The sequence below is a fragment of the Nesterenkonia sandarakina genome, assembly GCF_003003175.1.
GTDB classification, from domain to species: domain Bacteria; phylum Actinomycetota; class Actinomycetes; order Actinomycetales; family Micrococcaceae; genus Nesterenkonia; species Nesterenkonia sandarakina_A.
Genome location: NZ_PVTY01000006.1, coordinates 113,410 through 169,559, shown reverse-complemented (window position 1 = coordinate 169,559; position 56,150 = coordinate 113,410). Strand labels below are relative to the sequence as shown.

Below are 56,150 nucleotides of genomic sequence, written 5' to 3'. Positions count from 1 at the left end.
ACCCCTCGCATCCGGTGCTCGCCGCGGCCCCGGGCCGCCGCGCGCATCCTGGCCAGCAGGATCTTCGCGGCGTCCTCGTGGTCCTGGATCTGGTCTTCAATCCCGTTCATGGACGGTCACCTGGCTGATCTGGTCCACCGATTCCACCCGCAGCGCGTTGTGCATGAGGCTGGCCGGGACGTCGTCGTCGACCGCGGCGGTCACGATGAGCTGCTCCGCCTCGGCGGCCAGTTCGGCGAGCCGACGACGACGACGGGCATCGAGCTCGGCAAACACGTCGTCGAGGATCAGCACCGGCTGCGCGCCTTCGCTGGGGTCGTCGTCGACCATCACGCGGTAGGCCGCCAGGCGCAGGGCAAGCGCGAAGGACCAGGTCTCCCCGTGGGAGGCGAAGCCCTTGACCGGAACCTCATCCAGGGTGAAGGCGATGTCGTCGCGATGCGGCCCCACCAGGGTGATCGCGCGGTCACGCTCCTCGCGCCGGACGGCGCTCAGGCGCTGGACCATCAGCGCCGCGAGATCTTCGCGGGAGAAGGACTCCAGGGCGGAGACGTCGAGAGACGCGACATCGGCGGCGCCGGGATCCGGGAGCGCGGTGGAGAGATCATCGGCGTCCGGCGGGTCGGCGGGGCCCGGTGCATCGGCGCTCGAGTCTCGAGCGCCCGGCGCTTCGCCGTCCAGGGAGCTCAGGTACTTCACCCGTGCGGTGCGCACGCTGCCCGAGAGCTGCTCGTAGGCGGTGGCGACATGCGGGCGCAGCGCGCTGAGCATCTGCAGTCGCGCCTTGAGCAGGTGGGATCCGGCTTCGGCGAGCTGGTGGTCCCAGACTGCCAGCGTGGACTCGTGGGTGGCGGTGAAACCCTGGTGCCGGATCGATTTGAGCAGCGCGTTGCGCTGCTTGAGCACCTTCTCGTAGTCCAGGCGCACCCGGCCCAGGACGGGGCGCAGCTGGACTGCGAGGTCGTCCAGGAGCCTGCGCCGGACGGTGGGCGAACCCTTGATCAGCTCGAGATCCTCAGGGGCGAAGAGCACCGTCCGCAGGATTCCCAGCACATCGGTGGCGCGCACCGGATTGCCGCGATTGATCCGCGCCCGATTGCTGCGGCCCGGGTTGATCTCCACCTCGAGCAGCGCCTGCCGGGTTCCGCGATGCGCATCGGCCCGGATGAACGCCTGCTGCTCCCCGTGGCGGACCAGCGGGCCGTCCTGGCTGACCCGATGTGAGCTCAGGGTGGAGAGATAGCCGATCGCCTCGGCGATGTTGGTCTTTCCCACGCCGTTGAAGCCGAGCAGGACATTGGGGCCAGGCTGCAGCGTCAGCTGCGCCTGGGCGTAGCTGCGAAAATCGGTGAGCGTGAGCTGTGAGATCCGCATGGTCTCCTGGGCTGCCAGCGACTAGGAGTTGATCAGGCGCACTGGCATCAGCAGATACCGGAAGTCGATGGACTTCTCACCCTCGGCCTCGGCCTGACCGGTGATCATCGCCGGCTTGGGAGCGGAGACGAAGGAGAAGCGCAGGAAGTCGGTGTCGATGACGTTGAGGCCCTCGTTGAGGTACGCCGGATTGAATCCCACCGTGATGGCTTCACCGGTGAGGGTGGCCGGGATGACCTCGGAGGCGGAGGCGGCGTCGTCGACCCCGGCGTCAAGGATGACCTCGTTGTCCTGGGTGAACTGGAGGCGAACATGGCCGTTGCGTTCGGAGACCAGCGACACGCGCCGAGCCGCCTCGATGAATTCTGCGGTGCCGACCACGGCATGGATCGGCGTCTCTTCGGGGAAGAGCTGCCGGATCTTGGGGTAGTCCCCATCGACCAGCACCGAGGTGGTGCGGCGCCCACCCGAGGAGAATCCGACGAGCTCGGCGGACTCCGAGAGTGCGATCTGCAGCGATCCGGCGCCGGCAAGGGACTTTGCGACGTCGTTCAGCGTCTTGGCCTTGATCAGCACCGAGGTGGAGATATCTGGGGTGACGGGGGACCAGTTGATCTCCCGCATCGCCAGCCGGTACCGGTCAGTGGCCAGGAAGGTGATCGTATCGCCCTCGATCTCGACCTTTACGCCGGTGAGGATCGGGAGGGTGTCGTCCTTCGAGGCCGCGGTGATGACCTGCGAGACCGCACGGGCGAAGGCAGCGCCATCGACGGTTCCGGCCAGTTCCGGCATCCCGGGAAGCTCAGGGTATTCATCCACCGGCATGGTCGAGAGCGTGAACTTCGAGGAACGGCAGGTCAGCTGGACTCGAGAGTCCTGCAGGTGCACGGTCACCGGAGCATTCGGCAGGGATTTCACGATGTCATTGAGCAGCCGTCCCGATACCAGGATGGTGCCCTCCTGCTTCACATCTGCCTCGATGTGAAGCTGCGCGGAGATCTCATGGTCAAAGCTGGAGATGGTGACCGTCTGGTCGGCAGCGGTGATGTGCAGTCCTGCCAGGACGGGAGCCGGAGGCCGGGGAGACAGCGAACGGGCAGCCCATGAGACTGCTTCGGAAAGAACGTCCCGCTCAACAGTGAACTCCACTGATCCCTGCCCTTCTTGTGGCTCTTCGACAGCCCAGCGGTAAATGTCAAGCATCTGGTGGCTGTGTCGAGTGTCGAGCTTACCTGCAATACCGAGGCAGAAGCCAGCAACGATCAGAGCGACCACCATATGAGCCGTCTGACCAGCCGTGAGCCACAAGATCTGGGATCAGTGGACCGCACTGAGGGTGGTCCACCCAGGTGTCCTGCATCCCGGAGTGTGGCGTGTGACGCTGCTGGATCGGTCTGTGGTCATCGGCGCTGGTCTTGGCTGTGGTTCCTCGTTTGGGCGGGGCAGGTGATTGTTCTCTGTCATTTAAAGGGTTAAGGGTCAGAAGTGTTAACAGGTGCTGTGGAATCTGTGGATAACCGCCTGCATCCTGCGTCGTGTGCGAGTTTCGCTGTGCACCCAGCGGTGGACCCTCCCCGCTTCGGCTGTGCATCGGCAGGGGAGATTCTGAGCGGGTCTCTCCACCGATTCCCCAGGCGCAGTGCAGTTATCCACAGAAATTGCCGCTTCTGCACCATTCGTTGCACCGTTTTATCCACAGCTGTTAACAAGAATCGGGAAAACTCCACCGCCGCCTGTGGATATGTGGGAAAACCTGTGGAGATCGAACGTGTCAACCGGGCTGAATCCCAATCGGGACAGGAAATGACAACCGTGTGAGTTGTGGAGCAGGAGCTTCTCCACAGGTGTCAGGGACGAGCTTGACTTAACCTCACCCGTTCTCCGCCGGGGTCAGCGCTGCTGCTTGATCTTGTTGGTCAGCTCCGTGACCTGGTTGAACACCGCGCGGCGTTCGGCCATGAGTTCACGGATCTTCCGCTCCGCGTACATCACCGTGGTGTGGTCGCGTCCGCCCAGGGCCTGTCCGATCTTCGGCAGGGACATCTCGGTGAGTTCGCGCAGCAGGTACATCGCGATCTGGCGGGCCGTCACCAGGGTGCGATTGCGCGACTTCGAGGTCAGCTCCTCGACGGTGAAGTTGTAGTAGTCCGCGGTGGCGTTGATGATCTGCTCGGAGGTGATCTCCTGGGCATGATCGTCGGAGATCAGATCCCGCATGACCTGTTCGGCCAGGGAGAGGTCCACGGCCTGCTTGTTCAGGGCGGCATAGGCCGTGACACGGATCAGTGCACCTTCCAGCTCTCGGATGTTCGTCGAGATCTTGGAGCCGATGTACTCCAGGACGTCGTCGGGGCAGGAGAAGTTTTCGGCGGTGGCCTTCTTGCGCAGGATCGCGATCCGGGTCTCGAGCTCCGGCGGCTGGATATCGGTGATCAGGCCCCATTCGAACCGTGACCGCAGCCGCTCCTCGAAGCCGGAGAGCTGTTTCGGGGGCAGATCCGAGGTGATGACGACCTGCTTGTTGTTGTTGTAGAGGGTGTTGAAGGTGTGGAAGAACTCCTCCACCGTGCGTTCCTTGTCCGCCAGGAACTGGATGTCGTCGAGCAGCAGGATGTCGACATTGCGGTAGAGGTGCTTGAAGCTGGCGCCTTCGTCATCACGGATGGAGTTGATGAAGTCGTTGGTGAACTCTTCGGAGTTCACGTAGCGCACCCGGATGCCGGAATACAGCCGCTGTGCGTAGTGCCCGATGGCGTGCAGCAGGTGAGTCTTGCCCAGACCGGAGTCTCCATAGATGAACAGCGGGTTATAGGCCTTCGCCGGCGCCTCGGCCACAGCGTTGGCGGCGGCGTGGGCGAATCTGTTGGAGGATCCGATGACGAAGGTGTCGAAGGTGTAGCGCGGGTTCAGCCGTGAGGTCTCATAGGACTCGCCGCCGCCGCTGGCGGTGAAGGACTCCGCCGGGGCCGGCCGGGCGGGGGGACGGCGTTCAGCGAGGCGCTGCTCCCGCGGCGTCGGCTCCGGCCGTTCATACTGCGAGTAGTCGGTCGGCGCGAAGGTCGGCTGACCGAACTCATCGCGCTCCCGTCCTCTGCCGATGCCCCGGCGCTCGGGGGCCCGCTCGGCACGGTCGTAGGGGTCAGCGTCCGAGGCAGGTCCCCGCCGGGGCGGTTCGACCACGGGTTCGCCGGGGTAGAGATCGTCGACCGCGGTGGACGAGGCCGAGGAGGCCGACGGCGCCGAGGGGGCTGAGCTCTCGGGGGTGTTCTCACGCTGGCGCTGGGACATCTCGAGGTCGACCACGTAGGCGCAGAGCACCTCCCTGCCGAACACCGTGCGCAGCGCGTTGCTGAGCTGCACCGCCAGAGTCGACTGCATCAGCTCCCGCACCCGCTCATGGGGCACGGCGACGGTCAGCAGCAGGGTCTCTCCGAGGAGCTGTTCACCCTGCGGCACTGCTCGTCCCACATCGGTCAGGTTCAGTGCCCCGATGCCATGGTTCTCCCGGAGCTCTGCGAGCACCTGCTGCCACTGGCGCGGCACATCGATCTCTGACTCAGCAGGCACGCTGCTCCCCTCATGTCCATCGGTGAAATTCTGCCCATAGTATTCCACAGCTTCTGTGGACAGACCTGTGGAACAACTCGGCCCATCCGCGTCATTGCAGGTCAGCCGCTGTTGATCTCCCTACGTCTCCACCCTGTGAATCCCAGGACGATCCCGCCGACTCCGATGGCGCAAAGGGCGAGCACCGGCGTCCACGTGATCGGCTCCACCGGATGCTGTGCGAGGTGCCCGAACACGTTGAACTCGAAGAAGATGTCCGGCAGCTCCAGCAGCGGGCCGAAATTCGTCATCACGGCCGCGTAGCCGAGGACGATCCAGCCCAGCACGCCGGCTGATCGAGGCGCCCAGCCGAAGGCGGCGAAGGTCAGACCCACCACGGCCAGCACCGCGGGCCCCTGATGCAGACTCGAGAGCAGGATCTCGGAGAAGAGACCGTCGGAGTCATCCTGGAGCACCGCCACCGCTGCGGCGGCGGTGGCCAGGCCGGTGAGCAGCAACATGATGCTGAGCCCGCCCAGGATCACGGTGAGATGCGCGCCGAGCCAGCGGGTGCGACTCAGCGGCGCGCTGAGCAGCAGCTCGGCGCGCCCGTCCCGCTCCTCACCGCGCAGCTGTTGGATCCCCCCGATGCCCGCGGCCGCCACGAAGAGGGCAAGGAACATCGACATATAGGCCAGGTAGCCCAGCAAGATCGTGTCTCCGCTGAAGAAGCTGCGGAACTCCTCGGGCAGGTCCTCAGCCGCGCCGAGCATGGATTCGGCGTAGCCGCCGAAGAGCGCCGCGCAGGCGATCACCGCGATCCCCCAGCCACGCAGTCCACCGAGCAGGGTGTGCGTCGCCACGCCGATCGGAGTCGCCAGCCCCGGGCGCGCATGGGATCTGCCCAGTCGAGACGGCAGCAGTCCGGCCCCGACGTCGCGCCGGGTGCTCAGCTCAAAGGCCCCGAGGACGGCCAGGCCCGCCAGCGCCAGGCTCAGCAGCAACGGCCACCAGCGGTCTTCGACGTAGGGCGCGGTCTGCTGCGACCAGCCCAGCGGAGAGAACCAGGAGAGCGTCGTTCCCTCGACGGCCGCCATGTCCCCGGCCATCCGGATCAGATAGGCGAGCCCCAGCAGCGCCCCGGTCAGGGCGGACGCCGAACGGGAGGTCTCGGTCAACTGGGCAGAGAGGGCCGCCGCAGCGGCGAAGAAGAGTCCGACGGCGGCTCCGGAACTGGCCACCAGGAGCGACCCTTCGAGCGCGAATCCGCCGGAGAGCGCGCCGAGGAGGACCAGCGTCGCTGCCCCAGCATTGGCCAGCACCACCAGGACCAGCGCCGCGGTGAGCGTGGCGTGCCGACCCAGCACATCGGCGCGGAGCAGCTCGGCCCTGCCTGATGCCTCTTCTGCGCGCGTGTGCCGAATGACGGTGAACATGCTCATCAAGGCGGTGAGGATGTAGATGAAGAGCACATAGCCGGCCGCGTAGAACCGCTCAAAGGTGGGTGACTCCATGCCATAGGCCGGACCGGTCATCAGCCGTCCCACCGGGTCCGCGAAGAGTCCCGCCATCTGTCCCAGCTCTGCCTCGTCGGTGACCAGCGCCTGGACTGCGTTGGCCACATAGAAGCTCATCAGCCCGATGCCGAGGATCCAGAGGCTCAGCCGCACCCGGTCTCGCCGCAGCATGAAGCGCAGCAGAGCGCCCATACCGACCAGGCTCGCCTGGGTCTCCCTGCTGGACCGGTTGCTGGATCGGGTGCCGGACCGGCGAGAGGTCCGGGTCTGCGCGGTGGTCATGGCGCTGATGTCGTGGCCGTTGAAGTGTCAGACGCCGAAGTATCGGGCGCGGAGCTGTTGGACGCTGCGGTGTCGGTGTCGGAGACGGAGGGTGCGGCGCCGCGTGACGCGGTTGTCACTCCGTAATGCCTGATCAGCAGCTGCTCCAGGGTCGGCGGATGAGCGACGAGGGACTGCACGCCCAGAGCTGCCAGCTGTGCGGTGATCGGCGCCAGATGGTCGCTGTCGACCTCGAGAACCGTGCGGCTCGTTCCTGAGATGGTCTTCACGCGCAGATCATGGACCCCCTCAAGCTGTTGGAGCGCAGCGGCGGACCTCTCGGTCTCTACCTCGATCGTGGTGCGGGTCATGTGGCGCATCTGCGAGAGGCTGCCGGTCTCCACGGTGCGCCCCTCGCGAATGATGGAGATCCGATCTGCCAGGGCCTCGACCTGCGCGAGGATGTGGCTTGAGAGCAGCACGGCCCGGCCTTCGCGCTGAGTCTCGGCGATGACCTGCTGAAAGACCACTTCCATCAGCGGATCAAGGCCCGAGGTCGGTTCGTCCAGGAGCAGGAGATCGACGTCGGCCGCCAGGGCTGCGATGAGCGCCACCTTCTGTCGATTGCCCTTGGAGTAGGTGCGGGTCTTCTTGCGCGGATTCAGACCGAAGCGTTCGATGAGCTCGTCGCGACGCGTCGTGACATGTCTGGACCCGGCGTCACGGCTGCGCAGCCGCAGGAAGACATCGATGACCTCGCCGCCTGAAAGGTTGGGCCAGAGCTCCACGTCCCCGGGGACGTATGCCAGGCGACGGTGCAGGGACACCGCATCACGCCACGGATCCCCGCCGAAGACCTTCACCATGCCGGAATCGGCGCGAAGCAGCCCGAGCAGCACGCGCAGCGTCGTCGACTTCCCTGACCCGTTGGGCCCGAGGAAGCCGTGGACCTCAGCCTGGTCGACCTGCAGGGACAGCCCGTCCAGGGCGCGCACCTCGCCGAATGACTTCGTCAGGTCCTGCACCTGGATCACGGGATCATGACCAGTCATGCCCCATCCTTTCGTGACCCCCGCCAGCGCCGGGAGCTCTACGATAGGTCAGTCAGGATCCGCCGCGACAGGGGCAGCAGCCCGGCTTATACACAGTGTTTTACACAACTGTTGATGGTCGCAGCCGGGCTCGACTTGACGCCGCGAGGAAAAAACCCCTAGTGTTGGCAGGTCGCCCCAGAGTACTGCCTGCCTGCACGCAGATCCTTTCCGGGGCCCGAATGACTTCAAACCATCCAAGTGGGAGTACACAGTGAGCAAGCGGACTTTCCAGCCGAGCAACCGCCGTCGCAGCCGCAAGCACGGCTTCCGTTCCCGTATGCGCACCCGTGCCGGCCGATCCATCATCTCGACCCGCCGCGCCAAGGGCCGCAAGGAACTCTCGGCCTGATTCAGAGCGATCCACGCTGACCAACCGGTCAGCCGGTCCGAGCGCACCGCGCCCGGACCGACACCGCGGCCCGTCCCACTACCCAGGGATCGGGCCGTTCGTGCATCCACAGTCCATGCCCAGGCCGACGGCCGCGGGCCTGGACTGCACCAAGTCGGTCGCCCCGAAGGGAGTTCACACGCTGTGCTTCCCAAGGAACACCGTCTGACCTCCTCACGGGATCACCGTGCTGCCATGCGCGACGGTGCACGAGCCGGAGGCAGCGGCCTCATGGTCTCGGTGCTCGCGCGCCCGAATGCCGTCGCTGCGAATCCCGAGACGCCTGATCAGGAATCCTGGCGCTGCGGACTGGTGGTGTCCAAGGCGGTGGGCAATGCCGTGGTGCGGCACCGCGTCCAGCGCCGACTGCGCCATATCGTGATGGACCTGATGCGCGAAGGAGCCCTCGAGCCTGTCGCCGGGCACTCCTGGGACATTGTGATCAGGGCGTTTCCCGAGATCACGAGCCTGGACCACGCCCAGCTGCGCGCCGAGGTCCTCGGCGCGGCCCAACGCGCCCAACGCAAGTCGCTGCGCCGGGCAAGCCGGTCATGAATCGGGAAGCGACCGGTGGCTGGGTCCGGCACCGGGCTTTCTATGTGGCGGAGGGGGAGTCTCCTGGCCTGCCGGCGGAAACGGTGACGGAGACCGAGCTGCGGCGTGGACGCTGGGGATGGATCCGCTCCGCGCCGTCGATCCTGCTCGCCTGGCTCCTGCGGGGATACCGCAGAGTCATCTCTCCCCTGTACGGTCAGGTGTGCAGCTTCTATCCGAGCTGCTCTGCCTACGGGCTGGAAGCGGTGACCGCTCATGGGGTCATCCGCGGCATCCCACTGACGCTGTGGCGGATCCTTCGCTGCAATCCCTTCACCGGTGGTGGAGTCGACCCGGTGCCGCCCACGGCGAGGATTTGGCCGCAGGGCGCAGTACCGACGATCATAGAGACAAACCACCCACCGATACCCCGCGACGACGATGACTGATGCCATCGACGCCGCCGAGCCGGCAGGCTGCTTCCGCATGACGCCTGGCCACGACACCTGAGAGATTCATGGGCTTTTTCGACACAATCATGTGGCCCTTCACCTGGGCCGTCTCCTTCATCCTGAGCACCTTCCACGGCCTTCTGACGGCCGTCGGGATGGACTTCAACTCCGGGTGGAACTGGGTGATGTCCATTGTTCTGCTCGTGCTCGTGATCCGCATCATCCTGATCCCGCTGTTCGTCAAGCAGATCAAGTCGCAGCGCGGCATGCAGATCATCCAGCCCGAGGTGCAGAAGCTCCAGGCCAAGTACAAGGGCAAGAAGGATCCGGTCTCGCGCCAGCAGATGGCGCAGGAGCAGCAGGCGCTGTTCAAGAAGCACAACGTGAACCCGTTCATGACGTGTCTGCCGCTGCTCGCCCAGATGCCGATCTTCTTCGCGCTGTTCTGGATGCTCAACCGGATGCGCGAGCCGCAGAACCAGGCCGAGGGCTACGGCGCGCTGAGCCCGGCGGAGGTGCAGAGCTTCGACGGCTCGGAGATCTTCGGTGTGGGGATGTCAGACATCTTCCTGCCGGCCTTCAGCGAGGATCCCACTCGCTGGGACGTGGTGATCCTGACCTCGATCATGATCGTCGCCATGGTCGCCACGCAGTTCTTCACGCAGAAGCAGCTGATGAGCAAGAACATGTCCGAGGCGGCCCTGACCGGTCAGTTCGCCCAGACACAGAAGATGATGCTCTACGTCCTGCCCCTGGTCTTCGTCGTCGGCGGCGTGAACTTCCCGGTGGGCGTGCTCGTCTACTGGACGGCCACCAACTTCTGGACCATGGGTCAGCAGTGGTGGGTCATCCGCAACAACCCGACGCCCGGATCGCTGGCGGAGAAGGAACTCAACCTTCGTCGTGCTGCGCGGGGACTGCCGCCCTTCAACGAGGCGCCCAAGCCGGTTGCCGAGCAGCCCAAGCCGACCGGAAAGCACCTGGGCCAGACTTCCCAGCCTGCGAAGAAGAAGAAGAGGAAGAAGTAGCAGCCATGAGCGAGAACGAGACCCAGCTGAGCGAGAACCACACCCCCGAAGAGGCACCCGCCGCCGCGCAGGACGCACCGGCTGCCGCCCAGCACAGCGCCTCCGCAGCCGCAGAGCCGACTCCGGTGAGCAACGACGACGCCGAGCCGCTCAGCAACGACGCTGACGCCGCGCAGCGCGACGAGCCCGCCGCCGAGGGCGCCACCGACGAAGGTGACATCGCCGCTGACTATCTCGAAGAGCTCCTCGACATCGTCGATCTCGATGGCGACATCGACATCGAGGTCCGCGGGGGACGCACCTATGTCTCCATCGTCACCGAGGAGGACGGCGAGGAGCTCGACGACCTCGTCGGAGACCGCGGTGAGGTCCTGGATGCGCTCCAGGAGCTCACCCGCCTGGCAGTGCTCACCGCCACCGGTGAGCGGACTCGCCTGATCCTGGACATCGCGGGACACCGCGACCAGCGCCAGGAGGAGCTCAAGGACCAGGCGGAGAACGCGATCGCCAAGGTCAAGGACCGCGGCGAGGACGAGCACCTGGAACCGATGAGCGCCTATGAGCGCAAGATCGTCCATGACTTCGTCGCCGAGTCCGGGCTGATCAGCGAGTCCGAGGGTGAAGGCAAACGACGCCACGTCGTCATCTCACCCGCCTAGGCACGGTCACCCGACGCTGAGTCCGACAGGCCTGGGGTCAGCGACGCCGAGAATTCGGTTCATCAGTACAAGGAGCAAGTCATGAGCGAGCCCCAGGACGACCGCGAAGCAGCGACCGCCGAGCAGGTGAACGACGCCCAGCTCGGCGAGCCTGAGCTCCCGGGGCGGGGTGCTGAACTGGTTGCTCCGGAGCTGACCGAGAAGGAGCAGCACGCCGCCGAGACGCTCTTCGGTGACCGTCTGGACCTGGCCAAGCAGTACGTGGGACACCTGTGCTCCACCGGCATCGAGCACGGCCTGCTCGGTCCTCGCGAGGTGCCGATCATGTGGTCTCGACACGTGCTCAACTGCGCGGTGCTCGCGCCGGAGCTCCAGGAGGGCAGCACCGTCGCCGACGTCGGCTCGGGTGCCGGCCTGCCCGGCCTCGCCCTGGCCATCGCGCGCCCTGACGTCGAGTTCATCCTCATCGAACCGATGGAACGCCGGGTCGAGTGGCTGAGCACCGTGGTGCAGGATCTCGGGCTCGACAACGTCCAGCTTATCCGGGCTCGCGCCGAAGAGGTCACCGACGAGGTCATGGCAGATGTCGTCACCGCCCGCGCGGTGACAGGACTCAAAAAGCTTTTGCCCCTGACAGTGCCGCTCCTGGACGACGACGGAGAGCTGATGCTGATCAAGGGACGCAGCGCTCGGGGAGAGATCGCGGCGGCAGGCAAATCCTTCAGCAAGCACAAGCTCGCCAACCCCACGGTGGAGCTGCTCGGTGAAGGTCTGCTGGAGGAGCCGAGCACGGTGGTGCGGGCTCGCCGCCGCTCCGCGGGTCCGCGCTAGATCCAGCAAGGACGCGTTCCGGGCCGAGCAGGACTGCATCCCTCGACGTCGCGGGGTGCGGTGGCGGAGCAGTGACCTAGACTCATAGCTGTGTGCGTTCAGCCTCCCCATCGGGGCCGGATCAGCCACGCGGAACAGTCAGAACAAGGAAAGGGTGGCCCGTGCAAGACAAGCGCGTTTCACGTGAAACCAGTGGTGCCGCCAAGGCCGCCGGAGCGGCCGCGAGCACAGCTGAGGGGTCCTCCATCCTGGAATCTCTGGGCGCCTCCTCTCCCCTGGCCGCCGAGCTCGCCGACGAGAATCGTCGCCGAAAGAAGCTCACAAGCACCGCTCTGAACCGCCCCAGCCACACCCGCGCCATCACCGTCTCCAATCAGAAGGGTGGCGTCGGCAAGACCACCAGCACGGTGAACCTCTCTGCGGCCCTCGCCGACCAGGGCTTCAACGTCCTGGTGATCGACATCGACCCGCAGGGCAACGCGTCGACGGCCCTGGGCGTCGAGCATTCAGCAGACACCGATTCGGTCTACGACGTGCTCATCGAAGACTTCGCGTTGGCCGACGTCGTGGCCGACTGCCCCGATGTGCCGCGGCTGCAGGTCGTGCCGGCGACGATTCACCTGGCTGGCGCGGAGATCGAACTGGTGTCCCTGGTGGCCAGGGAACAACGTCTGGCCCGCGCCCTCGCCGAGTACTACCGCTACCGCGAAGAGAACGGACTGGAGCGGCTGGACTTCGTCTTCATCGACTGTCCCCCCAGCCTGGGTCTGCTGACCGTCAACGCGTTCGTCGCCGCCCAGGAGGTCTTGATCCCGATCCAGTGCGAGTATTACGCACTCGAGGGTCTGAGCCAGCTTTTGAACAACATCGGGATGATCCAGAAGCACCTGAATCCTCCGCTGAAGGTCTCCACCATTCTGCTGACCATGTATGACGGACGCACCAACCTTGCATCCCAGGTCGCGGGAGAGGTGCGCGAGCACTTCCCCGAATCCGTGCTGAAGTCCGTGATCCCGCGCAGCGTCCGGATCTCAGAGGCGCCCTCGTACCAGCAGACCGTAATCACCTACGACCGGTCCTCTACAGGCGCCCTGGCCTACCTCGAAGCCGCAGCCGAACTCGCCAAGGGCTCCTGACCTGGGGCGATTCATTCCCCTGGTCGGTTCTGCCACGTTTGTCGACGTCAGGTCCTGCAGGTGGGCGGTCGGCCGGGTGCTGGTGTTTCACGTGAAACCCTCCCCGATCAGGGTGTCTGCGACTGCGTGGCGGATGCTTATTCCGTGCGGTCCTGCACGAGACTGTCGCACGATCCGATGAGCGTCTACGCAGCGACGTGAGGCCATTGGCGCTCGTCACGCCACATGTGTCCCGGGCGCGGCGGCATGCCGTGTGGACGTTACCGGGACGCATAAACTCGATGCGCGGCGTCGCACCACACCGGGACAACCTGAGTTCGCGGGGTCGAACCGACGGCGGTCCGTGGGTCCGGCGGAAGAGCCGCCACCACCCGCTGGACTTGAGGGTTTCACGTGAAACAGGCAACCGAGTGCGCAGCCCGACCCGAGAACGTCAAGTTTCACGTGAAACGTACCTCGGCGGCTCAGTGACCCCCAGTGCGGGGCAGCTCAAGAGTAGAGTTCCACGTGAAACGCCAGTGCTGGGGCGAGGAGGCATTGCGCCGGAGTGATCAGTCAGTCTGGAAGAGCATGCTGACCAATTGGGATCGATTCTGACGCTGTGGGATGAGGTTTCACGTGAAACACGCCGAGATCGCGCGTTGAACGCCGTCTTCGGGACGATACTGGCGTGGATCTGCGCTGCTGCGGGGCTTTCTCCCCTCACTGACCTGCAGATATGACCGACGCTTAGGTCGCGGTAGACATGGTCAGGCCAGAAGGTCAGAGTTTCACGTGAAACTTCCGGCGTGCACCTCTTGCCTGACCGAGGTAGACGCCATCGCTCCGTAGAATAGGGGAAGCCGCCATCTACGTTGCGCGGCTTCAGTTCTATCTCCTAGGAGGCTGCCGCATGGCAGAACGAAAGCGGCGCGGGCTCGGTCGAGGCTTGGGCGCATTGATCAACAGTGACGCGCAGGAAGCTGAGGCGGCGGAGGCAGCAGCGGTGCAATCACAGAACACCGCAGAGGCCAAGGACGAGGCGCAGACTCAATCAGATGCGAGCGAGGCTCAGGAGCCGACCGCGCCGGTTTCACGTGAAACGCCCGAGTCACGCACTGCGGCCCCGCGCCCGATCGACGTGTTCTTCTCCGCCAAGTCGGATCTTGACCGACAGGTCATCGCCCGCGAATCGGCCACGATCTCTCGGCCCAGCACCGCCTCCCGCCGCGCGACCGGAGGTCAACGAGCCCCCATGCCGGATGTGCTGTCCCGCAACGGGGCTAAGTCGGCCGCCTCCAGGCCCAGCGTGGTGGAGGATCTCACCCCATCGATGGAGCAGTCCGCTGTCGAGGTGATCGGTGCTGATCCGCATGTGGCCGAGAACGAGTCCCCCAGCACAGCGGAAGGTGCATGGACGAGCGCCGTTTCACGTGAAACTGGCGGCTCGGTCGATGGTGCCGAGTTCCGCTCGATACCAGTCGATTCCATCGTGCCGAACCCACGCCAGCCGCGCCAGGAGTTCGACGAAGAGCACATGGACGAGCTGATCCACTCGATCCGGGAGATCGGCGTCCTGCAGCCCATCGTGGTGCGGCCCGCAGGTCCTGACCACTTCGAACTGGTCATGGGCGAGCGGCGCTGGAGAGCTTCGAAGGCCGCTGATCGGGAAACGGTGCCGGCGATCGTGCGCATGACCGCCGATGATGATCTTCTCCGCGACGCTCTTTTGGAGAATATCCACAGATCTCAGCTCAATCCTTTGGAGGAAGCCGCTGCATATCGTCAGCTTCTCGATGATTTCAACTGCACGCAGGATGAGCTCGCGGAACGGATCGGTCGTTCGCGTCCGCAGATCAGCAACACCTTGCGGCTGATGAAGCTCCCGCCCGCCGTGCAGCGCAGGGTGGCGGCCGGTGTGCTCTCGGCGGGCCATGCGCGTGCACTGTTGGGCCTGAAATCTCAGGAGCAGATGGACCAGCTGGCGGGGAGAATCGTGGCCGAGGGACTCTCGGTCCGAGCCACCGAAGAAGCTGTGACGCTCGCGCAGCGAGACCAGGGCAGCGGTGACCTGGGTCGGGAACGGGCGAAGAGTCCCCGTGTGCGCCAGCTGGAGGAGTTCTCCGACGCCTTGACCGATCGGCTGGACACCCAGGTCAAGATCACGTTGGGCGCGAAGAAGGGTCGGATCGCCATCGACTTCGGGTCCATCGACGACCTTCATCGTCTGATGGAGATGATCGGCTCACGGTCGTGATGCGGGCATCGTGACGTTGGACGCCTTGATCTGGGTCCTGGTGACGGGGCCCTCAGGTCGGGACTCTGATGTCGGGGTGCTGATGTTGCGGTCCTCAGACGCCCCTCAGGCGTCCGTGCTTCGGCGGCTGAGGCAGAGGAGTTTCACGTGAAACGCAGTGGGGCCCGGAACGCGATGCTTTCCGGGCCCCACTTGCACCATCTCAGCAGCTGAGGCTGAGGATGCCTACTTCAGCAGATCTGCGAATTCCTGCTCCAGGACCTGCTTCGGCTTGGCGCCGATGGAGGACTGGACGTGCTCTCCGCCCTTGAAGGCGTAGACCGCAGGGATCGAGGTGATGCCGAACTTGGCGGCGGTACCTGGATTCTCATCCACGTTGACCTTCACGACCTCGATCTTCTCGGGGTTCTCAGCGGCCAGTTCTTCCAGGATGGGGGTCAGCATGCGGCAGGGGCCGCACCACTCGGCCCAGAAGTCCACGAGGACCGGCTTGTCGGCCTGCAGGACATCCTGCTCGAAGCTTGCATCGGTGACGTTCTTGAGATCTGACATAGAGATCTCCTTCCTTAGAGGGGTACTGGTGAGGTGTGAGCCTGGGGGGTGGGCACTTCGGCGGCGTCGGAGTTCAGTGTGTCCGCGAGCCAGTGCTCGACGTCGAGCGCCGCCACACAGCCGGAGCCGGCTGCGGTGATCGCCTGACGGTAGGTCGGATCCAGCACGTCGCCAGCGGCGAAGACGCCGGGCAGCGAGGTCCTGGAGCTGCGTCCGTCGACCCACGCGGTGCCGTCCTCGGTCAGAGTGATCTGATCCTTGAAGAGCTCCGTGCGCGGGTCATGACCAACAGCGACGAACAGACCTGTCACATCGAGGGAGGAGGGCTCTCCGGTGATGGTGTCACGCAGGAGCAGGCGACTGACCTTTCCTTCGCCCTGGACCTCGGTGACCTCGGTGTTCCAGATGAATTCGATCTTCTCGTTGGCCTTGGCCCGATCGGCCATGATCTGCGAGGCGCGCAGCTCGGACCGACGGTGCAGGACGGTGACCTTGGAGGCGAATTTGGTCAGGAACAGTGCTTCTTCCATGGCTGAGTCGCCGCCGCCGACGACGGCGATGTTCTGCTCGCGGAAGAAGAAGCCGTCGCAGGTCGCGCACCAGCTCACTCCGTGGCCGGAGAGCGCCTTCTCGCCGGGCACGCCGAGCTCGCGGTAGGCCGAGCCGGTGGCCAGCACCACGGCGCGGGCGTGGAGCACGTCTCCTGCGCCGGTGGTGATCTGCTTGATCGGCTGGTCCAGGAGCAGCTCGGTGGCGTCTTCGTGGCGGATGTCGGTGCCGAAGCGGCGGGCCTGCTGTTCCATGTTCATCATGAGATCGGGGCCCATGATGCCTTCTGGGAAGCCGGGGAAGTTCTCCACGTCGGTGGTGTTCATCAGCTCGCCACCTGCGGTGACCGAGCCGGTGAGCATGATGGGCTTCAGGTTCGCGCGGGCCATGTAGACGGCCGCGGTGTAGCCAGCAGGGCCGGAGCCGATGATGACCACGTCGTGAACCTGGTCAGGGGTCTGTTCAGTCACAATCACATGTCCTTAGCAACGGTCGTGGTGTCTGGAATATTGAACATCATCGATGTTCAGCCTATTCCATCACCCGCCAGCCTACTGGAGCGATGCGCAGGACCCCACTGGGCAGACGACGGTCAGTCGATGGTGATCTCGGCCAGTTCGGTGCTGAACGGCAGTCCCGCGTCGTTGGGAGTGTCCTGACTTGGCAGCTCTGTGATGTTGATGATCACGTAGGCCGCGTCGGCTTCGTTCTGGAGCTCGACGGTGGTCTCATTCCAGTTCAAGGTGCCGCTGCCGACCTGCTCGGCGCCCTCGAAGCTGGGCGCGTCATTGACCAGTACCTCGAAGCTGCCTCCGGTGGAGGCGCTCTGCTGGTTGATCGTGACGGCTGATACCTCTGTCGGCTCCTCGAGCTCCGCCACAAGGCCGACGCCGGAGCTGAATCCGCCGAAGTCAGCAGTCGCAAAGGACAACGAGACCCAGGCGGTGCCGGTGTCGCCGTCGAAGAGGTTCGCGAGCTGGCCGTCCCGGTCGGAGATCAGCTCTGGGGAGTCGGGCACCAGGCGGGTGATGTTCGCGATCTCAGGGTCTGGTCCGGTCTCCTCGGCCGGAGCCGATTCCCCGGTGGAGGCCTCCTGATCACCTTCGGCGTCATCCTCCGCAGGGGCCTCTCCGGCAGGCTCATCCTGGCCCTGATCCTCGCCTGTGACGGTGTCTTCGGTCTCTCCGCCGCGCAGGTTCAGGAACACGAGGACAGCCGCCACCAGCAGCACTGCGGCGAGCACCGCCGCAGTGATCCAGCGGCCGATCCCGGGCTTCTCATCGGTGAACTCCGAGTCAGCGAACTCCGAGTCCGCGGGATCCGAGTCAGCGAACACCGGGTCGGCCGGATCTGAGTCACCGGGCTCACCGCTCGAAACGGCCGCGCCGGTGCTCGCCGCACCGGTCGCGACACCAGGAGCCATGTCGTGGTCGCGTTCGACCTCGGGCCGTGAGGTCCCGGGGTTGGTGTTCGCCGGGTTGGTGTTCGCGGGAGCCTGGCCCCGAGCTGGGGCCTGCAGGGCCGCCTCATCCTCCAGGCTGGGGACGGGGCGGATCAGTCCGGTGAAGGAGACCGAGTCGCTGAGCCGGCGCGAGCGGGGCGGGCCGGGAAGCGGCGGCGCAGCTGGTGCTTCAGGCGCTGGTGGGGCCGCTGGGAGGTCATAGTCGTCGATGGGTGAGTCCGGCGGGTTGTCCACGACCTCATCACCGTCGAGCAGCTCCTGGGACGGGGCGTCGGCGGCCTGGGCGGAACCCTGGTGGGACGCCTGGTCTGAGGCGGAGTGTGAGGCGAGGACGTCGTCCTCGACGCCCGGTGCGGGACGAGTGCTCGATGCGGGGAGGGCAGACGTCTCGGCGGCGGCCACGGCTGCGCCGGACGCACCTGCCGCACCTGGGGCGCCGGGGGTGAGGACCCCGGCGTCGCGGGTGCCGGTGAAGTCCTCCTCGGTGTCCGCTGCCGGATCCGCGCCGATGACCTCCATGTCGCGGGACAGATAGGCTGCGGCGGCCGCTCGGGCCTGCTCGGCCTGGCCTGCGGCCACCGCCAGTGCGGCGGCGTCGTTCTCGGTGCCCAGCCGGCGGTTCAGGGAGTCCGAGACCTTGTCCAGGAACGCGGGGCGACGCCGGCGGAACCGGCGGGCGGGCTCGTCGGCGCGGTCGTCGGGGGCGGAGCCGGCGTGCAGGCCGGCGTAGTACTCGGCGTCGTCCTCGAAGGTCTCCGGCTCCATGACGCGGGACTGTCCGAAGAGCTCGGAGCCCAGCGAGTCGGTGAAGAAGGGCTCCACATAGGGCGCGGTGTCGGGGACCACGAGGTCCAACAGCGTGTTGGGGTCCACCAGCGAGGAGATCAGGTAGGTGCGCTCTTCAGCGAGCCCGAGGTCGAGCACCTCGACGTCGGAGTCGCGGGCGCCGATCGCGAGCTCACGCGCGGAGGTGGCCACCTGTTTGGCGTTGGAGCGCGAGGCCAGCAGGATGCTCACATCGCGGTCCCGGACCTCGTCGCTCGCCTGGAAGACGATGTCCTGATCAGCAGAGGTCACCACATGATGGGTGATGCGGTACCGCCCACCAACTACATCGCCGACGCCGAAAGGCTGCGCCACAAGTCCTCCTCGGTCCGGGAAACATCCCGGCCGCCCATGGCGGGCGGCCAGATTCACATCGGGGTCAAGCCTACCGGCCCAGACGGGACAGTGCTGGTACGCGCCTGGCCAGCGGTGCGATCGCCGCGGTGAACTCCTCCACGCGCAGCCAGCGCAGCATCACCACGAAGACCACCGCCATCACCACACCGACGACGGCGCAGCTGAGCACCGCGGTGAAGATGGAGTTCCAGGCGAAGCCCCAGTCATAGCCGCCGAGCAGCCACAGCGTCCCGGCGCCGGCCCCCCCGGCCGCCGCCGCGCAGGCCCCGGAGCGCAGGTACGCGGTCAGCACGGAGGCGAAGTCGAAGCCGCCCCAGCGACGGACCACCAGCACGTGGCAGATCAGGTACTGCAGCATGTGCAGCGCGGAGAACAGTCCGATCACGAGATACGCGATCTGCTCCTCGGGAACGATGGTGGCCAGACCATAGCCCGTGGTGAGGCCCACCGCGGCGATGATCGCGTAGATCAGCATCGGGGTCTTGGCGTCCTCGGCGGAGTAGAAGACCCGCATCAGATAGAAGCTGGCGGAGCGGAAGGGCATGCCCAGTGCCAGCAGGACCAGCAGCTGGCCGATGGCGGCGCCGGCCAGGTTCGCGTCAGCCGCGGCGCCGCCGAAGATCCGGCCGAGCGGGCCGGCGAGCACCAGCACCGCCACCATGCAGAACATCACCGGGATCGCGAAGATCCGGAGCCCCTCGTTGATGATCTCCCGGGCGCGGCCATAGCGACCCAGGTCCATGGCGCGGGCGAGCTGGTTGAACAGCACCGTCGCGATGGAGAGCACGAAGACTGAATGCGGCAGGATCGCGATCAGCTCGGCGACGTTGGCCGCATACTCGCCCGGCACCGAGGCGCCGAGCTCGCCCAGGTCCCGACGGGTCGCCGTCGCGCCGGAGATCAGCCGCATATAGGCGAGGTTCGCCAGGTTGCCGATGAGCATGGTCAGCAGGGTCCAGCCGGCGATCCGGCCGGTGGAGGCCAGTCCCATGCCCTTGAGCCCGAACTTCGGACGCAGCCGCAGCCCGAGCCGGGAGAGCGGCCACAGCAGCAGCAGCGCCTGCGCGATGATGCCGACGGTGTGGCCGGCCGCGAGCCAGATGGTCTGCTGGGCGGTCCACTCGGTGAGCTGGTCGCCGCCGGCGGCGTATTGGCCGAAGGTGACGATGAAGCTCAGGATCACCCCGATGGCGATCAGGTTGTTCAGCACCGGCGCCCACATGTACCAGCCGAAGCGGGCATTGGCGTTGAGCACCTGACCGGTGACCGCGTAGAGGCCGTAGAAGAAGATCTGCGGCAGCGTCCAGATCGCGAAGGCCGTGCCCAGGGCGAGCATCGGTTCGGTCCAGTTGCGGGTCAGCGTCACGATGATCGGATACGCCGCCAGGGTGAGCAGCGCGGTGAACCCGGCCAGCACGACGATGGTCAGGGTCAGCAGTCGGGAGGTGTAGTCCGCGCCCCGGTCCGGGCGGCGCGCGGCCTTGATCAGCTGCGGGACCAGCACCACGTTGAACATCCCGCCGGCGAGCAGCAGGTAGACCACGTTGGGGACCGTATTGGCCTTCTCGAAGACGTCGCCCACCAGCGTGGTCGAGCCGATGGCCACTGCCAGCAGCGCGGTGCGCACGATCCCGAGCACCCGGGACACCAGAGTCCCTGCGGCCATGATGGCGCTGGCGCGGGCCAGACCCTTGGCGGGGAGGTGGCCCTGATCCGCTGACGGATCAGGAGCCGCGGCGCCCGGCGCCGAGGGGTCCGGGGGTGACGAGTCCGGGGCGGCGGGAGACGAGGGCGGAGGCGGCGGTGGACCAGTGTCGGTCTGACCGGGGGAAGCGGCAGTCATCGTCAGTGGACTATAGCCGGATCAGCTGGACTGTACAGACTCATCGATCACCGCTCGCGCGAGATTCACGATCCGGCGCTCATTGGGGAAGGACAGCGTGCGATCCAGCGCATCCATGCTCACCCAGGCGACGTCCACGGCCTCGTGGTCGGGATCGTTCTCGATGCTCAGCTCCCCGCCCACAGCTTCCATCAGGTAATGATGGACGGTCTTGTGGACCCGGTGCGAGGGCACGGTGAACCAGTATTCGATGCTCCCCAGGGAGGTCAGGATGGCGCCTTCGACGCCGGTCTCCTCCGCCACCTCGCGCAGCGCGGCCTCCTCGAAGGTCTCGGTTCCCTCGGGATGACCTTTCGGCAGGCACCACTCCAGGCGTCCGCCGCGGTTGTACCGGGCGATGATGGCGACCTCGAACCCGGGGCTGGCCGGACGGATGATCACTCCGCCGGCGCTGACCTCCTCGACAGTGGGAAGGCTCCCCTGCTGCCGGGTGCTCTGGCGGGCCGGCATGCGGCGGGCACCCATTGACACTGTCAATGGGGTGCGCCGTTCATCGCCGGTCTCCGGTCTGTTCATACCGAACACTCTAATCGGAGTGCCGTGCAGATCTCCGCGTCGTGCACCGGTGCGGGCGTGGATCCCGGTGTTGTCGCGGATGCGGGGCGGCCGTCGGCAAGGCATATGGGACACTGTTTCCGCTATGCCTTACCTTCCCTCTGGTTTCCCTGACGGCGCCTGGCTGCCCGACGTCGTCGTCGAACTCGGCGAACTCTTCGCCTCCCGCGGCTTCGAGCTCTCCCTCGTCGGAGGTCCCGTGCGCGACCTCTTCCTGGGGCGGACCTCCCCGGATCTCGACTTCACCACCGCCGCGACCCCGGATCAGATCATCGAGACGGTGGCCGGCTGGGCCGAGGCGCACTGGGACATCGGGCGGGACTTCGGCACCATCGGGATCCGCAAGGGTGCCGACACCATCGAGATCACCACCTACCGGGCGGAGGCCTACGATCCGGGCTCCCGCAAGCCGCAGGTCAACTTCGGCACCGACCTGGGCGAGGACCTCGTCCGACGGGACTTCACGGTCAACGCCATGGCGCTGAAGCTGCCCAGCTTCGAACTGGTGGACCCGCACGGCGGGGTCAAGGACCTGCACCTGCGGCTGCTGCGCACCCCGGCGACCCCGGAAGAGTCCTTCTCCGATGACCCGCTGCGGATGATGCGCGCAGCCCGCTTCGCCTCCCAGCTGCGCATGGACGTCGCCCCGGAGGTGCGTGCCGCGATGACGGAGATGTCGCAGCGGCTGAGCATCGTCTCGGCGGAACGGATCCGCGAGGAGCTGGTCAAGCTGATCTGCGGCGCCGACCCGCGCGCCGGGATAGACCTGCTGGTCGACTCCGGGCTGGCTGAGATCATGCTCCCGGAGGTGCCGGCGCTGAAGCTCACCGACGACGAGCACCACCGGCACAAGGACGTCTACCAGCACTCCCTGCAGGTGCTGGAACAGGCCTGCGCGCTGGAGACCGACGACGAGGGCCCGGTGCCCGGCCCGGACTTCGTGCTGCGCTTCGCGGCGCTGATGCACGACGTCGGCAAGGCCAAGACCCGGCGCTTCGAACCCGGTGGCGGGGTCAGCTTCCGCCATCACGACGTGGTGGGCGCCAAACAGACCCGGCGCAGGATGCAGGAGCTGCGCTTCGACAAGGCCACCATCGCCGCGGTGAGCCTGCTGGTGGAGCTGCACATGCGCTTCTACGGCTACGGAGATCAGGGCTGGAGCGACTCCGCGGTGCGCCGCTACGTCACCGACGCCGGAGACCAGCTCCAGCGGCTGCACCGGCTCACCCGATCGGACGTGACGACCAGGAACAAGAAGAAGGCGGCCCGGCTCGAGCACGCCTATGACGACCTCGAGGAGCGCATCGCGGCGCTGGCCGAGCGTGAACAGCTCGACCGGATCCGCCCGCACCTCGACGGCGAGCAGATCATGGACGTCCTGGGCATCTCTCCGGGGCCCGAAGTGGGCCGGGCGTATAAGTTCCTGCTCGAGCACCGGATGGAGCATGGCCCGGTGGACCACCAGGACGCCGTGGAGATCCTGAAGGAATGGGCCTCAGCGGAGCTCTGAGGCCGGCATCGGGTCCGCTGCGGCACCCGACTCAGGGGCGCGGCTGGCATGCCGCACCGGGTCTCGCTCCGGACGCAGGATGTCGAGCACCACCTGTGCCATGAGGTACAAGGTCGCCCCGATGTGTCCGAGCACCGCGGCGATGTAGAGCGCGGAGTCGAAGGAATGCTGCGGATCCTGATCCCCGACGATCCCGGCCAGATACATCCATACCGCCCAGAAGTGCAGCACCTGGAAGCCCTGCCAGATCAGCGCATCGCGCCAGCGCGGCGCCGCCAGGGCGATGAGCGGAATCAGCCAGATCATGAACTGCGGCGAGTAGACCTTGTTGAGCAGCAGGAACGAGGCCACGATCAGGAACAGCAGCTGGACCATGCGTGGGGGATGCTTCGCCCGCACCCCCAGCACCAGCACGCCGAGGCAGGCCGCCACGAAGAGCCCGAGCGAGAGACCCGAGATCGTCTCGGCGCTCAGCCCCGAGCCGCCGCGGCCCTCGGCGATCAGCTGCCAGATGTGCCAGGGGGAGGAGTACCCGGCGCCGCGCTCGGCCGAGAGCTCGAAGAACTCGGACCAGGAGCTGAAGCTCAGCAGCATCGCCGGAACGTTGAGCACCAGCCAGCTGGCCACCGCACCGCCGAGGGTGCGCAGAAAGACGTCGAACCCGAGCCGGGTGTCCCGGCGCAGCGCCAGGACCAGCACCGCACCGAGCATGAAGAGCGGGAACAGCTTGAAGGAGACGCCGACGCCGATCATCACCCCGGCGCTGATGTGGGCACCGCGCCCGAAGGCGAGGATCGCCAGCGCCAGCGCGGTCACCGCCCAGATGTCCCAGTTGATCCCGATCCCGAAGATGACCGCCGGGGAGACCGCCACGATTGCCGCATCCCAGGGACGCGCCCCGGCGGCCTTCATCACCGCCAGCACCAGCACCAGCCACACCACGGCGGCCGCGGCGAAGCTGAGATCCCAGTACAGCAGCGAGGCGCGTTCGGTGGACCAGCCCAGCGCCATGGTCAGATCCTGGGTGAGCAGGAACCGCGTGGAGGCGGCGAGCAGCGCCGCGACCAGGCTGGTGAGCACCGGATACTCGAAGTAGCCGGGGCCGACGAGCGGGCTCCACGGCGCATCGCCGAGCTGACGCTGGCTGAAGAGCGCACTGATGTCCGAATAGCAGCCCGCGTGATAGACCCCTACCCCGCCCCACCCGTTGATCCGGCAATACTGACTGGTCAGCGCCGAGAGCAGGATTCCGAGCACGGTGAGGCCCAGCAATATCGAGGTCGGCGAGAACCGTGGGCGCAGCCGTTTCCCCGCGGGTCCGCCGAGGCGTTCCGAGAGGTGCCGCAGCAGCGGATCGTCCCTGGTCGCAGCGACCGGGGGACCGTCGTTCGGGGACTGGGTCATCGGCTCCACGATAACCCCCGTGGCCGACTCGCTATAGGCTTCGCATAAGAGACACCGGTATGACTGGGATCACCTCCCGGCCGGCGGGGTCTCATGACCGCCGAGCAGCAGGCCCCCGCCCGCAGGACGCCGCTGCAGGACACCGAGGAGAGAACCTTTTGGCAGAACAACCCATCCGAGTCGCCGTCGTCGGCGTCGGAAACTGTGCAGCATCACTTGTCCAGGGCGTGGAGTACTACCGTGAGGCCCCTGATGATCAGAAGGTCCCGGGGCTGATGCATGTCCGGTTCGGGGACTACCACGTGGGCGATGTCAGCTTCGTCGCCGCGTTCGATGTGGATGAGAAGAAGGTCGGGCTGGACCTGGCCGAGGCGATCACCGCCTCGCAGAACAACACCATCACCATCGCGAAGGTCCCGCACACCGGGGTGACGGTGCAGCGTGGGCCGACCCTGGACGGGCTGGGGAAGTACTACCGGGAGACCATCGAGGAGTCCACCGCCGAGCCGGTGGATGTCGTGGCCGCGCTGAAGCAGTCACAGGCCCAGGTGCTGGTCTGCTACCTGCCGGTCGGCTCCGAGGAGGCTGCCCGGTTCTACGCCCAGGCCGCGATCGACGCGGGGGTGGCGTTCGTCAACGCCCTGCCGGTGTTCATCGCCGGAACCCCCGAATGGGCCAGCAAGTTCACCGATGCCGGGGTCCCGATCGTCGGAGACGACATCAAGTCCCAGATCGGTGCGACCATCACGCACCGGGAGCTGGCGCACCTCTTCGAGGATCGCGGCGTGCACCTGGACCGCACCTACCAGCTCAATGTTGGTGGAAACATGGACTTCAAGAACATGCTGGAACGCGACCGCCTGGAGTCCAAGAAGATCTCCAAGACCCAGGCGGTCACCTCCAACACCTCCGCGCCGCTCGCGGATCGAGACGTCCACATCGGACCCAGCGACTACATCCAGTGGCTCGACGACCGGAAATGGGCCTTCATCCGCCTCGAGGGACGCAACTTCGGTGATGCTCCGGTGTCGATCGAGCTCAAGCTGGAGGTCTGGGACTCCCCGAACTCCGCGGGGGTCATCATCGACGCGATCCGCGCGGCGAAGATCGGACTGGACCGGGGCATCGGCGGGCCGCTGATCTCGGCCTCGAGCTACTTCATGAAGTCCCCGCCGGAGCAGTTCCACGACGATGTCGCCCACGAGAAGGTCGAGGCCTTCATCCGCGGCGAGATCGACCGCTGACGCCACGGCTGACGCCACCGCTGAGGCTGCCCCCGACGCCGCGGCTGATGGCTCAGCGGCGGCGGGTCCCCCCGCCGGCCCAGGTATTTTGGGGGGATGGAGAGACTTCACGCCGTCGACGCGCTGCGCGCCCTGGCCCTGCTGGGCATCCTTTCCGTGAACATCTGGTACTTCGCGTTCCCGGAGAACCTCACCGGCGGCGGTGAGGGCGGCGGGCGTTCGGCCGGGCTGAGCGAGGGGGCCGCCGCGGAGGGTGCCGGGGCGCTCGCCGGTGCTGATCAATGGGTGGCCTTCGCGGCCACCGCGATCTTCGAGGGCAAGTCCTATGTGATCTTCTCCTTCCTCTTCGGGCTCGCCTTCGTGCTGCAGTGGGGCGCCGCGCACCGTGCGGGAGTCAGCGAGGTCACCCGTTCGCAGCGCCGCTTCACCGGGCTGGTGGTCCTGGGGATCCTGCACGGGATCTTCCTCTTCGTCGGAGACATCCTGCTCGCCTACGCGGTGCTGGGGTTCGCGCTGCTGGGCATGCGCCGAATCCGGACCCGGACCGCGCTGCTGCTCGCCGCCGCGCTCTGGGCCGTGGTGGCCCTGGCGATCCTCGGTCTGGGCGCGCTGACCTGGGTGATGGAGTCCTCCGGCATGATGGACCCGGCCATGATGGACAGCGAGGCAGCGGCCAGCTCGGGACTCGTCCTGCCCACCGAGGAAGCTCGCGCGGCCTACACGGGCAGCCTGGGCAGCTACCTGAGCTTCCAGCTCAGCGCCTATGCGCTGGTGGCGCCCTCGATGCTCCTGGTCCAGGGTCCGATGGCCTTCGCCGCCTTCCTGCTCGGGCTGGTTCTCGGGCGCGCCCAGATGCTGGAACGCATCCTCGCCGGAGAGATCCCGACGACGCGGCTCGTGGCGATCATGCTCCCCGCGCTCGCCGTGGGCGGGGCGCTCAGCGTGACCGCCGCCTGGATGGTCTGGGGCGCGGAGGCCGGCGGGCTGGGGGCGGAGACGCTCAGTGCGGGGCTGATCTTCCTGGCCGGACCGGTGCAGGCCACCGGCTATGTGCTCGCGGCGCTGCTGATCCTGCGCCACCGGCGGTTCGGCTGGCTGGTGCACGTCCTGGCGCCGGCCGGGCGGATGTCGCTGAGCAACTATCTGGGCCAGTCCCTGGTGCTGGCACTGCTGTTCTCCGCGCTGGGCGTCCCGCTGGGCCTGGGTGTGGCGGGCCAGCTCAGCGCGAGCCAGGTGGGCGTCGTCGTCGTCCTGCTCTGGCTGGCACAGCTGGGGATCTCCCACCTGTGGCTGCGTTTCTTCGCCCGCGGCCCGGTGGAGGCACCGCTGCGCGCATGGACCTACGCGGCCAAGCCGTTTCCCGTGAAACCCGCGGCACAGGATCATCCTTCAGCGTGATGCGCGCCGCGGCGGGCGGATCTAGCGTGGAGGAATGATCACAGCCAGTGGCCTGAGCAAGACCTACGGGAGCCGAACCGCCGTGGACGGGATCAGCTTCGCGCTGGAGCCGGGCCGGGTCACCGGCTTCCTGGGGCCCAACGGGGCCGGGAAGTCCACCACCATGCGACTGGCCATGGGGCTGGATCGCCCCAGCGCCGGGCAGATCACCATCAACGGCAGGCCCTTCGCCGAGCATCGCGCCCCGCTGCGCGAGGTCGGCGCGGTGCTCGACGCTCGCGCGAGCCACCCGGGATTGACCGGGGAGCAGCAGCTGCGCATCCTGGCCGCCACCCACGCCATCCCCAAGGCCCGGGTCCAGGAGGTCATCGAGATGACCGGACTCAGCTCCGTCGCCTCCCGGCGGATCAAGGGCTACTCCCTGGGGATGAGTCAGCGGCTCGGGATCGCCGCGGCGATGCTCGGCGACCCCGGGGTGCTGATCTTCGACGAACCCATCAACGGCCTCGACCCCGAAGGCGTGCGCTGGGTCCGCCAGCTGGTCCGCCGGCTCGCCGCCCAGGGCCGCACGGTGTTCATCTCCTCGCATCTGATGTCGGAGATGGCACAGACCGCCGATCACCTCATCGTGCTCGGGCAGGGCCGGATCATCGCTGATCAGCCGTTGGGCGACTTCATCGACGCCGCCGGGGAGACCCGGGTGCTGGTGCGCACCGAGGACTCGCAGACGCTGATGGCCGCGCTCGCCGGCGCGGACGTCACGCTGGTCTGTCGGGATGCCGAGACCTTCGAGGTGCGCGGCCTCGACGCCCGCAGCATCGGCCACCGGGCCCTGGAGCTGGGCGTGGTGGTCCATGAGCTGACCCCGCTGCACTCCTCTCTGGAGGACTCCTATCTCAAGCTGACCGGGGACTACGTCGAACACCGCTCCGGAGGAATCGCATGAACGCCAACATCTCCCGCGCCCCTGGCAGCACCAGCCCCGCCACCGGCAGCATCGCTCCCACCCGCGCCTCGGCGGCGGCGCTGGGCCCCGCCGAGCTGAGCCTCTCCCGGGCGCTGCGCGCCGAATGGCTGAAGCTGACCAGCCTGCGGCTGAACCTGTGGCTCAGCCTCGCCGCGCTGGGGCTGATCATCATCACCCTGGTCGCCACCGTGCTGAGCACCCACTACCTGCTCGCCGAGAACTCTCCGCAGGGCGCCGAGGCGCAGCTGACCGGCCTGGCGCTCTTCGAGAACGTCTTCTCCAGCTTCACCCTGGTCACGCTGCTGGTGGGCGCGCTCGCGGCCGTCGCGGTCACCGGCGAGCACACCTCGGGTGCGATCCGGTCCTCGCTGGCCGCCGTGCCGAACCGCACGATGTTCTTCGCCGCCAAGCTGCTCGCGGTCTGCGGCTTCATCGCCGCGCTCACCGCCGCCCTGATGGTGCTCAGCTTCCTGGTGCTGCTCCCGATGGCCGGCTTCTACGACATCCTTCCCCCGCTGCTGGATCCCGGGCTCTGGTGGATGGTCCTGAGCAACTGGGCGGTGGTGATCATCACCGCCTCGATCGGCTTCGGGCTCGGCGCCCTGCTGCGCAGCACCGCCGGCGCGGTGGTCACCTACTGCCTGCTGCTCTTCAGCGGACCGATCGCGCTGGGACTGCTGATGGCGATCACCGACTACGCCCAATGGGTCGAGGAGCTGGCACGGTTCGAGATATTCGCGCTTCAGCGCCAGTTCATCGCCGGCACCGCCTCCATGGGCACCGATCTTCCGGTGCCCCTTGCCGGGGCGCTGCTGCTGGTCTGGGCCGGCGTCTTCCTGATCCCGGGATGGCTGCTGTTCACCCGCCGCGATGCCTGAGCCGCGCACTGCGCGCTCTGGCCTCGGCTCGGAGCCCGGGCGGCGCAGCCGCGTGCCCTCGGGCTCGGTAGAGTCGATGCCGTGATCACCCAGGCGCTCTCCGAACCGGCCGCAGGCCAGGCGATGCCTCCCGGCTTCGAAGATCTCGCCATCGCGCGCCGTCACGGCCTGCGCGGCTGGTTCCGCCGGCATCCGAAGTCGATGAACGCGGTGGTCATCGGCGTCTACGTGCTGCTCACCTTCTGGGTCTACCCCTACGCGTTCTACGACCTGGGGAATGGGGCGCTGTGGCTGCTGATCGGCTACGGCGTGATCATCGCGGCGCTGTGCTTCCGCGTGTCACATCCGCTCAGCGTGCTGGCACTGGTGGCCCTCGCCGAGGCCGCGCTGCTGCTCTTCTACCCCTGGCAGGGCGTACAGATGTGGGGTCTGTGCTTCGCCGCCTATGCGGTGGCGCTGCGGCGCGGCCTGCTGATCGGGCTGATCACCGGGCTGCCCGCCTGCGTGCTGGGCTATCTGACGTTCCTGCGCACCGACATCTGGTCGGAGCGGCACGGCCCGAGCTGGTGGATGGAGAACTACTACGACCCGATGGGGCTCACCGAGTTCGAGTCCCTGAGCATCCTGGCGGTGATGATGTTCTTCACCGTCGGGATCTCCGCGGGCATCGGGGCCGCCGTGCGGCGCGGTCACCGCCACGAGCAGGAGGTCCTTGAGTGGGCTCGGCGCAGCCAGCAGCTGGCGCAGGTGGCCGAGCGCAACCGGATCGCCCGCGAGATGCACGACGTGATCGCACACTCGCTCTCGGTGATGATCTCCCTGGCCGACGGCGCCCGAATCGTGGCGCGCAAGGACCCGCACCGGGCCGGGGAGGTCCTCGAGGAGCTCTCCGGCACCGGTCGCACCGCGCTGGGAGACATGCGCCGGGTGATCGGGGTGCTGCGCCAGGGCGAGGACGTCGGTGCCGCCCGCCGTCCGATCGGAGAATCTCTGGAGGACCTGTATGAGAACTTCCGCCAGGCGGGTCTGCCGCTGACCGTGAGCCTCACCGGACCCTCCCTGCCCGAGGACGCCGGCTTCGGCCTCACGGTCCACCGGATCATCCAGGAGTCGCTGACCAACGTGCTGCGCTATGGGCGCCAGGTCACCGAGGTCGCGGTGCACATCGAGCACCGCCCCGGCCCGACCGTCGAGGAGTCGCGCCGGCTGCGCGCGGAGGGGCTCAGCGCGGCGGACCAGGCCGCGCTGGGGATGCCCGCCACCGGGCAGGTGGTGCTCACGATCACCGACGACGGCGTGCACCCGACCCCGGGGGAGCGCCGGGAATCGGTGGGCAGCGGCCAGGGCATCCATGGCATGGAGGAGCGCGCCGGCTTCTACAACGGTTCGGTCTACGCAGGCCCGGCACCTCGCCGGGGCTGGATGGTGCGCGCGGTGCTGGAACCGCCGCAGAAGGGATGACCAGGTGAACAACCACCACGACGACGACGCGGCACGCCCCGCACACCCCGAGGCGCCCCAGCCCGGGGACGAGCCGCGCGGCGGCCCGTTGAAGGTGATGCTGGTCGATGACCAGCACCTGCTGCGCATGGGCTTCCGGCTGATCCTCGAGGGTGAGGACGACCTGGAGGTCGTGGCCGAGGCCGCCGACGGGATCGAGGCGCTGCAGACGCTGGGCGCGCTGCCCGAGGCGCAGCGCCCCGACGTGGTGCTCATGGACGTGCGGATGCCCCGGATGGACGGCATCGAGGCCACCACGAAGGTCGTCGCGCAGTTCCCGCAGACCCGCGTGATCATCCTGACCACCTTCGACCTGGACGAATACGCCTTCTCCGGGCTCCAGGCCGGAGCCAGCGCCTTCCTGCTCAAGGACGTCACCCCGGAGGACCTGGTCCACGCCGTGCGCGTGGTGGCAGAGGGCGACGCCGTCGTGGCCCCACGGATCACCCAGCGGCTGCTGGAGGTCTACCTGCGCGGCGGAGCCCCGACCGAGCCGCCGGCCCCGCAGCGCCCCAGCGCCCGGGATGTCCGCGGCGGCCCCGGCGACACCCCAGCGGGTGCCGGAGCTGCGGGAGCGACCGGCGCAGCGCGACCGCTGCCCGATGGGCGAGCGATCGCCGAGGCGATGGACGACGGCGTCCCCCGCGAACCGCTGACCCAGCGCGAGACCGAGATGCTCTTCGCCGTGGCCGAGGGCCTCTCCAACGCGGAGATCGCCGCGAAGTTCTTCCTCTCCGAGGCCACGGTGAAGACCCACGTGCGGCGGATCCTGACCAAGCTGCAGCTGCGGGACCGGGTGCAGGCGGTGGTCTACGTGTTCCAGACCGGGCTCCTCGGACCGCGCTGAGGCTCGGGAGCCCAGCGCTGATTAGGATGGCGGGCATGACAGCACACGAGCTCATCGCAGACCTGGCCGCCTATGTGACCGCCTCGCCGTCGTCCTATCACGCCGCCGACGTCGCAGCGCAGCGCCTGGTCAGCGCCGGATTCACCCAGCTCGGTGAGCACCAGGACTGGCCCGCCGCCCCAGGGCGCTATGTGGTGGTCCGCGACGGGGCCGTGCTGGCCTGGGTGGTGCCCACCGGGGCCGCCCCGACCACCCCGCTGCGGATCCTCGGCGCGCACACCGATTCCCCCGGGTTCAAGCTCAAGCCCAAGTCCACGCTGATCAGCCAGGGCTGGCTGCAGGCCGGCGTCGAGGTCTACGGCGGACCGCTGCTGAACTCCTGGCTGGACCGGGAGCTGTGCCTGGCCGGACGCCTGGTCACCCGCGACGGAGCCACCCATCTCGCCTCCACCGGCCCCGTGGCCCGGATCCCGCAGCTGGCCATCCACCTCGACCGCCAGGTCAACGAGGGCCTCAAGCTCGGCAAACAGGCGCACACCAGCCCGATCCTGGGACTCGCCGGCTCCGCCGAGCAGGCCGCGGCCGCCGACGTGCTGGCCCTGCTGGCCGCCTCCGCCGGGGTGGATCCTGAGGACGTCGACGGCTACGACGTGGTCCTCGCCGACACCCAGGCCCCGGCGACCTTCGGCGCGGCGGAGGAGTTCCTCGCCTCGAGCCGGCTCGACAACCTCTCCTCGGTCCACGCCGGAATCAGCGCCCTGATCCAGACCGCCGAGGCCGCCGACACCGGTGCGGTCATCCCGATGCTCGCCGCGTTCGACCATGAGGAGCTCGGCTCGGCCTCGCGCTCAGGCGCCGCCGGACCGTTCCTGGAAGAGGTGCTCGACCGGATCTATGAGGGCCTCGGCCGCGCTGCGGGCCAGCCCGGCGCCACCGCCACCCAGCGGGCCCAGGCGCTGGCCGCCTCCTGGCACCTCTCCAGCGATGCCGGGCACGCCGTGCACCCGAACTACTCCGAGCGCCACGACCCGGCGAACCGCCCGCTGCCCAACGGGGGCCCGCTGCTGAAGATCAACGCCAACCAGCGCTACACCACCGACGCCCCTTCGGCGGCGATGTGGGCCCAGGTCTGTCGCGCCGCCGGGGTGCCCACCCAGGAGTTCGTCTCCAACAACGACCTCCCCTGCGGCTCCACCATCGGTCCGATCACCGCCACCCGGCTGGGGATCCGCACCGTCGACGTCGGGATCCCCCTGCTGTCGATGCATTCGGCCCGCGAGATGTGCGGCGTCGAGGACGTGGCCCACCTCCGGGACGCGGTGGCGAGCTTCTTCACCACCTCACTGAACAGCTGAGCGGGTTCGTTCGTCACGCTCGCACAAAGCCGGTATCATGGTGCAGGTTGTCTGACCTGGTTTCAGCCTGCCCTCATACCGAGGGTGGATGAACGGGCTCAGATACAGATGCAGATAGACCCTCCTGTTACGGAAATCCCGTGACCGCAAGGCCAAAGGAGGTGGGTTAACACAATGCGTCACTATGAACTGATGGTGCTCGTCGACCCCGAGGTTGACGAGCGCACCGTGGAACCGACTCTCGGCAAGTACATGGAGGTCGTCAAGAAGGACGGCGGCACCGTGGACAACGTCGATGTCTGGGGCCGTCGCCGCCTGGCTTACGAGATCCAGAAGAAGACTGAAGCGGTCTACGCCGTGGTCAACTTCCACTCGACTCCTGACGCCGCCGCCGAGCTCGACCGACTGCTGCGCCTGAACGAGACGATCATGCGCACCAAGATCACCCGCCCCGAGGAACAGAAGATCGATTAATCCTCCAGGTGGTCTATCCACCTGTCAGGGCGAACCAGCAACCAAGGAGCATTTCCATGGCCGGCGAGACCATCATCACCGTTGTAGGCAACCTGACGGCAGATCCAGAGCTCCGCTTCACCCCCTCGGGTGCGGCGGTCTCGAACTTTGCCATCGCGTCTACGCCGCGGTTCTTCGACCGTCAAGCAAACGAATGGAAGGACGGAGAGACTCTCTTCGTCCGCTGTTCCCTGTGGCGTGAAGCCGCAGAGAACGCCGCCGAATCCCTCACCAAGGGCACCCGCGTGATCGCGCAGGGTCGCCTGAAGGCTCGGTCATTCCAGACCAAGGAGGGGGAGAACCGCACCTCCTGGGAGCTCGACGTCGATGAGATCGGTCCCTCGCTGCGCTTTGCGACTGCCAGCGTCCAGCGCTCGAGCGGCGGCCAAGGCGGCCGTCCGAGCGGCGGCGGCGGCTTCGGCGGCGGCAACGCCGGCGGCCAGTCCTCCGGCGGCGGCTTCGGCGGAGGAAACTCCGGCGGCGGCCAGTCTTCCGGCGGCGGGTGGAACAACGATTCCGCACCGCAGGATCCGTGGGGCGGCCAGCCCTCCGGCGGCGGTAGCTGGGGCACCCCTGACAACAACGAGCCACCGTTCTGAGCCTGAGCAGCGCCACGCGCTTCTCAAGCCCGCGAACAGCGGCTTAAACACACACACACTATTCACCATCCCGCATCCCACAGGTGCGGGCTCCGAGAATGAAAAGGAGCACCACGATGGCAAAGGCTGAACTCAAGAAGCCAAAGCCCAAGGCGAACCCGCTGAAGGCTGCTGACATCACGGTCATCGACTACAAGGACACCGCTCTTCTGCGGAAGTTCATTTCCGACCGAGGCAAGATCCGCGCACGTCGGGTGACCGGCGTGACTGTCCAGGAGCAGCGAAAGATCGCCCAGGCGATCAAGAACGCTCGCGAAGTCGCACTGCTGCCGTACGCCGGCGCAGGCCGCGGCTGATCCAGGACTGACTGGGAAGGAAAGGAACAACCCATGGCAAAGCTCATCCTGACTCAGGAAGTGACCGGTCTCGGCGCCTCCGGAGATGTGGTCGACGTCAAAAACGGCTACGCACGCAACTATCTGTTGCCGCGTGGCTTCGCAATGGCCTGGACCAAGGGCGGCGAAAAGGATGTGGAGCGCCTGCGCTCCGCTCGCAAGGCTCGCGAGATCGCAACGGTCGAGGAAGCACAGGCAGTAGCCACCAAGCTGCAGTCTGCCCCCGTGAAGATCACCGTGAAGACCGGCGATTCCGGTCGCCTGTTCGGAACCGTCGGTTCCGCACAGATCGCCGATGCAGTCGAGGCCTCCGGCCTGGGCTCCATCGACAAGCGCACCGTCGAGATCCCCGCACGCATCAAGGCAGTCGGCAACTACAAGGCCACTGTCCGCCTGCACGCTGATGTCTCCGCGACCCTCGACCTGCAGGTCGTCGGCTCGAAGTAAGCAGCACGCAGCATCTCAGCCGTCCGCGGCTGAGACCTGAGAAAGCCTCGGACTCCTTCGGGAGGCCGGGGCTTTCTCGCGCTCTGACGGGGCGTGAGGGGAATGCTCCTGGCCGGGAGAAGGTTATGCTTGGTGTACTTCAAATTTTAATCAGTGGCCGGGATCAACAGGGTCACCCGTGACGGCGCAGGGAGCAGCTATGCAGTTCGGCATATTCAGCATCGGCGACATGACACCGGATCCGACCACCGGTCGGGTGCCCTCCGAGCATGAGCGGATCCAGTCGATGGTCGCGATCGCGAAACGGGCCGAAGAGGTCGGACTCGACGTCTTCGCGGTCGGCCAGCACCACAACCCCCCGTTCGTGGCACCGGCGAACCCGCCGATCCTCATGGCCTACCTGGCGGCGCAGACCTCGACGATCCAGCTCTCCACAGCGACCACGCTGATCACCACCACCGATCCGGTGCGCATCGCGGAGGACTATGCCTTCGCCCAGCATCTGGCCCAGGGCAGGGTGGACCTCACCCTGGGTCGCGGGAACACCGGTCCGGTCTACCCGTGGTTCGGCAAGGACATTCGGGCAGGGATCCCTCTGGCGGTGGAGAACTACGCACTGCTGCACCGGCTCTGGCGGGAGACCGAGGTCGACTTCTCCGGGCGCTTCCGCACGCCGCTGCAGGGATTCACCTCCACCCCGCGCCCGCTGGACGACATCCCACCCTTCGTCTGGCACGGCTCCATCCGGTCCCCAGAGATCGCGGAGCAGGCCGCGTACTACGGAGACGGGTTCTTCCACAACAACATCTTCTGGAACAAGGAACATACCGGGCGGATGATCGAGCTGTATCGCTCCCGCTTCGAGCACTACGGCCACGGGACCGCCGAGCAGGCCATCGTGGGCCTCGGCGGTCAGGTCTTCATGCGCAGGAACTCCCAGGACGCGATCCGTGAGTTCCGCCCCTACTTCGACCGGGCGCCGGTCTACGGCAACGGACCCTCGCTCGAGGACTTCAGCGCGCAGACCCCGCTGACGGTGGGCACCCCCGAGCAGGTCATCGAACGCACGCTGAGCTTCCGCGAGTATGCCGGGGACTACCAGCGCCAGCTCTTCCTGATCGACCACGCCGGGCTGCCGCTGAAGACCGTGCTGGAGCAGATCGACCTGCTGGGCGAGGAGGTCGTCCCGGTCCTGCGCCGAGAGGTGGCCGCCCGCGCCCCGCAGAGCACCCCTGAGGCGCCTACCCATGCGGTCCTGGCCCGTCGCCGCGCCGAGGGCCGCGACCCCGTCCCAGGCGGGGGCACAGCCGCTGCCGCCTAGAGCAGGCAGCTGCATGCTTCAGCTGCGTCTGCCCTCAGCCCAGTCTGGGCCCGGTCTGCGCCTGGTCTGCGCTGAGGCCTCGTCTGGGCCGCAGGGTCCGGGTCAGCCGCGTCGTTCCAGCTCCTCGATCACGTTGATCCGCTCGTTGCTCATCAGATGCAGCGAGAGCTCGTTGGAGAGGTGCTGGAACATCGCCACGCCTTGGACGCTGCTGCCTTCCTCATTGAGCCGGGGAGCGAAGGAGGCGATGCCGACCTGGCCGGGAAGCACCCCGATGATGCCGCCGGAGATGCCCGACTTCGCCGGAATGCCGATCTGGGTCAGCCAGCGCCCGGAGGCGTCGTACATGCCGCAGGTCGCCATGATGCCCAAGGTGGTGCGGGCGGACTCCGCTGAGACCACGCGCTGACCGTTCTCCGGGTTGATCCCGTTGTTCGCCAGCGTGGCGGCCATCCTGGCGATGTCCTTGACCGTGACCAGGATGGAGCACTGGTCGATGTATCCGCGCACGGCCTCATCAGGTTCGGTCTCCAGGGAGCCGTGGGACTTCAGCATGTGCGCGATCGCCATGTTCCGGTACGCCGTGGAGTACTCCTCCTCGGCGGCGTCCCAGTCGATCTCGAGCGGGCGTCCGGCGAAGGCCGACATCCCGTCGAGGATCCGGGTGGTCCGGCTGCGCACCTCTGAGGTGCGCGAGTCGCTCTGGCGTCCGCCGGGATGCTCCTCGTGGCTGGTGTGGTCCACCAGGTGATGGGTGGCGATGGCGCCGGCGTTGATCATCGGGTTCAGCGGCCGCCCGGTGCCACCCTCCAGGGAGAGCTCGTTGAAGGCCTCACCGGAGGGTTCCATTCCGACCAGCTCGCGGACCCGATCCAGGCCGATGTCATCCAGCGCCAGGGCATAGACGAAGGGTTTGGAGATCGACTGGATGGTGAAGAGGTGCTCGTCGTCTCCGGCGGAGCATTCCTGCCCGTCTGCGGTCGCCAGGGCGAGTGCCTGCAGGTGCTCATCGGCGTCGCGCAGCCGCGGGATGTAGGCGGCGAGCTTGCCGCTGACATCCGCACTGGATTCCTTGAGGACCTCGCGCAGATAGGTATTGATCGATTCGTGCACCGGGTGGCTCCTCCTGTGTTGGTCTCCCTACGCTACCCGCCGGGCGTGCGGTTGCTCAGGTCAGGTTCTCACCAGGTTGTGGACAACCTGTGGAAAACACTGGTCCATGCGGCCCATACACCTAACGGCAGGGTTACAGCAAGGCGACCCTATGGTGGAAAAACTGATATCAAGATTCCGCAGTGCACAGGGCTCAGGCCTTATAACTCCAGGTCAGAGAGTGGTCTCTGCTGTTATTCAGTTGTTATCCACAGCTTCCTGCACACGTTGTGCACAAGACACGCCGCATAGTCCACATTTTCTCCACAGGCAGGAGCCTTCCGGGCTATTGCCCCTGCTGGACTCGGGACCTAAAGTGTGGAAAGTCCCTCGGACGTGAATATTGGCTGGGCCCCGCCCAGCGCGCATTCACGCGGCGCCGCATCGAGCGGCGGGAGCGGAGACACGGGGCCGGGAAGAGATTCGCGGTGTGGCCCGTGGTCGACGTGTCCGAGGCCTCGGGGTATCCGAGGAGATCCTGGTCTCCGCGCACCTGCGCTCCGCTGCAGGGCATCACGCGGCAGGATCTGGAGACACATCGGGTCGCCGGGACACCGGCCAAGGGAAGGGGATCACGCGCTCAGCGCTCGTGATCCTGCTGCGTCTCCCGGCGATCCGATCCTCCTCGAAGGCCATGCGCGCTCAGCAGGGGTGCGCGGCGATGAAGCGGGCCACCCGGCGCGGCCAGGTGTCGAGCTCCTCCGGTGTCTCGGCGATCTGCAGCTGTGCACCCGGAATCAGCTGGTGCAGCTTCTCCGCCGTGGAGACCGGGTGGGCATAGTCATCCACCCAGGCCAGAATCAGCGTGGGCACCGCGAGCTCGCGGAGCTGCTCCGGGCTGGGCAGGTCCGTCACCCCGGCTCCGCGGAAGATCGAGGGCAGCAGCTCCTGGCTGACCGCGGGGACGCGCTCCTTCTGCCGGTCCGCCAGTGCGGGCGGGGGCAGCACCTGGCGCCCCACGCGCACGAAGGCGCCGATCCCGTGGTCCTCGATCAGTTCGGCGGACTTCTGGTAGATCGCTGCCTGCCCGGCCCGGGTGGCCCATGCTGTGGGCGGCACCATCAGGGTCAAGGTGGCGAAGCGATCAGGATCGCGCAGCGCGGCATAGAGCAGCGTCGCAGCACCCATCGAGGGGCCCGCGGCGTGGACCTTCTCCCCGGGGGCGACCTCGTCGAGCAGCTCGAGCAGGTCCTCGGCGAGCCGTGGCCAGAGATAGTCCTCCGGCACCGCCCGTCCGGTGGAGGATCCATGGCCGCGGGCGTCGTAGCGCAGCACCCGGCAGTCATCGAGGCTGACCGTCATGTCCAGGCCCGCGCGCTGTTCACGGGAGGCGCAGGATGTCAGTCCGTGCAGCTGGACGAAGGTGGGACCGTCGCCGGCGACCTCATAGGCGAGTTTCGCCCCGGCTGTCTGGAAAAGCCCCACGATCCTCGACTCCTCCATCTCAGCTGGACAACAAGTTGCGCCGGAAGCATCCCAGCGAAGTGAACGCCACCTAGACTACGCCGTATGCGGTTGACCAATGTGGCGCAGATGCACGCCAGGCCCGGACGTCTGTCCAGCTACTCGGTGGTGGCTCAGCCTGCCGCCGCCATCCCCACGCCCCAGGGCAGCATCGCCGGCTTCAGCGCCGAACCCTGGGAATCCGGGACCCCGGCCTCGGATCCTCCCGGTGGGCTTCCGGTGTCCTTCGACCAAAACCGCCATGTCAGCTTCGGGTCGCGGCCCGGATCGTGGATGGCGGTTTCCTTTCAGCTCGACGGCCCGGCCTCCCTGGAGGAGATCGCTGCCGCCTGGCAGGTGGTGGTCCAGCGGCACGGAACCCTGCGCACGGTCTTCGACTGGCGGCCGGAACATTCTCCGCGGCGCAGTGACACGCATCACGGCAACACCGGTCCGGGTGGCGACTCCGGGGGGCCGATCAGCGACCTGCTGCTGCGCGAGGTCACGATGCTGCCCGGCACCTGGGAGCAGCTCTCAGCCCCCGAGCGGCCGCGCAGCCCGATCGGATTCAGCACCGGCTCGCGGGGCGGGCTGCAGACCGCGCACCTGGATGCCCCGAGCGAACATCTCAGCGCGGCAGAGGTCAAGGCCGCCCTGCGCGCCCACTTCGACGCCGCCTGCGACCCGTTCGGCACGCCCTCGCATCGGCTCTGCGTCATCGACGACGGCGAGTCCGCCGTGGTGCGCGACACCGCCGGGTCGCCGCAGATCGTCATCGGCTCCGACCACGCCCACGTGGACGCCTGGTCGCTGCTGGTGCTGGTCCGGGACTTCAACGCGGTGCTGAACAACCTCCGGGCCGGTCACCCCGCGGTCCAGGGGCTCCCGGTGCCGGAGTCCTTCGCGACGCACACCAGGGCGATGGAGGCCAAGCCATTTCCTCCCGAGGCCGTCGTCAGCCGCTGGCGGGAGATCCTGGAGGCAGGTGGCGGGGTGATGCCGACCTTCCCGCTGCCGCTGGGCGACATCTCGCTGCCGGTGAGCGAGAAGGTCGAGGTCCGCGATGTGCTGGACTCCGCGGAGCTCAACAAGCTCGAGGCACATGCCAAGGAGGAGGGGGTCAGGCTGATCGCCGTCGCGGTCTCCGTGATGACCAGGCTCTTCCGCGAGCTGGGCGACCAGCCGCTGCGCACCGTGTTTCCGGTGCACAGCCGGGACGAGCCGCGCTGGTTCGACTCGGTGGGCTGGTTCATCACCAACGCGGTGCTGGAGAACGACGACGACAGCCTGCGCGGCAGCTACCAGGCCGTGAAGGAGGCGATCCGGCTGGGCTCGCACCCCCTGGCCCCGATCATGCGGCCCTACGGCGGGATGCCGGCCGAACCGGGCATGTTCGCGATGAGCTGGCTCGATCACCGCAAGCTCCCGATCAACGTGGAAGAGGCGCTGAACGCCCAGCACATCTCGGCAGTGGTGCAGACCGACGGGGTGATGATCTGGTTCGTGGTCAATGAGACCGGGCTGCACCTGCGCTGCCGCTATCCCGATACCCCACAGGCGCGGGAGACCATGCACACCTGGCTGGAGGCCGTGGTCGCAGGACTGCGTGCACCGAGTATCGTGGAGGGGTGACTACAGAGCTCTACGACACCGGATCCCCGGCAGGGGTGGACTCCCGCACGCCTCCGCAGGACATGGTGGCCGAGCAGTCGGTGCTCGGCGGCATGATGCTCTCCAAGGACGCCATCGCCGACGTCGTCGAGGTGCTGCGCGGATCGGACTTCTACAGGCCGGCCCATGAGCTGATCTATGACGCGATCATCGACCTCTACGGCCGGGGCGAGCCCGCCGACGTGGTCACCATCTCGGACCACCTCACGAAGCGCGGCGAGCTCCAGCGCATCGGCGGCCCGGCGTATCTGCACAACCTGGCCCAGTCGGTGCCCACCGCCGCCAACGCCGGCTTCTATGCCCAGATCGTGCAGGAACGCGCCATCCTGCGCCGACTCGTGGACGCCGGCACCAAGATCGTGCAGCTCGGGCACACCGCCGACGGCGAGGTCGAGGGCATCGTCAACCAGGCGCAGTCCGAGATCTACAACGTGGCCGAGAACCGGCAGAGCGAGGACTATGTCGCGCTCTCCGACATCCTGGGCCCCACGATCGACGAGATCGAGACCAACTCCGCCCACGACGGCGGGCTCACCGGCATCCCGACCGGGTTCCGCGAGCTCGACGACCTGACCCACGGCTTCCACGGCGGACAGATGATCATCATCGCCGCCCGCCCCGCCATGGGTAAGTCCACTCTGGCGCTGGACTTCGCCCGTGCCGCCGCGGTGAACAACAAGATGACCGCTGCCTTCTTCTCCCTGGAGATGGGCCGCAACGAGATTGCGATGCGTCTGCTCTCCGCGGAGTCCAGGATCCTGTTCTCGGACCTGCGCAAGGGCAACATCCGCGACGAGGACTGGGAGAAGATGTCTGAGGCGGTGGACCGGCTCAATGACGTGCCGCTGTTCATCGACGACTCCCCGAACATGTCGCTGATGGAGATCCGGGCCAAGTGCCGCCGGCTCAAGCAGCGCCACAACCTCAAGCTCGTGGTCCTGGACTACCTGCAGCTGCTCTCCTCGGGCAAGCGCGTGGAGTCCCGCCAGCAGGAGGTCAGCGAGTTCTCGCGAACCTTGAAGCTGCTCGCCAAGGAGCTCGACGTCCCGATCATCGCGCTCTCGCAGCTGAACCGCGGCTCCGAGTCCCGCCCGGACAAGAAGCCCCAGGTCTCTGATCTGCGTGAATCCGGTTCGATCGAGCAGGACGCGGACATGGTCATGCTGCTGCACCGGCCCGAGGTCTACGACAAGGAGACCGAGCGCGCCGGCGAGGCCGACATCATCGTGGCGAAGAACCGTAACGGTCCCACCCGCGACATCACCGTGGCCTTCCAGGGCCACTACGCCCGCTTCCAGGACATGGCCCGCGACTTCTAGCGGTACCCGGCCGCCTCCAGCGTCGCCGCGTCGGTGGTCTCCAGCTCCAGGATGAAGCTCCACGCGTCCGGCCGGGACCCGTCGACATCGGTGAGGTCATAGTGCTGGGCCAGCTCGAAGGAGCTGGTCGATGCGGTGTTCCACCGTGACCGTTCCGGGTCGGCCGCCAGCGCTGCGACGCCGCGGGCGAGCATCGCCGGGGTCTCGGAGATCACGAATTCATAGGGCGGCACCACCCCTGACCTGCCCCGATTGGCCTCGGCGGCGGTGCGCCAGGTCTGTTCGGTGACCCCGAAGCCGTCGAGCATCATCTCTGAGCGCAGCCAGCCCGGGGAGACCGAGACGGCCGTCCCGCCATGGGGGGCGAGCTCATGGCCCTGCGCGAAGGCCAGTCGATCCACGGCGGTCTTGGTGAGGTCGTGGAAGACGCTCTCGCGGAAATGCGCGGCGTTGTAGCTGCGGGTCCCGTCGGTCACCTCCACCACCAGGCCGCCGGGGCGGCGGATCAGCAGCGGCAGCGCGGCGTGGCTGGTGTTCAGATGCGTGGTGAATCCGGTGTCGAAGAGCTTCTTCCCCGCCGAGAGGTCGTAGTCCCAGAGCGTCTTGCCGAACTCCACGTAGGCCTCTCCTCCGATGTCGTTGATCAGGATGTCCAGCCGTCCCTGCTCGGCGTCGATCCTCCCGATCAGCGCCCGGACCTGCGCGATCTCCAGGTGGTCCACGATCACCGGATGCGCGGTGCCGCCGGCGTCCTGGATCAGCCGCGCGGTCTGCTCCACGGTCTCGGACCGACCGTAGTCGGAGGGGGACGTGGCCGTCGAACGCCCGGTGCAGTACACCACGGCCCCGGCGGCGGCGAGCTCCCGGGCGATCGCGCGCCCGGCGCCGCGGGTGGCCCCGGTGACCAGCGCGACCCGTCCAGAGAGGTCCGGCTGACTGAGCGGGCCCCGGCGGTCAGCGGCGTCGGCCTCGGCGGTGGGCTCTGCCGGCGAGGAAGGCGAGGAAGGCGAGGACGGTGAAGCGGGCGAGGACGGGGACGACGGTGTGGCCGGCGGTGTGGCCGGCGTGGCGTGCGCAGACATGGTGCTCCTCCAAGGATCGCGGCATCTATCGGTGCGGCATCAGACTCCCAGCGATTCCCGACATCTGCTGTCGGTAATTGCCTAGACTTCTGCCATGCGATTCTCACGTCTGGTGGCGCTCCTGCTCGAGCTCAGCCGCGCCCGGGGCAGCACCGTGGCGCGGCTGGCCGCGGATCATGGGGTCAGCTCTCGCACCATCGAACGGGACATCGCCGCGCTGCAGACCATGGGGGTTCCGCTCTGGACCCGGACCGGACCGGGCGGCGGCGTCGGCCTGGTGGAGGGATGGCGTTCGCCGTTGACCGGGATGACTGCCCCGGAGCTGCAGGCGCTGATCATCGGCGAGGCCGGATCACATGGCCTCGGGCTGGAGGCGGAGTTTCAGACGGCCCGGCTGAAGATGCTCGCCGCCACCGCGAAAACCGGCCAGAGCGCGGCGATCGAGCCGGCTCAGGAGCGGTTCCTGCTCGACCAAGAGGCCTGGTTCACCGAACCCGAGCGCCCGGACGCGCTGCCGGCGGTGGCACAGGCCCTCTGGGCCGGCCATCGGCTGCGAATCCATTACCAGCGCGCCGGCGGTGCCCCGGGGGTGCGCGTCGTGGACCCGCTGGGGCTGGTGCTCAAGCGGGAGCATTGGTACCTGGTGGCGGCGCATCGAGGAACTCCGCGCACCTACCGGGTGACCCGGATCCGCGCGGCGCAGGAGCTTGAAGAAGCGGCCTGGCGTCCCGAGGACTTCTCCCTGGCGCAGCACTGGCGGGATTCCCGCGCCGAGTTCGAAGCCTCGCTGCACACCCTGGCGGTCCAGGTCACCGTGCCGCTGGATGCTGTGGCGCTCCTGCGGGCAGCGACTCCGGGGGCGCCGATGCAGCCGCTGGAGGGGACCGGCGACGCCAGCCTCGCGGGGGATGCAGCTGCGCATGCTGACCGGGCGGGCTTTGCGCTGCTGATGGAGAGCGTGGAGATCGCGGCCTCCCAGCTGCTGACCGTGCCCGGCGTGGAGGTCCTCGCTCCACAGTCGCTGCGCCGGCTGGTGCTCGCGCGCGCCGAGGGGCTGGTGGCCCGCCACCGCGTCGCGCAGGAGGGCCTGGGTGGAGAAGAGCCCTAGAAGGCGCCGAGGATGACATCGAGGAAGGCGAACCCCAGCGTGCCGTAGAGCAGCCCGATCCACAGCGAATGGGTCAGGGACTTCCAGAACTGGCCGGTGGCGATGAGCAGGCCGAAGGCCGCCGGGGTGCAGGCCATCGCATAGCCGCCCACCAGCAGCCACAGCCCGGTGAACTCGCCCAGAGCGAGCATGTAGAAGCCCACGCCGATGGTCCAGATCATCGTGAACTCGAAGAGCAGGGCGGCGATGACCACGGCGGTGACCAGCGCCCAGAGATACCGGCCCCAATCCCCGGCGATCCGCCGCAGCAGGCCCGGCTGCGCCGACGACGACGCGGCGCGCGTCCTCCCGGCGGATCGGGTGCCGCCGCTGGTTCGAGCACTGCCGCTGAGTCCAGCGCTGCCGGTGGGTCGGGAGCTGCGTGAGCCGGACTTCCCGGCGGGCCGTGCCGGAGTGCGAGACGATCCCCCGCGGGCGGGAGTGCTGCGGGGCCCGGAGGCGCTTCGCGAGGCCGTGCCAGCCCGCGAACCGGCGCTCGCGCGGGGTCCGCCGGAGGCGGGGCGACGCGCCGTCGTCGTGCTCTTCTTCCGCGGCGGGCTTGACGGCTTGCCGGCGGGCTTCTTCGCGGAGGACTTCTTGCTGGTGCTCACAGCCTGTCAGCGTACCGGCACCAGGGGCCGAGCAGGCGCCAGGGTGCGTCGGCGCGCTGGGTGCATGAGTTCTCCACGGCAGATCCGCAGAGGTGCGGGGTCAGATCCCGCCGAGGTAGGGGAGGACCATGAGGAACACGATCACCCCGATGCCGACGCCCAGGGTGATCGCCACGGTGACGTCGGAGTTGGCGCGCCCGAGTTCCGGGGCAGGCTGGGACGCGGGTGTCGGAGCCGGATGATCCAGGCTCCGATGGTGGGAACGTGCGGGATGAGATGACATTGGTGCACCTCGCTTGGCAGGGCAGTGCCGGGTGGATGGTCAGTACGTTCTGACCTGGAGTCTAGGAAGCGTCTCTGGAGATGAGCTGGGCGGGAGGTAGACCTTGGCCGGGCGGCACAGAAGCTCAGTGCAGCTGACCGGCGGGCACCTGGAGGTCGGGCTCCGGGCGCAGGGACTCGGTGATCAGCAGATCCAGGGCCTGCACCGCCTGAGTGCGGTGCACCGGTGAGTCATCCCGGGAGAGGTCGGGGACGTGGACGAAGCCGGCCGGCACTGACGTCGGGACAGCGTGCAGCAGCGAATAGAGCACGCTGTTGCACACGAAGCTGCCGGCGCTCAGCGAGAGCGCCACCGGGATGCCTGCCGCGCTGATCGCCGCATGCGCCGCCTTCAGCCGCAGCGTGGAGAACAGCGCGGGCTGACCGCCGGAGACGACCGGCTCCTCGGTGGGCTGATGCCCTGCATTGTCCGGAATCCTGGCGTCGCGCAGGTTCAGGCCGACGCGTTCCAGCCGCACCGTCTCGGTGCCGGCGGCCAGGCCCACGGCGATCACCAGATCCGGGGCGCAGGCGTTGATCTGCTCGGACAGCCGCTCGGCGCTGGCGCGGAACTCCACCGGCAGCAGCGCCGTGCGCACGGCGACCTCGCCGTGGACCTGCTGGGCGTGCAGCCCCACTCGATCAGCAACGGCGGCCAGTTCGGTGACCACGTCCCAGGAGGGGTTGTGGTCCATGCCGGCGAAGGGCTCGAACCCGGTCAGCAGCACCGTGCGTGCCGAGTTCATCGGACGCTGCGGATCGGCCGGAGGATCAAGGACCCGGCGCCGGGCGTCCCGGGGCGAGGTCACAGCGCGTGCGCGGCGGCGGAGGGCGCGACGTCGAGCAGCCGGATGCCGCGACTGATCCGCTCCAGCGCCGCGGTGAGCTTGGGGATCGCGGCGGGGGAGATCAGCACCAGCACCGATCCGCCGAAACCGCCGCCGATCAGCCGGGCACCCTCGGCGCCCTGGGCCAGCGCGGTCTCCACCACGAGGTCGGCGACGTCGAAGGAGACCTCCGCGTCGTCGCGCATGCTCATATGAGCTGCGGTGAGGATGTCTCCGACCGTGGAGGCGATATGGCGCACGCCGTAGGCCTCCCCGGAGAGCAGGTGGTGCAGCTTCTCGGAGCGCACCATCTCGGTCAGGGCATGACGCAGCCGACGCCGGCAGGCTTCGATGCTGCGCCCCTCGAGAGCCTCGAGCTGTTCCGCGAGCCGGTCGAACTCCTCCAGCACATGGGAGACGTCGGCCTTGCGCGGGTGCTCGGGCAGCGCGTCGCGCAGCCGGTCGAAGCCCAGCAGCCGGGCGGCGGCCTCGGCGTCGGCCCGTCGATCCCCGAACTGGCCGTCGGCCAGACGGTGCGCCTCCCCGGTGTCCACCGCGATCAACCGGTAACCGCGCTGGATGCAGCCGATGTCCAGCGGGGTGACGCTGAAGTCCCGACAGTCCAGCGAGAGCACCTTGCCCGGGCGGGCGCGCATCGCGGCGCTCTGATCCAGGCCGCCGGTGCCGGCGCCGACGACCTCCACCTCGGCGCGCACACAGGCGGCGGCGAGATCCGTGCGGTTCTGCCGGGTCAGTGCGGCGTTGAGGTCCTGCAGCGGGTTGTCCTGGCCGAAAGGGGTGCCCAGGGCGAGGAAGGCGAGGATCGATGCGCACTCCAGCGCCGCCGAGGAGGAGAGCCCGCCGCCGATCGGCAGCGTGGAGACAACCAGCAGATCCGCGCCGAAGTCGGCATCCACTGCGAACTCGGGCTGGGACCTGCCCAGCTCTCGCAGCGCCCAGAGCACCCCGGAGACGTAGTGGCTCCAGTGGGCCGGTTCCGCGGGGGCGTCCGGTCCGATCTGATCGGGGCGCACGGTGGTGACTCCGTCGTCGAGCGAGGCGTCGAGGGTGCGCAGGCGGAGCTTGCCGTCGGTGCGCGGGGCCGCGGCGACATAGGTCCCGTGTGCCAGGGCCATCGGCAGGCAGCGACCGGCGTGGAAATCGATGTGCTCGCCGTTGAGGTTGGCTCGGCCGGGGGCGAACCAGGTGCCCGAAGCTGCCCGGCCATACTCCTCTTGGAAGCGGGTGACCAGGTCAGATTGGATCTCTTGTGGTTCGCCAGGGGCAAGCCAGACGGCATCGGTAGTTCGCACGATGTTCCATTGTGCCACCCACAGCGGTGTGGTGTTTTATGGGGATGACCGGCACTGCTGCGACATCACCGCAGCGGCCGCACACGCTGCAGGACTATCGAGAGGATCCCTTCATGGCGATCGAGACTGTGTACACCGCAGAAGCACTGGCCACCGGCGACGGACGCAACGGGCGCACCCGCACCTCAGACGGGATGATCGACCTGAACCTGAGCACTCCGGCACCGATGGGCGGCTCGGGCGAGGGCGCGAACCCGGAGCAGCTCTTCGCGGCCGGCTATGCCGCCTGCTTCCACGGGGCGCTGCGCAAGATCGCCGCCGGCGAGGGTGCTGATGTCAGCGATTCCTCGGTCGGCGCAAAGGTGAGCATCGGCAAGGACGACGACGGCGGCTTCGGCCTCGCCGTGGTCATCGAGGTGGTCATCCCGCACGTCGATCAGGCCCAGGCCGAGGCGCTCGCCGAGAAGGCCCATGCCTTCTGCCCCTATTCCAAGGCCACCCGCGGCAATATCGAGGTCACGGTCACCGTCTCGGACGACTGAGACCCTGCCGCCCCGGGCACGGTCTCTGCGCCCGGGGCGGACAGCCTGGGCTTTGTCGTTCAATTTTGAAAGAATTGACTCGAACCCGATGAGCAGGATGAGGAGACGGCGATGAGCAGCACCGAGACCGAACCGCAGGAGCAGGTCTGCATCAACGGGCCCTACACCTTCGAGGGTCTGCGTGATGGGGTCACCCGCGCCGAGGGCGGGGTGGAGCTGCTCGAGCCGCGCACGGTGCCGCTGGGCGGGCCGCGGGCGATGACGGTGCGCCGGACCCTGCCGCAGCGGGCACGGTCGCTCGTCGGGGCCTGGTGCTTCCTGGACTTCTACGGGCCCGATGACCTGACCGAGGCCACGCCCATGCGGGTGCCCCGGCATCCGCACACCGGGCTGGCCACCGTCTCCTGGCTCTTCCAGGGGCGGATCGACCATATGGACTCCGCCGGGAACTGGGCCACCGTGCGCCCCGGCGAGGTCGCCCTGATGAATGCCGGCAGCGGGATCAGCCACTCCGAGTACTCCACCTCCGACACCACCGTGCTGCACGGCGCCCAGCTCTGGTACGCGTTCCCGGATGCGCACCGCTTCGTGGAGCCCTCCTTGGAGACCCACCGCCCGGATCCGGTGCAGGGGCCCGGCTGGGAGGCCTGCGTGTTTCTGGGTGAGCTGCTCGGGCAGCGCTCACCGGTCAAGACCTATCTCCCGCTGACCGGGGCTCAGCTGCGGCTGGAACCGGGCACTGTGCTCGAGATCGAGGTGCCCGCCGATCATGAGCACGGGCTGCTGCGGATCTCCGGCGCGGTGCGGCTCAACGGCGCCCTGGTGGACGAGGACCATCTGGCGGTGACCGATACCGGAACCACTATCCTGCGGGTGGAGGCCCTCGATGAGCCGGTCCTGGCCCTGCTGATCGGCGGGGAGCCCCTTGGCGAACAGATCGTGATGTGGTGGAACTTCGTGGGCCGCAGCCACGATGAGATCGTGGCCTTCCGCAGCGCCTATCAGGCCGAGATGGGCTTCGAACCCCCGGCGGAGGACTCGCCGCTGCACACCTCTGCCGGTGCCGCCGAGGGCGGCGCCACCGAACGGGCGGCCCGCGCTGACGGCTCGGAGCACCAGGTCTCGGTCCCTGCCGGGGCGCTGGGGAACCCGGTACACGGAAGGCTTCGCGATGCGCTGGCCGAGGCCCGGTACGACGACGGCCGGGTGTTCCCGCAGTTCGGGGACTTCCCGCCCGGCCAGGCCGCCCCGCTGCCGGCGCCGGAGCTGCCCAACACCCGGATGAAGCCCCGCGGCTGAGGGTGGGTCGCTGAACTTGGGCGTCCCAAGGGCTGGCGGACTGCGCCGTGGCGGCAGGCCGCGGAGCAGGTCGGCTCAGTCCGGGGTCTCGCCCGCTGTGCAAGACTTGAATGCGCGCTCGCAGTGAGCGACGGCAGACCGGCGAGCAGGAGGCTCAGTGAGCGACGACCCATTGAGCGGCGATGTAGGGAGCGGAGACCGCGCGAGCCGAGACGTCGCGAGCGAGGACCCCTCGGGCGCCCCCACGCGGGGACGGCTGAGCTCCCGGCTGCTGGCACGTGGTCAGGAGCCTGACCCACGCTTCACCCTCGCCAACGAGCGCACCTTCCTGGCCTGGATCCGCACCGCCCTGGCGTTCCTCGCCGGCGGCGTCGCGGTGGAGGCCTTCGCCGCCGACGTGTTCGCCGATCCCTACCGCACGGTGGTCTCGGTGCTCACGATCAGCGTGGGCCTCTTGATCAGCGTCGGTGCGGCGATGCGCTGGCTCAACGTGGAGCGCAGCATGCGACTGGGGCAGCCGCTGCCCATGCCGCTGATCATCCCGCTGCTGAGCTTCGCCTCGGGGGTCGCCATGGCCGTGGTCATCGCGCTGGTGGTGCTGGACTGATGTCCCCCGCGGCGCCGCTGCATGCGGATCCGGGCCTGCAGCCCGAACGCACCGTCCTGTCCTGGGGCAGGACCATGATGCTCTTCGCGGTGGTGGGTGCGGTCTTCCTGCGCTGGCTGCCGCACTACGGCCTCTGGACCGTGGGGCTGACGCTGAGCTGCGCCGTCGTCGCCGGCTCCATCTATGCGACCCAGCGCCGGCGGTACTCGCGGCAGTCCCGCGGCATCGCGGCAGAGCAGGTGGAGGCCGATGTGCCGGCCGTGCTGGCCACCACGGTGGCCACCGTGGTGCTTGGGATCCTGGGAGTGATGGCCGTACTGGCCTGATCCGCGGCTGCGGGCTGCGCCGGAACGCCTGGCCTGGGACGGGAGTCCGGGCCTGAATCCCAGCTGAACAGCGGCTGGCCCCTGCGTCGGGCTGGGCATGCTACGTTTCGCGCTCGACTACCAACAGGAGGTCCTTGCCTTGTCGAAGAAAATGATCACCACCGGTTTCGCACTCGCCGGCGTGCTCGCCCTGTCCGCATGCGGCGACTCATCCGACTCGGAGTCCGGCGACGCCGGCGCCGGGGAGCAGAGCTCGCAGGAAGCGGCCGCCAGCCCCGAAGAGGGCGCGAGCGGCGAGCAGGCGGAGATGCCGGAGGCCGATACCTCGGACATTCCTGAGGTCGTGGCGGAGGTCAACGGCGACGAGCTCAGCGGCGAGGACTTCACGGTGCTCTACGAGTCCCAGTTCCAGCAGATGGCGATGCAGTCGCAGATGACCGGCGAGGAGCCGGACCAGGATCAGCTCAAGGAGCAGACCCTGGAATCCATGATCGGCAACGAGCTGCTGCTCCAGGACGCCGAGGAGGAGGGCTACGAGGCTTCCCAGGAGGAGGTCGACGCGATCATCGCGGATGCCGCGGAGAGCGCCGGCATGGGCTCCCCCGAGGAGTTCATCGAGGCCTATGAAGAGCAGGGCATGGACGAGGAGCAGCTGACCTCGGACGCTGAGAGCCAGGTGCTGATCAACCAGGTGCTCGAGCAGCTCGAGGTCCCGGAGCCCTCCGAGGAGGAGCTGCGTGAGATCTATGACGAGGCCGTCGCCGCCCAGGAAGAAGCCGCAGGTGCCGAGGGCGCCGAGGGCGCAGAAGCCGCCGAGATCCCACCGTTCGACGAGGTGCGTGAGGACCTCGAGACGCAGGCCACCGATGAGGCCCGCAATGAGGCCGCACTGGCCCACGTCGATGAGCTGCGTGAGGCCGCGGACATCCAGACCCACCTCTGATCCACACTCCTGGGGTCAGAGTCGGCGGTGACCCGCTGAAAGCTGGGTCACCGCCGACTGTGGCTCAGGAGTGGTCGTGGCTCAGGAGTGGCTGTGAGCCAGACCAGGTGGTGACTCCGGACAGGCTGTGATTCAGGACATGCTGTGCCGCAGCAGCCCGCAGGCCTGGGCGGTGGTGTCTTCGATCAGCTCAGGCGCTCGGGTCAGCAGGTCCTGCAGCGAGGCCGCGCCGGGTGCGATCGAGAACGCCGCCGTGAGTCCCGCCGCACGGCACTGCTCCGCGCTGAGCCGGACGCCGCCCGCGATCACCAGCACCGGCGTCTCGAAGGGCGCGCCGCGCCGGACCGCCTGGACGACCTTGCCGCCCAGAGACTGGGTGTCCAGGGATCCCTCCCCGGTGATCACCAGATCCGCCTGGGCCAGGGTGCCCTGCAGGTCCAGCGCCTCGGCGACCATCTGCGAGCCGGGCAGCACCTGCGCCCCGAGGAGCACCGACAGGGCCAGCGGCATACCGCCGGCGGCCCCGAAGCCTGGGGTCTCGCGCAGCTCCCGAGGATCGGTGCCGCTGTGTCCGGCCAGCATCTGCGCGAGATGCGCCAGGCCATCATCCAGCAGGTCGATCTCCTCGGGCGTCGCGCCCTTCTGCGGTCCGAACACCGCCGCGGCCCCGCGCTCGCCGGTGAGCGGGTTGTCCACGTCCACCGCGATCCGCCAGTCCACCGCTCGGGCGCGCGGGTGAAGTCCTGTGAGGTCCACGGCGCTGATCTGACTCAGCCCGCCACCCCCTGGGGCCACAGGCTCACCCGCGGGGTCGAGGAACTCGGCACCCAGGGCGCGCAGCAGCCCGGTACCGCCGTCGGTGCTCGCTGATCCGCCGATGCAGAGCAGAATCTCGGCACAATCGGGGTCATCCAGCAGGGTGCGCGCGATGAGTCCCACCCCGAAGGTGTCCGCGCGCAGCGGCCGCAGCGCCACATCGGAGACCTGCGGCAGCCCGTTGCCCTGGGCTGCTTCGATCACCCCGGTGCGTCCGTCGGCCGAGCGCCCATAATGCGCGGTCACCGGCCGTCCCAGCGCATCGCTGACCTCGAGCGTCTCCGCCGAGCGCCCCCACGCGGCGAGCAGCGCCTCCAGGGTGCCCTCGCCGCCGTCGGCGAAGGGCAGCTCCACGATCTCCGCCGCACCGAAGACCTGGCGGGCCCCGCGGGCCATCGCCGCGGCCGCCTCAGCGGCAGTGACGGAACCCTTGAAGGAGTCAGGGACGCAGACGATGCGCTGTACGGCAGCCGCAGGGGTGCTCAGGACATCAGGATCCGCCATGCTCTGCCGGACCTAGTCGGCGTAGGTGTTCGCGATGTAGACGTCGCATCCTGCGGTGTGTGACACGGAGTTCGCCACGCTTCCCAGGACTCGTCGGGCACCGCGCATGCGCTGGTTTCCCACGACGATCAGCTGGGCGCCGGCCTTCTCGGCGTAGTCGATGAGGGCCTCGGCGGGCTTCCCCTGGGCGGAGCCCGCCTGGATCTTCAGGCCGGGCGTGCGCAGTCCCCTGACCACCTGCTCGGCGATGTAGAGCGCGTTATCGGCCCCGGAGACGACCCACTGGTCGGAGCCGCTGTTGACATGCTCGATGGTGGCATCGGTGTGCGCGGAGACGACGTGCAGCGCGACGTCGAGCTTCTGGGCGAGATCGCGGGCCTTGTGGGCTGCGCGCTGGGCTGTCGGACTTCCGTCCACACCGACGACGATGGGTCCCGTCATGATGTTCTCCTTCGATGTTCTGTGAGTTTTGCCACGCATCAGCGTACTTGAGCGTCGAGATGTTGGTCGCCCTCCCGCAGGGCGGGCAGCACCAGCTGGGCATAGCGCTGCTTCATGGTCTCCAGCGTGGTCGCGGCGTCCTGGTCATTGATCTGCTGGTTGAAGATCTCGACCTCGACGGGTCCGGTGTAGCCGGCCTCGGCCACCCAGCGGCTGATGCTGGGGAAGTCCACGTAGCCGTCGCCCATCATGCCGCGAGACTTCAGCGCGTCGGCGGCCAGCGGCAGGTTGAAGTCACACACCTGATAGCTCGCGATGCGGTGCTCGGCGCCGGCGCGGGCGATCATCTCGCGCAGCTGCGGGTCCCACCAGACGTGGAAGGTGTCGACGACGACGCCGACCGTCTCCGCCGGGTGCGGAGCCGCCAGGTCCAGGGCCTCACCCAGGGTGGAGAGCACCGCGCGGTCTGCGGCGTACATCGGGTGCAGCGGCTCCAGGACCAGCCGGACCCCGTGTTCGGCGGCGTAGGGCACCAGTTCGGCGATGCCCTCGGCGACGCGTCCCCGGGCACCGATGATGTCCTTGTCTGCGGCGTTCTGCTCGGCGGCGCTGCTTCGCGCACCGAGGAGATGCGCGGCAGCCGGGAGTCCGCCGACCACCATGATCAGCTCGGCCGTGCCGATGGTCGCCGCCTCGCGGATCGCGGCCCGGTTCGACTCCAGGGCGGCGCGGCGCCCCTCCGGGTCCGCCGGGGTGAGGAACCCGCCGCGGCACAGGGTGGTGGTGGTGAGTCCGGCGCCGGCGATGATGCCTGCGGCCTTCTCGGCACCGCCGCCCTGCTCCAGCAGATGCCGCCAGGGGCCGATGTGCTTGAGTCCGGAGGCGGCGACCGCCTCGGCCGCCTGCTCCAGGCTCAGGTGCGGGGTCGTGCCGGTGTTCAGCGAGAGTTCGAAGCTCATCCGAGTCCTCCGGTCTTCAGCAGCGCGCTCATCCGCTCGGCCGCCAGCTGCGGGTCGCGCAGCAGCCCGGCCTGATCGGCGAGCACGAAGGTGTGTGCCAGGTGGGTCAGCGAGCGTCCCGAATGCAGCCCGCCCACCAGCTGGAATCCCCTCTGGTGGCCGTTGAGCCAGGCGAGGAACGCGATGCCGGTCTTGTAGTACAGGGTGGGGGCGGCGAAGATGTGCTTGCCCAGAGCCCGGGTGGAGTCCATGATCGCCAGTCCGCGCTCCGGGTCTCCGGCGTCGTAGGCCTGCAGCGCCGCCGAGGCCGCCGGGTAGATCGCCGCGAAGATGCCCAGCAGCGCATCGGAGTGGACCCCGTCCTCGCCGTGGATCAGCTCCGGGTAGTTGAAATCGTCTCCGGTGTAGAGGCGCACGCCCGCGGGGAGGTCGGCGCGCAGCTGCTTCTCATGGGCGGCGTCGAGCAGCGAGACCTTCACGCCGTCGACCTTCTCGGCATGGTCCTGGATCAGCGTCAGGAAGGTGCTGGTCGCGGCCGTGACGTCGCTGGAGCCCCAGTAGCCGGTGAGGGCGGGGTCGAACATGGTGCCCAGCCAGTGCAGGATGACCGGCTCCCTGGCCTGCTCGAGCAGCTGCGAGTAGGTCGTGAGGTAGTCCTCGGGGCCGCTCGCCACCTTCGCCAGGGCGCGGGAGGCCATCAGGATGACCTTCGCCCCGGAGTCCTCGACCACCGTGAGCTGTTCCTGATAGGCGGCGAGCACGGCCTGCAGACCTGCCCGTCCCGGCTCGAGGGAGCCGGGATCGAGCTGGTCGGTGCCGGCGCCGCAGGCGATCAGGTCCCGCACCGAGCGGCCGATCACCGCGGGGTGGCGCTGCGTGCGCACCACGGCGGCGGCCTCGGCCGCGGAGCGGTGGATCAGCTCCTGGGTCGCCGCCCAGTCCAGACCCATTCCACGCTGGGCGGTGTCCATGGCATCGGCGACGCCGAGCCCGTAGGACCACAGCTCGTGCCGGTAGGCCAGGGTGGCCTCCCAGTCCAGCTGCGCGGGTGCGCCGGGGACGTTCTCCGCCGTCATCACCGGCACCACGTGTGCCGCGGCGTAGACCTTCCGCGAGGTCAGCGGCCTGCTCGGCGGAGCGAAGTCTGCGGGGCCCGTCATCGTGTAGTCCAGCAGCTGGCCCTCGGGTGAGGGCAGCCGCAGCGTGGGCAGGGAGGCGGTGGAGGTCGCGGCGGTGCCGCTCTGGGCGGTGGAGCTGTCCGGGCGCGCGGTGCCGGCAGGGCGGGGGGTGCTCACAGGGTGATTTCCGGGATGTCGAGTGTGCGGCGCTCAGCGGCAGACTGCAGTCCGAGCTCGGCCAGCTGGACGCCGCGGGCGGCCGAGAGCAGGCCGAAGCGGTGCTCGCGACCGGCGACGACGTCGGCCAGGAACTCCTCCCACTGCGCCTTGAAGCCGTTGTCCAGGTCGCCGTTGGCCGGCACCTCGCTCCATTGGTCGCGGAAGGACTCGCTGACCGGCAGGTCCGGGTTCCAGACCGGCTTCGGGGTGTGGGCGCGCTGCTGGGCCACGCACTTGTTCAGTCCGGCCACCGCGGAGCCGTAGGTGCCGTCGATCTGGAACTCCACGAGCTCGTCGCGGTAGACGCGCACGGCCCAGGAGGAGTTGATCTGGCCGATGACCTGATCGCCCCCGGGCGTCTCGAGGTCGAAGATGCCGTAGGCGGCGTCGTCGGCATCTGCGGTGTACGCCTCGCCGTGTTCGTCCCAGCGCTGCGGGATATGTGTGGCGGTCTTGGAGGTGACGGTCTTGACCGTGCCGATGATGTTCTCGAGCACGTAGTTCCAGTGGCAGTACATGTCGATGGTCATCGAACCGCCGTCGGCGAGCCGGTAGTTCCAGGAGGGGCGCTGCGCGGGCTGGTGGTCGCCCTCGAAGACCCAGTAGCCGAACTCCCCGCGCAGCGAGAGGATCCGGCCGAAGAAGCCCTCCTCCACCAGGCGGCGCAGCTTGACCAGGCCCGGGAGGTAGAGCTTGTCGTGGACGACGCCGGCGGTGATGCCCGCGGCCTTGGCCTGGCGTGCCAGGTCCACCGCCTCGTCCAGGGTCTCGGCGGTCGGCTTCTCGGTGAAGATGTGTTTGCCGGCGCCGATCGCCTTGGACAGCGTGGCGTGGCGCAGCGAGGTCATCGAGGCGTCGAAGACGATGTCCACGGAGGGATCATTGATCACGGCGTCGAGGTCGGTGCTGTAGTGCTCGACGCCGTGCTCGGCGGCCAGCTCCCTGATCTTCGCCTCGTTGCGCCCGATCAGGATGGGCTCGACGGTGACCTTGGAGCCGTCCGCGAGGGTGATGCCGCCCTGATCACGGATAGGCAGGATCGACCGCAGCAGGTGCTGGCGGTATCCCATTCGACCGGTGATGCCGTTCATGGCGATGCGCAGGACGCGGGGCTCAGACATGGTGGGGGACTCCTTGGAGGCGCGAGTGGGAATGCGCTTTCCAACGTATTCTCCTCGAGTTAGTTGTGTCAAACGTCACAATTGATGAGGTGGCGTCGAGTGTGCGCCGGATGAGGCTTCCTGCGATTGCGAGAGCGAAGGTCCTCGACGATCCGGCCGCGTCGAGTCGTGCTGCAGCCGAGCCGCGCTGTCGTGAGGGGGCCCAGCCGAGCCGCGCCGCAGTCGCGAAGGGGCGCCGGCCAGGTGCGAGTCGATCCGGCGCTGGGATGTGGCAGGATCATCTCGGGCAAGGGAGAGGAGCCGCGGGGTGAGCGTGGCCAAGCGCAGAGGGGCCAGGCGGCCGTCGATGGTCGACGTCGCCAAGCATGCCGGTGTCTCGCATCAGAGCGTCTCCCGGGTGCTCAACGCCCCCGAGACGGTCCACCCGGACACTCGCGAGCGGATCGAACGCTCCATGGCGACCCTGGGGTATCGGCGCAACAGCCAGGCCCGGGCGCTGAAGACCCAGAGCACCGGGCTGATCGGGGTGGTCAGCCCGGGTGACACCGACTTCGGCCCGACCCGGATGACCTGGGCCATCGAGAACGCCGCCCGACAGCGCGGCTACGCCACGGCGCTCAGCGTGGTCCGCGACCAGCGCGCCGCGACGGTGGATTCCACGCTGGACTTCTTCCTCAGTCACGGCATCGAGGGGATCGTGGTGATCACCCCGGTGCCTGCCCTGGCTGAGGC

The 56,150-nt window shown here is 68.0% G+C and carries 55 protein-coding genes (2 of these 55 only partly in view); 30 read left to right on the top strand and 25 right to left on the bottom strand.

Annotation, left to right across the window (positions count from 1 at the left end; translation table 11 throughout):
- From BCL67_RS06745 to BCL67_RS06720, 6 genes are all read right to left on the bottom strand, one after another.
- On the bottom strand, positions 1-110 hold the beginning of the coding sequence (locus BCL67_RS06745) for a DUF721 domain-containing protein (RefSeq protein ID WP_106122681.1). It extends 454 nt beyond the left edge of the window; the window shows 110 of its 564 coding nt (coding positions 1-110); the start codon lies at positions 108-110; its stop codon lies beyond the left edge, outside the window.
- Positions 97-1,374 carry a DNA replication/repair protein RecF gene (gene recF, locus BCL67_RS06740; protein WP_106122680.1) on the bottom strand — a complete coding sequence of 426 codons (1,278 nt, stop codon included), beginning with the start codon at positions 1,372-1,374 and terminating at the stop codon, positions 97-99. The genes BCL67_RS06745 and recF overlap by 14 nt, the downstream gene beginning before the upstream one ends.
- Positions 1,375-1,395: 21 nt before the next feature.
- Positions 1,396-2,523, bottom strand: coding sequence for a DNA polymerase III subunit beta (gene dnaN / locus BCL67_RS06735; RefSeq protein ID WP_106122679.1), 1,128 nt, complete (start codon positions 2,521-2,523; stop codon positions 1,396-1,398).
- Between the two features lie 741 nt (positions 2,524-3,264).
- Positions 3,265-4,941: a chromosomal replication initiator protein DnaA gene (dnaA, locus tag BCL67_RS06730; RefSeq protein ID WP_106122678.1), complete on the bottom strand. Its 1,677-nt coding sequence runs from the start codon at positions 4,939-4,941 to the stop codon at positions 3,265-3,267.
- Positions 4,942-5,042: 101 nt separating this feature from the next.
- Positions 5,043-6,719, bottom strand: a complete 1,677-nt coding sequence (locus BCL67_RS06725; protein WP_106122677.1) for an ABC transporter permease — start codon at positions 6,717-6,719, stop codon at positions 5,043-5,045.
- On the bottom strand, positions 6,716-7,750 hold the full coding sequence (locus tag BCL67_RS06720; RefSeq protein ID WP_106122676.1) for an ABC transporter ATP-binding protein: 1,035 nt from the start codon (positions 7,748-7,750) through the stop codon (positions 6,716-6,718). Before BCL67_RS06720 ends, BCL67_RS06725 begins: the two co-directional genes overlap by 4 nt.
- 253 nt (positions 7,751-8,003) lie before the next feature.
- On the opposite strand from BCL67_RS06720, the gene rpmH reads away from it, so the two are divergent.
- The 3 genes from rpmH to yidD all read left to right on the top strand — a co-directional run bounded on the left by rpmH (position 8,004) and on the right by yidD (position 9,163).
- Complete coding sequence (rpmH, locus tag BCL67_RS06715; RefSeq protein WP_083504652.1) at positions 8,004-8,141, top strand: 50S ribosomal protein L34; 138 nt, start codon at positions 8,004-8,006, stop codon at positions 8,139-8,141.
- Between the two features lie 183 nt (positions 8,142-8,324).
- Positions 8,325-8,735 (top strand): ribonuclease P protein component, encoded by a 411-nt coding sequence (gene rnpA / locus BCL67_RS06710; protein ID WP_106122675.1) that lies wholly within the window; start codon positions 8,325-8,327, stop codon positions 8,733-8,735.
- Complete coding sequence (gene yidD, locus BCL67_RS06705) at positions 8,732-9,163, top strand: membrane protein insertion efficiency factor YidD (RefSeq protein WP_106122674.1); 432 nt, start codon at positions 8,732-8,734, stop codon at positions 9,161-9,163. The genes rnpA and yidD overlap by 4 nt, the downstream gene beginning before the upstream one ends.
- Here the strand turns inward: yidD and BCL67_RS15775 are convergent.
- Positions 9,117-9,359: a hypothetical protein gene (locus tag BCL67_RS15775; protein WP_258174829.1), complete on the bottom strand. Its 243-nt coding sequence runs from the start codon at positions 9,357-9,359 to the stop codon at positions 9,117-9,119. The two genes, yidD and BCL67_RS15775, sit on opposite strands and share 47 nt — an antisense overlap.
- Between BCL67_RS15775 and yidC the strand changes: the two genes are divergently transcribed.
- The 5 genes from yidC (at position 9,253) to BCL67_RS06680 (ending at position 15,056) form a co-directional block, all read left to right on the top strand.
- Positions 9,253-10,194 (top strand): membrane protein insertase YidC, encoded by a 942-nt coding sequence (gene yidC / locus BCL67_RS06700; RefSeq protein ID WP_258174811.1) that lies wholly within the window; start codon positions 9,253-9,255, stop codon positions 10,192-10,194. The genes BCL67_RS15775 and yidC overlap by 107 nt on opposite strands.
- 5 nt (positions 10,195-10,199) lie before the next feature.
- Positions 10,200-10,853, top strand: coding sequence for a Jag family protein (locus BCL67_RS06695; RefSeq protein ID WP_106122672.1), 654 nt, complete (start codon positions 10,200-10,202; stop codon positions 10,851-10,853).
- An 81-nt stretch (positions 10,854-10,934) separates the two neighbouring features.
- Entirely contained in the window at positions 10,935-11,684 is a 750-nt protein-coding gene (gene rsmG / locus BCL67_RS06690) for a 16S rRNA (guanine(527)-N(7))-methyltransferase RsmG (protein WP_106122671.1), read from the top strand.
- 248 nt (positions 11,685-11,932) lie between these two features.
- A complete protein-coding gene (locus BCL67_RS06685; RefSeq protein WP_106122706.1) occupies positions 11,933-12,820 on the top strand; it encodes a ParA family protein in 888 nt (295 codons plus the stop codon).
- An 892-nt stretch (positions 12,821-13,712) separates the two neighbouring features.
- Positions 13,713-15,056 carry a ParB/RepB/Spo0J family partition protein gene (locus BCL67_RS06680; RefSeq protein WP_106122670.1) on the top strand — a complete coding sequence of 448 codons (1,344 nt, stop codon included), beginning with the start codon at positions 13,713-13,715 and terminating at the stop codon, positions 15,054-15,056.
- A 225-nt stretch (positions 15,057-15,281) separates the two neighbouring features.
- Here the strand turns inward: BCL67_RS06680 and trxA are convergent, their stop codons facing one another.
- The 5 genes from trxA to BCL67_RS06655 form a co-directional block, all read right to left on the bottom strand.
- Entirely contained in the window at positions 15,282-15,608 is a 327-nt protein-coding gene (trxA, locus tag BCL67_RS06675) for a thioredoxin (protein ID WP_058887901.1), read from the bottom strand.
- A gap of 14 nt (positions 15,609-15,622) precedes the next feature.
- A complete protein-coding gene (trxB, locus tag BCL67_RS06670) occupies positions 15,623-16,633 on the bottom strand; it encodes a thioredoxin-disulfide reductase (protein ID WP_374955630.1) in 1,011 nt (336 codons plus the stop codon).
- A 116-nt stretch (positions 16,634-16,749) separates the two neighbouring features.
- A complete protein-coding gene (locus BCL67_RS06665; protein ID WP_146131100.1) occupies positions 16,750-18,759 on the bottom strand; it encodes a hypothetical protein in 2,010 nt (669 codons plus the stop codon).
- A gap of 70 nt (positions 18,760-18,829) precedes the next feature.
- Positions 18,830-20,644 (bottom strand): murein biosynthesis integral membrane protein MurJ, encoded by a 1,815-nt coding sequence (gene murJ, locus BCL67_RS06660; RefSeq protein ID WP_258174809.1) that lies wholly within the window; start codon positions 20,642-20,644, stop codon positions 18,830-18,832.
- Positions 20,645-20,665: 21 nt separating this feature from the next.
- Positions 20,666-21,220 carry an NUDIX hydrolase gene (locus BCL67_RS06655; protein WP_374955629.1) on the bottom strand — a complete coding sequence of 185 codons (555 nt, stop codon included), beginning with the start codon at positions 21,218-21,220 and terminating at the stop codon, positions 20,666-20,668.
- Between the two features lie 124 nt (positions 21,221-21,344).
- On the opposite strand from BCL67_RS06655, the gene BCL67_RS06650 reads away from it, so the two are divergent.
- A complete protein-coding gene (locus BCL67_RS06650) occupies positions 21,345-22,769 on the top strand; it encodes a CCA tRNA nucleotidyltransferase (RefSeq protein ID WP_106122665.1) in 1,425 nt (474 codons plus the stop codon).
- On the opposite strand, the gene BCL67_RS06645 is transcribed toward BCL67_RS06650, so the two are convergent.
- Positions 22,755-24,173, bottom strand: coding sequence for a glycosyltransferase family 87 protein (locus tag BCL67_RS06645; protein WP_106122664.1), 1,419 nt, complete (start codon positions 24,171-24,173; stop codon positions 22,755-22,757). The two genes, BCL67_RS06650 and BCL67_RS06645, sit on opposite strands and share 15 nt — an antisense overlap.
- A 158-nt stretch (positions 24,174-24,331) precedes the next feature.
- On the opposite strand from BCL67_RS06645, the gene BCL67_RS06640 reads away from it, so the two are divergent.
- The 12 genes from BCL67_RS06640 to BCL67_RS06585 all read left to right on the top strand — a co-directional run bounded on the left by BCL67_RS06640 (position 24,332) and on the right by BCL67_RS06585 (position 35,637).
- Positions 24,332-25,417: an inositol-3-phosphate synthase gene (locus tag BCL67_RS06640; RefSeq protein ID WP_106122663.1), complete on the top strand. Its 1,086-nt coding sequence runs from the start codon at positions 24,332-24,334 to the stop codon at positions 25,415-25,417.
- A gap of 96 nt (positions 25,418-25,513) precedes the next feature.
- A complete protein-coding gene (locus BCL67_RS06635) occupies positions 25,514-26,815 on the top strand; it encodes a DUF418 domain-containing protein (protein WP_106122662.1) in 1,302 nt (433 codons plus the stop codon).
- A gap of 34 nt (positions 26,816-26,849) precedes the next feature.
- Positions 26,850-27,761, top strand: coding sequence for an ABC transporter ATP-binding protein (locus tag BCL67_RS06630; protein ID WP_106122661.1), 912 nt, complete (start codon positions 26,850-26,852; stop codon positions 27,759-27,761).
- Complete coding sequence (locus tag BCL67_RS06625; protein ID WP_106122660.1) at positions 27,758-28,660, top strand: hypothetical protein; 903 nt, start codon at positions 27,758-27,760, stop codon at positions 28,658-28,660. The genes BCL67_RS06630 and BCL67_RS06625 overlap by 4 nt, the downstream gene beginning before the upstream one ends.
- A gap of 81 nt (positions 28,661-28,741) precedes the next feature.
- Complete coding sequence (locus tag BCL67_RS06620; protein ID WP_106122659.1) at positions 28,742-30,121, top strand: sensor histidine kinase; 1,380 nt, start codon at positions 28,742-28,744, stop codon at positions 30,119-30,121.
- 97 nt (positions 30,122-30,218) lie between these two features.
- The gene (locus tag BCL67_RS06615) at positions 30,219-31,007 is read left to right on the top strand and encodes a response regulator transcription factor (protein ID WP_106122705.1); all 789 of its coding nucleotides are present in this window, start codon (positions 30,219-30,221) and stop codon (positions 31,005-31,007) included.
- A 35-nt stretch (positions 31,008-31,042) separates the two neighbouring features.
- Positions 31,043-32,362 carry a M18 family aminopeptidase gene (locus BCL67_RS06610; RefSeq protein WP_106122658.1) on the top strand — a complete coding sequence of 440 codons (1,320 nt, stop codon included), beginning with the start codon at positions 31,043-31,045 and terminating at the stop codon, positions 32,360-32,362.
- 174 nt (positions 32,363-32,536) lie between these two features.
- Positions 32,537-32,836: a 30S ribosomal protein S6 gene (gene rpsF / locus BCL67_RS06605; RefSeq protein WP_036475747.1), complete on the top strand. Its 300-nt coding sequence runs from the start codon at positions 32,537-32,539 to the stop codon at positions 32,834-32,836.
- Between the two features lie 56 nt (positions 32,837-32,892).
- Positions 32,893-33,474: a single-stranded DNA-binding protein gene (locus BCL67_RS06600; protein ID WP_106122657.1), complete on the top strand. Its 582-nt coding sequence runs from the start codon at positions 32,893-32,895 to the stop codon at positions 33,472-33,474.
- Between the two features lie 116 nt (positions 33,475-33,590).
- The gene (gene rpsR, locus BCL67_RS06595) at positions 33,591-33,830 is read left to right on the top strand and encodes a 30S ribosomal protein S18 (RefSeq protein WP_036475751.1); all 240 of its coding nucleotides are present in this window, start codon (positions 33,591-33,593) and stop codon (positions 33,828-33,830) included.
- Between the two features lie 33 nt (positions 33,831-33,863).
- Entirely contained in the window at positions 33,864-34,316 is a 453-nt protein-coding gene (gene rplI, locus BCL67_RS06590) for a 50S ribosomal protein L9 (protein WP_106122656.1), read from the top strand.
- A gap of 199 nt (positions 34,317-34,515) precedes the next feature.
- A complete protein-coding gene (locus BCL67_RS06585) occupies positions 34,516-35,637 on the top strand; it encodes an LLM class flavin-dependent oxidoreductase (RefSeq protein ID WP_106122655.1) in 1,122 nt (373 codons plus the stop codon).
- A gap of 102 nt (positions 35,638-35,739) precedes the next feature.
- Here BCL67_RS06585 and glsA read toward each other — a convergent pair whose 3' ends face one another.
- Entirely contained in the window at positions 35,740-36,750 is a 1,011-nt protein-coding gene (gene glsA, locus BCL67_RS06580) for a glutaminase A (RefSeq protein WP_106122654.1), read from the bottom strand.
- A 681-nt stretch (positions 36,751-37,431) separates the two neighbouring features.
- On the bottom strand, positions 37,432-38,214 hold the full coding sequence (locus BCL67_RS06575) for an alpha/beta fold hydrolase (protein ID WP_258174808.1): 783 nt from the start codon (positions 38,212-38,214) through the stop codon (positions 37,432-37,434).
- An 84-nt stretch (positions 38,215-38,298) separates the two neighbouring features.
- Between BCL67_RS06575 and BCL67_RS06570 the strand changes: the two genes are divergently transcribed.
- Together BCL67_RS06570 and dnaB are read left to right on the top strand one after the other, a co-directional pair.
- Positions 38,299-39,864, top strand: a complete 1,566-nt coding sequence (locus tag BCL67_RS06570; protein WP_146131099.1) for a peptide synthetase — start codon at positions 38,299-38,301, stop codon at positions 39,862-39,864.
- On the top strand, positions 39,861-41,222 hold the full coding sequence (gene dnaB, locus BCL67_RS06565) for a replicative DNA helicase (protein ID WP_258174807.1): 1,362 nt from the start codon (positions 39,861-39,863) through the stop codon (positions 41,220-41,222). Before BCL67_RS06570 ends, dnaB begins: the two co-directional genes overlap by 4 nt.
- Here dnaB and BCL67_RS06560 read toward each other — a convergent pair.
- A complete protein-coding gene (locus BCL67_RS06560) occupies positions 41,219-42,304 on the bottom strand; it encodes an SDR family oxidoreductase (RefSeq protein WP_106122650.1) in 1,086 nt (361 codons plus the stop codon). The genes dnaB and BCL67_RS06560 overlap by 4 nt on opposite strands.
- A gap of 94 nt (positions 42,305-42,398) precedes the next feature.
- On the opposite strand from BCL67_RS06560, the gene BCL67_RS06555 reads away from it, so the two are divergent.
- Positions 42,399-43,412: a helix-turn-helix transcriptional regulator gene (locus BCL67_RS06555; protein ID WP_106122649.1), complete on the top strand. Its 1,014-nt coding sequence runs from the start codon at positions 42,399-42,401 to the stop codon at positions 43,410-43,412.
- Here the strand turns inward: BCL67_RS06555 and BCL67_RS15200 are convergent.
- The 4 genes from BCL67_RS15200 to BCL67_RS06535 form a co-directional block, all read right to left on the bottom strand.
- Positions 43,409-44,062 carry a hypothetical protein gene (locus BCL67_RS15200; protein WP_146131098.1) on the bottom strand — a complete coding sequence of 218 codons (654 nt, stop codon included), beginning with the start codon at positions 44,060-44,062 and terminating at the stop codon, positions 43,409-43,411. The two genes, BCL67_RS06555 and BCL67_RS15200, sit on opposite strands and share 4 nt — an antisense overlap.
- A gap of 100 nt (positions 44,063-44,162) precedes the next feature.
- A complete protein-coding gene (locus BCL67_RS06545; protein ID WP_106122647.1) occupies positions 44,163-44,345 on the bottom strand; it encodes a hypothetical protein in 183 nt (60 codons plus the stop codon).
- Between the two features lie 124 nt (positions 44,346-44,469).
- Positions 44,470-45,192 (bottom strand): pyroglutamyl-peptidase I family protein, encoded by a 723-nt coding sequence (locus tag BCL67_RS06540; RefSeq protein ID WP_146131097.1) that lies wholly within the window; start codon positions 45,190-45,192, stop codon positions 44,470-44,472.
- A complete protein-coding gene (locus tag BCL67_RS06535; protein ID WP_146131096.1) occupies positions 45,189-46,523 on the bottom strand; it encodes a galactokinase in 1,335 nt (444 codons plus the stop codon). The genes BCL67_RS06540 and BCL67_RS06535 overlap by 4 nt, the downstream gene beginning before the upstream one ends.
- Positions 46,524-46,642: 119 nt before the next feature.
- Here BCL67_RS06535 and BCL67_RS06530 point away from each other — a divergent pair, with 119 nt between their 5' ends.
- From BCL67_RS06530 to BCL67_RS06510, 5 genes are all read left to right on the top strand, one after another.
- Complete coding sequence (locus BCL67_RS06530; protein WP_106122704.1) at positions 46,643-47,065, top strand: organic hydroperoxide resistance protein; 423 nt, start codon at positions 46,643-46,645, stop codon at positions 47,063-47,065.
- A 111-nt stretch (positions 47,066-47,176) separates the two neighbouring features.
- Positions 47,177-48,364: a pirin family protein gene (locus BCL67_RS06525; protein ID WP_106122644.1), complete on the top strand. Its 1,188-nt coding sequence runs from the start codon at positions 47,177-47,179 to the stop codon at positions 48,362-48,364.
- 157 nt (positions 48,365-48,521) lie between these two features.
- Entirely contained in the window at positions 48,522-48,971 is a 450-nt protein-coding gene (locus BCL67_RS06520; RefSeq protein WP_374955628.1) for a YidH family protein, read from the top strand.
- A complete protein-coding gene (locus BCL67_RS06515) occupies positions 48,971-49,297 on the top strand; it encodes a DUF202 domain-containing protein (RefSeq protein WP_106122643.1) in 327 nt (108 codons plus the stop codon). Before BCL67_RS06520 ends, BCL67_RS06515 begins: the two co-directional genes overlap by 1 nt.
- 139 nt (positions 49,298-49,436) lie before the next feature.
- Entirely contained in the window at positions 49,437-50,240 is an 804-nt protein-coding gene (locus BCL67_RS06510) for a SurA N-terminal domain-containing protein (RefSeq protein WP_181255916.1), read from the top strand.
- A gap of 132 nt (positions 50,241-50,372) precedes the next feature.
- Here the strand turns inward: BCL67_RS06510 and BCL67_RS06505 are convergent, their stop codons facing one another.
- From BCL67_RS06505 to BCL67_RS06485, 5 genes are all read right to left on the bottom strand, one after another.
- Entirely contained in the window at positions 50,373-51,560 is a 1,188-nt protein-coding gene (locus tag BCL67_RS06505; RefSeq protein ID WP_106122641.1) for a glycerate kinase, read from the bottom strand.
- A gap of 12 nt (positions 51,561-51,572) precedes the next feature.
- Positions 51,573-52,001: a universal stress protein gene (locus tag BCL67_RS06500; protein ID WP_106122640.1), complete on the bottom strand. Its 429-nt coding sequence runs from the start codon at positions 51,999-52,001 to the stop codon at positions 51,573-51,575.
- Between the two features lie 38 nt (positions 52,002-52,039).
- Positions 52,040-52,960: a sugar phosphate isomerase/epimerase family protein gene (locus BCL67_RS06495; RefSeq protein WP_106122639.1), complete on the bottom strand. Its 921-nt coding sequence runs from the start codon at positions 52,958-52,960 to the stop codon at positions 52,040-52,042.
- Positions 52,957-54,171: a dihydrodipicolinate synthase family protein gene (locus tag BCL67_RS06490; protein ID WP_106122702.1), complete on the bottom strand. Its 1,215-nt coding sequence runs from the start codon at positions 54,169-54,171 to the stop codon at positions 52,957-52,959. Before BCL67_RS06490 ends, BCL67_RS06495 begins: the two co-directional genes overlap by 4 nt.
- Positions 54,172-54,251: 80 nt before the next feature.
- Positions 54,252-55,418: a Gfo/Idh/MocA family protein gene (locus BCL67_RS06485; RefSeq protein ID WP_106122638.1), complete on the bottom strand. Its 1,167-nt coding sequence runs from the start codon at positions 55,416-55,418 to the stop codon at positions 54,252-54,254.
- 313 nt (positions 55,419-55,731) lie between these two features.
- On the opposite strand from BCL67_RS06485, the gene BCL67_RS06480 reads away from it, so the two are divergent.
- On the top strand, positions 55,732-56,150 hold the start of the coding sequence (locus BCL67_RS06480) for a LacI family DNA-binding transcriptional regulator (RefSeq protein WP_146131095.1). It continues 604 nt past the right edge of the window; the window shows 419 of its 1,023 coding nt (coding positions 1-419); its start codon is at positions 55,732-55,734; its stop codon lies off the right edge, out of view.

Excerpts from the sequence above, each read along its gene's own strand:
- recF (WP_106122680.1), bottom strand. The coding sequence starts at position 1,374 with ATGCGGATCTCACAGCTCACGCTCACCGATTTTCGCAGCTACGCCCAG.
- BCL67_RS06725 (WP_106122677.1), bottom strand. The coding sequence starts at position 6,719 with ATGACCACCGCGCAGACCCGGACCTCTCGCCGGTCCGGCACCCGATCC.
- BCL67_RS06720 (WP_106122676.1), bottom strand. The coding sequence starts at position 7,750 with ATGACTGGTCATGATCCCGTGATCCAGGTGCAGGACCTGACGAAGTCA.
- yidD (WP_106122674.1), top strand. The coding sequence starts at position 8,732 with ATGAATCGGGAAGCGACCGGTGGCTGGGTCCGGCACCGGGCTTTCTAT.
- yidC (WP_258174811.1), top strand. The coding sequence starts at position 9,253 with ATGTGGCCCTTCACCTGGGCCGTCTCCTTCATCCTGAGCACCTTCCAC.
- BCL67_RS15775 (WP_258174829.1), bottom strand. The coding sequence starts at position 9,359 with ATGGACATCACCCAGTTCCACCCGGAGTTGAAGTCCATCCCGACGGCC.
- BCL67_RS06695 (WP_106122672.1), top strand. The coding sequence starts at position 10,200 with ATGAGCGAGAACGAGACCCAGCTGAGCGAGAACCACACCCCCGAAGAG.
- rsmG (WP_106122671.1), top strand. The coding sequence starts at position 10,935 with ATGAGCGAGCCCCAGGACGACCGCGAAGCAGCGACCGCCGAGCAGGTG.
- BCL67_RS06680 (WP_106122670.1), top strand. The coding sequence starts at position 13,713 with ATGGCAGAACGAAAGCGGCGCGGGCTCGGTCGAGGCTTGGGCGCATTG.
- trxA (WP_058887901.1), bottom strand. The coding sequence starts at position 15,608 with ATGTCAGATCTCAAGAACGTCACCGATGCAAGCTTCGAGCAGGATGTC.
- murJ (WP_258174809.1), bottom strand. The coding sequence starts at position 20,644 with ATGACTGCCGCTTCCCCCGGTCAGACCGACACTGGTCCACCGCCGCCT.
- BCL67_RS06655 (WP_374955629.1), bottom strand. The coding sequence starts at position 21,220 with ATGAACAGACCGGAGACCGGCGATGAACGGCGCACCCCATTGACAGTG.
- BCL67_RS06650 (WP_106122665.1), top strand. The coding sequence starts at position 21,345 with ATGCCTTACCTTCCCTCTGGTTTCCCTGACGGCGCCTGGCTGCCCGAC.
- BCL67_RS06645 (WP_106122664.1), bottom strand. The coding sequence starts at position 24,173 with ATGACCCAGTCCCCGAACGACGGTCCCCCGGTCGCTGCGACCAGGGAC.
- BCL67_RS06635 (WP_106122662.1), top strand. The coding sequence starts at position 25,514 with ATGGAGAGACTTCACGCCGTCGACGCGCTGCGCGCCCTGGCCCTGCTG.
- BCL67_RS06630 (WP_106122661.1), top strand. The coding sequence starts at position 26,850 with ATGATCACAGCCAGTGGCCTGAGCAAGACCTACGGGAGCCGAACCGCC.
- BCL67_RS06625 (WP_106122660.1), top strand. The coding sequence starts at position 27,758 with ATGAACGCCAACATCTCCCGCGCCCCTGGCAGCACCAGCCCCGCCACC.
- BCL67_RS06615 (WP_106122705.1), top strand. The coding sequence starts at position 30,219 with ATGCTGGTCGATGACCAGCACCTGCTGCGCATGGGCTTCCGGCTGATC.
- BCL67_RS06610 (WP_106122658.1), top strand. The coding sequence starts at position 31,043 with ATGACAGCACACGAGCTCATCGCAGACCTGGCCGCCTATGTGACCGCC.
- rpsF (WP_036475747.1), top strand. The coding sequence starts at position 32,537 with ATGCGTCACTATGAACTGATGGTGCTCGTCGACCCCGAGGTTGACGAG.
- BCL67_RS06600 (WP_106122657.1), top strand. The coding sequence starts at position 32,893 with ATGGCCGGCGAGACCATCATCACCGTTGTAGGCAACCTGACGGCAGAT.
- rpsR (WP_036475751.1), top strand. The coding sequence starts at position 33,591 with ATGGCAAAGGCTGAACTCAAGAAGCCAAAGCCCAAGGCGAACCCGCTG.
- rplI (WP_106122656.1), top strand. The coding sequence starts at position 33,864 with ATGGCAAAGCTCATCCTGACTCAGGAAGTGACCGGTCTCGGCGCCTCC.
- BCL67_RS06585 (WP_106122655.1), top strand. The coding sequence starts at position 34,516 with ATGCAGTTCGGCATATTCAGCATCGGCGACATGACACCGGATCCGACC.
- BCL67_RS06570 (WP_146131099.1), top strand. The coding sequence starts at position 38,299 with ATGCGGTTGACCAATGTGGCGCAGATGCACGCCAGGCCCGGACGTCTG.
- BCL67_RS06560 (WP_106122650.1), bottom strand. The coding sequence starts at position 42,304 with ATGTCTGCGCACGCCACGCCGGCCACACCGCCGGCCACACCGTCGTCC.
- BCL67_RS06555 (WP_106122649.1), top strand. The coding sequence starts at position 42,399 with ATGCGATTCTCACGTCTGGTGGCGCTCCTGCTCGAGCTCAGCCGCGCC.
- BCL67_RS06545 (WP_106122647.1), bottom strand. The coding sequence starts at position 44,345 with ATGTCATCTCATCCCGCACGTTCCCACCATCGGAGCCTGGATCATCCG.
- BCL67_RS06525 (WP_106122644.1), top strand. The coding sequence starts at position 47,177 with ATGAGCAGCACCGAGACCGAACCGCAGGAGCAGGTCTGCATCAACGGG.
- BCL67_RS06515 (WP_106122643.1), top strand. The coding sequence starts at position 48,971 with ATGTCCCCCGCGGCGCCGCTGCATGCGGATCCGGGCCTGCAGCCCGAA.
- BCL67_RS06505 (WP_106122641.1), bottom strand. The coding sequence starts at position 51,560 with ATGGCGGATCCTGATGTCCTGAGCACCCCTGCGGCTGCCGTACAGCGC.
- BCL67_RS06500 (WP_106122640.1), bottom strand. The coding sequence starts at position 52,001 with ATGACGGGACCCATCGTCGTCGGTGTGGACGGAAGTCCGACAGCCCAG.
- BCL67_RS06495 (WP_106122639.1), bottom strand. The coding sequence starts at position 52,960 with ATGAGCTTCGAACTCTCGCTGAACACCGGCACGACCCCGCACCTGAGC.
- BCL67_RS06485 (WP_106122638.1), bottom strand. The coding sequence starts at position 55,418 with ATGTCTGAGCCCCGCGTCCTGCGCATCGCCATGAACGGCATCACCGGT.